43 protein-coding genes and 1 pseudogene (1 of these 44 running past the window's edge) are annotated in these 57,671 nt (G+C 67.9%); 31 read left to right on the top strand and 13 right to left on the bottom strand.

Going from position 1 to position 57,671, the window contains the following annotated elements:
- Window positions 1-153, bottom strand: partial view of a helix-turn-helix domain-containing protein gene (locus Q8N10_RS00310; RefSeq protein WP_304776852.1) — the start only. The gene continues 270 nt to the left of window position 1, outside the view; only the first 153 of its 423 coding nucleotides appear in the window; its start codon is at window positions 151-153; its stop codon lies beyond the left edge, outside the window.
- A gap of 581 nt (window positions 154-734) precedes the next feature.
- Between Q8N10_RS00310 and Q8N10_RS00305 the strand changes: the two genes are divergently transcribed.
- Complete coding sequence (locus tag Q8N10_RS00305) at window positions 735-1,637, top strand: ROK family protein (protein ID WP_304776849.1); 903 nt, start codon at window positions 735-737, stop codon at window positions 1,635-1,637.
- 32 nt (window positions 1,638-1,669) lie between these two features.
- On the opposite strand, the gene Q8N10_RS00300 is transcribed toward Q8N10_RS00305, so the two are convergent.
- Window positions 1,670-2,188 carry a glycine cleavage system protein R gene (locus Q8N10_RS00300; protein WP_304776846.1) on the bottom strand — a complete coding sequence of 173 codons (519 nt, stop codon included), beginning with the start codon at window positions 2,186-2,188 and terminating at the stop codon, window positions 1,670-1,672.
- Between the two features lie 93 nt (window positions 2,189-2,281).
- On the opposite strand from Q8N10_RS00300, the gene Q8N10_RS00295 reads away from it, so the two are divergent.
- The 3 genes from Q8N10_RS00295 (at window position 2,282) to Q8N10_RS00285 (ending at window position 4,577) form a co-directional block, all read left to right on the top strand.
- Window positions 2,282-2,845, top strand: coding sequence for a molybdenum cofactor guanylyltransferase (locus tag Q8N10_RS00295; RefSeq protein WP_304776844.1), 564 nt, complete (start codon window positions 2,282-2,284; stop codon window positions 2,843-2,845).
- A gap of 101 nt (window positions 2,846-2,946) precedes the next feature.
- On the top strand, window positions 2,947-3,525 hold the full coding sequence (locus Q8N10_RS00290) for an ANTAR domain-containing response regulator (RefSeq protein WP_304776841.1): 579 nt from the start codon (window positions 2,947-2,949) through the stop codon (window positions 3,523-3,525).
- Window positions 3,522-4,577: a CmpA/NrtA family ABC transporter substrate-binding protein gene (locus tag Q8N10_RS00285; protein WP_304776838.1), complete on the top strand. Its 1,056-nt coding sequence runs from the start codon at window positions 3,522-3,524 to the stop codon at window positions 4,575-4,577. The genes Q8N10_RS00290 and Q8N10_RS00285 overlap by 4 nt, the downstream gene beginning before the upstream one ends.
- Window positions 4,578-4,581: 4 nt before the next feature.
- Here Q8N10_RS00285 and Q8N10_RS00280 read toward each other — a convergent pair whose 3' ends face one another.
- Window positions 4,582-4,803, bottom strand: a complete 222-nt coding sequence (locus Q8N10_RS00280) for a hypothetical protein (RefSeq protein WP_304776836.1) — start codon at window positions 4,801-4,803, stop codon at window positions 4,582-4,584.
- On the opposite strand from Q8N10_RS00280, the gene Q8N10_RS00275 reads away from it, so the two are divergent.
- The 6 genes from Q8N10_RS00275 to Q8N10_RS00250 all read left to right on the top strand — a co-directional run bounded on the left by Q8N10_RS00275 (window position 4,802) and on the right by Q8N10_RS00250 (window position 13,120).
- Entirely contained in the window at window positions 4,802-6,025 is a 1,224-nt protein-coding gene (locus Q8N10_RS00275) for a NarK/NasA family nitrate transporter (RefSeq protein WP_304776834.1), read from the top strand. The genes Q8N10_RS00280 and Q8N10_RS00275 overlap by 2 nt on opposite strands.
- An 8-nt stretch (window positions 6,026-6,033) precedes the next feature.
- Window positions 6,034-8,496 (top strand): nitrite reductase large subunit NirB, encoded by a 2,463-nt coding sequence (nirB, locus tag Q8N10_RS00270; protein WP_304776901.1) that lies wholly within the window; start codon window positions 6,034-6,036, stop codon window positions 8,494-8,496.
- On the top strand, window positions 8,493-8,840 hold the full coding sequence (locus Q8N10_RS00265) for a nitrite reductase (NAD(P)H) small subunit (protein ID WP_304776831.1): 348 nt from the start codon (window positions 8,493-8,495) through the stop codon (window positions 8,838-8,840). The genes nirB and Q8N10_RS00265 overlap by 4 nt, the downstream gene beginning before the upstream one ends.
- 3 nt (window positions 8,841-8,843) lie before the next feature.
- Window positions 8,844-11,522, top strand: coding sequence for a nitrate reductase (locus Q8N10_RS00260; protein ID WP_304776830.1), 2,679 nt, complete (start codon window positions 8,844-8,846; stop codon window positions 11,520-11,522).
- A complete protein-coding gene (gene cobA / locus Q8N10_RS00255; protein WP_304776827.1) occupies window positions 11,512-12,285 on the top strand; it encodes a uroporphyrinogen-III C-methyltransferase in 774 nt (257 codons plus the stop codon). Before Q8N10_RS00260 ends, cobA begins: the two co-directional genes overlap by 11 nt.
- A gap of 112 nt (window positions 12,286-12,397) precedes the next feature.
- Window positions 12,398-13,120 (top strand): FadR/GntR family transcriptional regulator, encoded by a 723-nt coding sequence (locus Q8N10_RS00250; protein WP_304776825.1) that lies wholly within the window; start codon window positions 12,398-12,400, stop codon window positions 13,118-13,120.
- A gap of 29 nt (window positions 13,121-13,149) precedes the next feature.
- On the opposite strand, the gene Q8N10_RS00245 is transcribed toward Q8N10_RS00250, so the two are convergent.
- Window positions 13,150-18,900: an ice nucleation protein gene (locus tag Q8N10_RS00245; protein WP_304776823.1), complete on the bottom strand. Its 5,751-nt coding sequence runs from the start codon at window positions 18,898-18,900 to the stop codon at window positions 13,150-13,152.
- 373 nt (window positions 18,901-19,273) lie between these two features.
- Between Q8N10_RS00245 and Q8N10_RS00240 the strand changes: the two genes are divergently transcribed.
- Complete coding sequence (locus Q8N10_RS00240) at window positions 19,274-20,845, top strand: AMP-binding protein (RefSeq protein WP_304776820.1); 1,572 nt, start codon at window positions 19,274-19,276, stop codon at window positions 20,843-20,845.
- 3 nt (window positions 20,846-20,848) lie between these two features.
- Here the strand turns inward: Q8N10_RS00240 and Q8N10_RS00235 are convergent, their stop codons facing one another.
- Entirely contained in the window at window positions 20,849-21,295 is a 447-nt protein-coding gene (locus Q8N10_RS00235; RefSeq protein ID WP_304776817.1) for a GNAT family N-acetyltransferase, read from the bottom strand.
- Between the two features lie 182 nt (window positions 21,296-21,477).
- Between Q8N10_RS00235 and Q8N10_RS00230 the strand changes: the two genes are divergently transcribed.
- From Q8N10_RS00230 to Q8N10_RS00210, 5 genes are all read left to right on the top strand, one after another.
- Entirely contained in the window at window positions 21,478-23,112 is a 1,635-nt protein-coding gene (locus Q8N10_RS00230; protein ID WP_304776814.1) for a bifunctional diguanylate cyclase/phosphodiesterase, read from the top strand.
- Entirely contained in the window at window positions 23,109-23,558 is a 450-nt protein-coding gene (locus Q8N10_RS00225; RefSeq protein ID WP_304776812.1) for a hypothetical protein, read from the top strand. Before Q8N10_RS00230 ends, Q8N10_RS00225 begins: the two co-directional genes overlap by 4 nt.
- Window positions 23,559-23,644: 86 nt before the next feature.
- Window positions 23,645-25,414 carry a protein kinase gene (locus Q8N10_RS00220; RefSeq protein ID WP_304776809.1) on the top strand — a complete coding sequence of 590 codons (1,770 nt, stop codon included), beginning with the start codon at window positions 23,645-23,647 and terminating at the stop codon, window positions 25,412-25,414.
- 8 nt (window positions 25,415-25,422) lie between these two features.
- Window positions 25,423-26,424 carry a type VI secretion system-associated FHA domain protein TagH gene (gene tagH / locus Q8N10_RS00215; protein ID WP_304776806.1) on the top strand — a complete coding sequence of 334 codons (1,002 nt, stop codon included), beginning with the start codon at window positions 25,423-25,425 and terminating at the stop codon, window positions 26,422-26,424.
- A complete protein-coding gene (locus tag Q8N10_RS00210) occupies window positions 26,421-27,161 on the top strand; it encodes a PP2C family serine/threonine-protein phosphatase (RefSeq protein ID WP_304776801.1) in 741 nt (246 codons plus the stop codon). Before tagH ends, Q8N10_RS00210 begins: the two co-directional genes overlap by 4 nt.
- Window positions 27,162-27,331: 170 nt before the next feature.
- On the opposite strand, the gene Q8N10_RS00205 is transcribed toward Q8N10_RS00210, so the two are convergent.
- The 6 genes from Q8N10_RS00205 to Q8N10_RS00180 all read right to left on the bottom strand — a co-directional run bounded on the left by Q8N10_RS00205 (window position 27,332) and on the right by Q8N10_RS00180 (window position 38,228).
- Entirely contained in the window at window positions 27,332-28,234 is a 903-nt protein-coding gene (locus tag Q8N10_RS00205) for a transglutaminase family protein (RefSeq protein ID WP_304776798.1), read from the bottom strand.
- On the bottom strand, window positions 28,231-30,765 hold the full coding sequence (locus Q8N10_RS00200; RefSeq protein ID WP_304776796.1) for a circularly permuted type 2 ATP-grasp protein: 2,535 nt from the start codon (window positions 30,763-30,765) through the stop codon (window positions 28,231-28,233). The genes Q8N10_RS00205 and Q8N10_RS00200 overlap by 4 nt, the downstream gene beginning before the upstream one ends.
- Complete coding sequence (locus tag Q8N10_RS00195; RefSeq protein ID WP_304776899.1) at window positions 30,755-34,003, bottom strand: DUF2126 domain-containing protein; 3,249 nt, start codon at window positions 34,001-34,003, stop codon at window positions 30,755-30,757. The genes Q8N10_RS00200 and Q8N10_RS00195 overlap by 11 nt, the downstream gene beginning before the upstream one ends.
- Before the next feature lie 182 nt (window positions 34,004-34,185).
- Window positions 34,186-35,034, bottom strand: a complete 849-nt coding sequence (locus Q8N10_RS00190; protein ID WP_304776794.1) for a transglutaminase family protein — start codon at window positions 35,032-35,034, stop codon at window positions 34,186-34,188.
- 237 nt (window positions 35,035-35,271) lie between these two features.
- Window positions 35,272-36,261, bottom strand: coding sequence for a hypothetical protein (locus tag Q8N10_RS00185; RefSeq protein WP_305663837.1), 990 nt, complete (start codon window positions 36,259-36,261; stop codon window positions 35,272-35,274).
- 251 nt (window positions 36,262-36,512) lie between these two features.
- Entirely contained in the window at window positions 36,513-38,228 is a 1,716-nt protein-coding gene (locus tag Q8N10_RS00180; RefSeq protein ID WP_304776789.1) for a calcium-binding protein, read from the bottom strand.
- A 564-nt stretch (window positions 38,229-38,792) separates the two neighbouring features.
- Here Q8N10_RS00180 and Q8N10_RS00175 point away from each other — a divergent pair.
- The 10 genes from Q8N10_RS00175 (at window position 38,793) to Q8N10_RS00130 (ending at window position 49,737) form a co-directional block, all read left to right on the top strand.
- Complete coding sequence (locus Q8N10_RS00175) at window positions 38,793-40,583, top strand: type I secretion C-terminal target domain-containing protein (RefSeq protein ID WP_304776786.1); 1,791 nt, start codon at window positions 38,793-38,795, stop codon at window positions 40,581-40,583.
- A 903-nt stretch (window positions 40,584-41,486) separates the two neighbouring features.
- The gene (locus Q8N10_RS00170; protein ID WP_304776784.1) at window positions 41,487-41,870 is read left to right on the top strand and encodes a hypothetical protein; all 384 of its coding nucleotides are present in this window, start codon (window positions 41,487-41,489) and stop codon (window positions 41,868-41,870) included.
- A 49-nt stretch (window positions 41,871-41,919) separates the two neighbouring features.
- The gene (locus tag Q8N10_RS00165; protein ID WP_304776781.1) at window positions 41,920-42,879 is read left to right on the top strand and encodes a hypothetical protein; all 960 of its coding nucleotides are present in this window, start codon (window positions 41,920-41,922) and stop codon (window positions 42,877-42,879) included.
- 72 nt (window positions 42,880-42,951) lie between these two features.
- Entirely contained in the window at window positions 42,952-43,905 is a 954-nt protein-coding gene (locus tag Q8N10_RS00160) for a hypothetical protein (RefSeq protein WP_304776778.1), read from the top strand.
- 189 nt (window positions 43,906-44,094) lie between these two features.
- Window positions 44,095-45,036, top strand: a complete 942-nt coding sequence (locus Q8N10_RS00155; protein WP_304776775.1) for a hypothetical protein — start codon at window positions 44,095-44,097, stop codon at window positions 45,034-45,036.
- A 386-nt stretch (window positions 45,037-45,422) separates the two neighbouring features.
- Window positions 45,423-45,866 (top strand): curli assembly protein CsgF, encoded by a 444-nt coding sequence (locus Q8N10_RS00150; RefSeq protein WP_304776772.1) that lies wholly within the window; start codon window positions 45,423-45,425, stop codon window positions 45,864-45,866.
- 12 nt (window positions 45,867-45,878) lie between these two features.
- Window positions 45,879-47,282: a CsgG/HfaB family protein gene (locus tag Q8N10_RS00145; protein ID WP_304776770.1), complete on the top strand. Its 1,404-nt coding sequence runs from the start codon at window positions 45,879-45,881 to the stop codon at window positions 47,280-47,282.
- 38 nt (window positions 47,283-47,320) lie between these two features.
- On the top strand, window positions 47,321-48,301 hold the full coding sequence (locus Q8N10_RS00140; RefSeq protein WP_304776767.1) for a hypothetical protein: 981 nt from the start codon (window positions 47,321-47,323) through the stop codon (window positions 48,299-48,301).
- 70 nt (window positions 48,302-48,371) lie between these two features.
- Window positions 48,372-49,271: a hypothetical protein gene (locus Q8N10_RS00135; RefSeq protein WP_304776765.1), complete on the top strand. Its 900-nt coding sequence runs from the start codon at window positions 48,372-48,374 to the stop codon at window positions 49,269-49,271.
- A 7-nt stretch (window positions 49,272-49,278) separates the two neighbouring features.
- A complete protein-coding gene (locus Q8N10_RS00130; RefSeq protein WP_304776763.1) occupies window positions 49,279-49,737 on the top strand; it encodes a hypothetical protein in 459 nt (152 codons plus the stop codon).
- A 355-nt stretch (window positions 49,738-50,092) separates the two neighbouring features.
- On the opposite strand, the gene Q8N10_RS00120 is transcribed toward Q8N10_RS00130, so the two are convergent.
- A complete protein-coding gene (locus tag Q8N10_RS00120) occupies window positions 50,093-50,710 on the bottom strand; it encodes a response regulator transcription factor (RefSeq protein ID WP_304776761.1) in 618 nt (205 codons plus the stop codon).
- Window positions 50,711-51,172: 462 nt separating this feature from the next.
- Between Q8N10_RS00120 and Q8N10_RS00115 the strand changes: the two genes are divergently transcribed.
- The 5 genes from Q8N10_RS00115 (at window position 51,173) to Q8N10_RS00095 (ending at window position 57,536) form a co-directional block, all read left to right on the top strand.
- Window positions 51,173-51,652 (top strand): MucR family transcriptional regulator, encoded by a 480-nt coding sequence (locus Q8N10_RS00115; RefSeq protein WP_304776759.1) that lies wholly within the window; start codon window positions 51,173-51,175, stop codon window positions 51,650-51,652.
- A 307-nt stretch (window positions 51,653-51,959) separates the two neighbouring features.
- Window positions 51,960-53,915 carry a methyl-accepting chemotaxis protein gene (locus Q8N10_RS00110; protein WP_304776757.1) on the top strand — a complete coding sequence of 652 codons (1,956 nt, stop codon included), beginning with the start codon at window positions 51,960-51,962 and terminating at the stop codon, window positions 53,913-53,915.
- A 2-nt stretch (window positions 53,916-53,917) separates the two neighbouring features.
- Window positions 53,918-54,439, top strand: coding sequence for a chemotaxis protein CheW (locus Q8N10_RS00105; protein ID WP_304776754.1), 522 nt, complete (start codon window positions 53,918-53,920; stop codon window positions 54,437-54,439).
- A gap of 278 nt (window positions 54,440-54,717) precedes the next feature.
- Window positions 54,718-57,198: an ATP-binding protein gene (locus tag Q8N10_RS00100; RefSeq protein ID WP_304776752.1), complete on the top strand. Its 2,481-nt coding sequence runs from the start codon at window positions 54,718-54,720 to the stop codon at window positions 57,196-57,198.
- A gap of 131 nt (window positions 57,199-57,329) precedes the next feature.
- Window positions 57,330-57,536 carry a hypothetical protein gene (locus Q8N10_RS00095; RefSeq protein ID WP_371133894.1) on the top strand — a complete coding sequence of 69 codons (207 nt, stop codon included), beginning with the start codon at window positions 57,330-57,332 and terminating at the stop codon, window positions 57,534-57,536.
- A 12-nt stretch (window positions 57,537-57,548) separates the two neighbouring features.
- On the opposite strand, the pseudogene Q8N10_RS00090 reads toward Q8N10_RS00095, so the two are convergent.
- Window positions 57,549-57,671 (bottom strand): annotated as a pseudogene (locus Q8N10_RS00090) (IS630 family transposase); the annotation flags it as partial.

Below are 57,671 nucleotides of genomic sequence, written 5' to 3'. Positions count from 1 at the left end.
GCCGTTCTCATATTTTTGAATTTGCTGGAAGCTGACGCCGCACTGTTCGGCCAGGGCCTCCTGCGACATGCCGATCGTTCGCCTGCGGATACGAACCGCAGCACCCAGGGCGACGTCCATCGGGTCCGGGGTCTTGTTGGATAGCTCCGGCACAGTCCTGTTCTCCTCAACCACGGCGCGCGCTCGGTGGGGCCGCCGGCGCGCGTTCAAGATTCGCCGAGTAAAGGCGAATATTACACCTTTGCAAAGCGGCATGAGAGCCGCGACCGACAATCCCGCTGATCATGTTCGATGCTGTCGGGATCCAGGCTCGCAACAGAAGGGATTCTATTTGAAATTCAGTCGCGATAGCGCTGGATTCAAGCGTGGGAGACCGGTCGCGCGGACCTCCAAGCTAGGCCCGTCAGCCCAGCCGCGTCGGCTTCGGCGGAGACCTGTACTCAGTTTGGGTAGAAATCGCTCAGCGAACTTGAGTTGTGAAACCCATCAAGACGAAGGGTTCAACCGGCGCGGGTTCTCAAAACCTATCACGGGGAGCGTGAGCCTGTGTCGCGGGCGGCGAGGGTCGGCCGAATACCGCCGCGCGACTTCCACATCTCGCATCTGCGCCCGCGACCGTGGCGAGCGCCCGGTTTGGTGGAAAGATCATTGCGCCGTGGGCCGCGGGCGACCAAGTTTTGACCTTGAGTATCGCGGGCAGAGGTCATTGCCACGTGACCGTCACGGAGGCCCGCATGACCCGCCCCCTGATCGCCGCCATTGAGACGGGCGGCACGAAGATTCTCTGCCGGGTGGCGACGGCGGACGCAGATCGGCAAGCCGCCCTTGATGTCCCGACCCATCGGTTCGCGACGACCACCCCGCAACAGGCGGTGATCGACCTGGTGGGCGCAATCCAGGCCGACCTGAGGCCGGGCGACACGCTCGCCGCCATTGGCCTGGCCAGCTTCGGACCCCTGATTGTCGATCCCGCCTCGCCGGACCGCGGTCTGATGCTGCCGACCCCCAAGCCGCACTGGAGCGGCTTCAACCTCGCCGCCGCCCTGGCGCAGCGCCTCGGCGCGCCGGTGGTGGTGGAGACCGATGTGGCCGCCGCGGCGATCGCCGAGCAGGCCATCGGCGCGGCGAGGGGCCTGGACGCCGTGGCCTATGTCACCGTGGGCTCCGGTATCGGCGGGGCGCTATGCTTGGAAGGGCGGACCCTGAAAGGCGCCCTGCATCCGGAAATCGGACACCTGCGACTGCACCGCCGTCTGGACGACACCACCCCCAGCGCCTGTCCTTTCCACACCGACTGCGCCGAAGGGCTGACGGCGGGGCCGGCGCTGGGACGGCGGCTGGCGGCCGGCGAGACCCTGGCCGAACGCCCCGACCTCAAGGCGCTGGCCGCCGACTATCTCGCCCAGCTCTGCGCCAGTCTGGCCCTCGCCTGGTCGCCGCGCTGCATCGTGCTGGGGGGCGGGGTGATGTCGACGCCGGGCTTGGTGGACGCGGTGGCCGCCGCGTTGAAGACCGCGATGGGCGACTATGGCGCGCCCATGATCGCAGGGCCCGACTACCTGCGGACCCCGGCCCTCGACCATTCCGGCCTGGAAGGCGCCCTGCTCGTGGCTCGACGTCAGGCCTCGAGCCGGTAGACGCGCCGGGGGCAGATCCAACGCAATCAGGTTTAGCGCGCTGTGGCGGGGGCGAGGCTGATATCGACCATGATCTCGGCCGAGATGGCCTCCAGGGCGGCCTGGACATCCTGCGCGGTCAGGGTCGGCGGCAGGCGCAGGCGGGCGTCGAGATGGAACAGGGCGCCGCCCGAATGGGGCTCGGCGCTGATGCGGGTCTCGAAGGTCTCGATATTGACCTCCAGCCGGCTGAGGATCGCCGTCACCTGGTGCACGATGCCCAGCCGGTCCTGGCCGACCAGGGCGAAGAGCACCTCCTCCCCGCCGGCGATCGGGGCCTCGAGAGCAGGCGCGATGCGGACCTCCAGCCCATGGGCGTCCACAGCCTGCACGGCCGCGCGCAGGGCTTCGAGGTCGTCGGCCTCCACCAGCACGGAGCCGACATAAAGTCCGCCGAGGCGGCTGAGATGGCTTTCCAGCCAGTTTCCGCCGGCCGAGAGCACGGCGGCCGCCAGGGCCTGGGTCAGACCGGGGCGGTCGCTGCCGATTACGCTGAGGACTAGGTTCGCCATGGCCAACTCTCTCGGGCGGGCGCCGTTCGCAGTCAATCGCGATTTGAGGCTCCGGCGTTGACCTCGGGGCGCGGCCGCTCCATCGGTCCGCCCATGAGCACCCCCCCAACCCTCGGCGCGATCATCCTGACTGGCGGGGCGTCCCGTCGGATGGGGACGGACAAGGCCGCGCAGCTGTGGGATGGCCGCCGCGCCGTCGACCGGGTGGCCGAGCTGGCGCGCTCGGTGGGGGCCACGGTGGTGGTGTCGGCGGGCGATGGCGAGTTCGGCCTGCCCCGGGCGCCTGATCCCACGCCGCTGAGCGGGCCGGTGGCCGGGGTGCTGGCGGGCGTGGCTCTGTTGGGCGACCAGGTGGGGCGGGTGCTGGTGTTGGCGGTCGATGCGCCGACGATCCGCCCGGAGGACCTTGCGCCCCTCCTGGCGGCCGAGGCGCCGGGCGCGGCGTTCGAGGCGCAGCCTCTGCCCATGGTGCTCGATCTGGCGGCGGTTCCTGGGGACGCCCAGGCCGACTGGCCGCTGCGGCGGTTCGTGGAGCGGGCGGGGTTGATCCAGGTGGCGCTGGACCCCGAGCTGCTTCCTCGGCTGCGAGGCGCCAATACCCCGCAAGAGCGTGATCGCCTGACGGGCGAGCCCGATCGGCCCAAGGCGCCCAAATGACTTGCGATGTTTGCCCTGAAAACAGGCGTCTCGGCTGCGCCTTGGGCGATTGGCGCGACACGGGTGGCGTCTTGGCCGGGCTTCGCGGTTAGCAGAGCCCCATGCGCGTTCTTGTCATAGATCCCGACCCCGCCCGGGCGGCGCTGGTGGCCGAGGGGCTGGATGGCGTCGACCCGCTGGAGGTGCGCCAGAGCGCCCAGTTCGACGCCGCCGAGGCGGCGAGCTTCTCACCTGACATCATCGTGGTGGCCTGCGACAGCGCCGACCGCGACACGCTCGAGAGCCTGCGCGAAGCCGGTGAGACCAATCCGCGCCCGGTGGTGATGTTCGCCGACCGCTCCGAGCCCGGCCTCGCCGAGCAGGCGATCCGGGCCGGGGTGGCGGCCTATATCGTCGATGGCCTGGCGCCGGCGCGGGTGCGGCCGATCCTGGAAGTGGCCATGACCCGGTTCTCGCTGATGCAGCAGCTGCGCGGGGACCTGGCCAAGGCCAAGGCCAACCTGGAGTCCCGCAAGGTGGTGGACCGCGCCAAGGGTCTCTTGATGAAGGAGCGCGGCCTGGACGAGGACGCCGCCTACAAGCTGCTGCGCAAACTGGCCATGGACACCGGCCGGCCGCTCGGTGCGGTGGCCACCGATCTGCTGGCCTTCGCGGGCGTGCTGAAGGGGGACGCATCGTGAGCAGCCTGACCCTGGGGTTCATTCCCCTGACCGACTGCGCGCCTCTCGTGGCGGCGGAGGCCAAGGGCTTCTTCGCCGGCGAGGGCCTGGATGTGACCCTGAGCCGGGAGGCCTCCTGGGCGACCATCCGCGACAAGGTCACGGTGGGCGCCCTCGACGCCGCCCATATGCTGGCCCCCATGGCCCTGGCGGCCACGGCCGGCGCCGGGGGTCCCGTGGCGCCGATGATCGCCCCCCTGGCCCTGGCGGTGAACGGCGCAGGCGTGACCCTGTCCAACCGACTGAGCCTGGCCCTCCCGGCCGGGGCCGAGAGCCTGCAGGAGATCGCCGCCGGACTGGCGGCCTTCATCGGCCAACGCCGCGCGGCCGGCGAGCCGCCGCTGACCTTCGCGGTGGTCTTCACCTATTCGATGCACAACTACGCGCTGCGCTACTGGCTGGCGGAGGCGGGGGTCGACCTCGACCGCGACGTGCGGCTGGTGGTGACGCCGCCGCCACGCATGGTGGAGCAGCTGCGCACCGGCCAGGTGGACGGGGTGTGCGTCGGCGCGCCGTGGAACACGGTGGCGACCCGGGGCGGCCTGGGCCGTGTCGCCCTGCGCACCTCCCAGTTCTGGCCAGGGGGCCCCGACAAGGTGCTCGGGGCGCGGGCGGAGTTCGCCGACGACGATCGTCTTGCGCCCCTGCTGCGGGCCCTGGTCCGGGCCCAGGCCTGGTGCGATGTCGCGGACAACAGGGACGAGTTGGCGGCGCTGCTGGCCCAGCCTGAATATGTCGGTGCGGCGGCCGAGGCGATTCGTCCGGCGCTCGGCGAGGAGTTGATCTTCCACCGCGAGGGGGCCTGTGTTCCGCGCCTGGAGCATGCCCAGTGGTTCCTCACCCAGATGCGGCGTTGGAAACAGGTCGACGGGGACCTGGACGCCCAAGCCCTGATCGCCTCGGTCTACCGTCCCGCCCTCGCGCTGGAGGCCTTGGGGACCACCGGCCTCGGCGCGCCGGTCCTTGTGAATCCGGCCCCGCTGTTTGACGGCACGACCTTCGACGCCGGCTAGTCGCCTAGTTTTTAACCAGCGTTGATTTTGCGGCGCCTGCGAAATAGGCGCTGCCGCCCAACCGCCCTGGGATCGCGCCGCCGCGGCTGACAGCGGTCATGTTGCGGTGCGTCATGAGGACAGGCCCACGGACAACGACGTTCGCGGCTGATCGAGACGACCGCTCGGATGCGGTCACCCCAACGGCGATGCCGCCGCTCTCGTTCATCCGAGGTTTCAGTTCCATGTTGAGCCGCTCCTTCCTCAAGTCGGGCCACACGCCCACCCTGTTCGCCGCCTTCCTCTATTTCGACTTCAGCTTCATGGTCTGGGTCCTGCTGGGCCCGCTGGGCGTGGCCATCGCCAAGGACTTCAATCTCGATCCCGCCCAGAAGGGCCTGATGGTGGCGATTCCGGTGCTGGCGGGCGCGCTGCTGCGGCTGGTGGCGGGCGTCATGGTCGACCGCATCGGCCCCAAGCGCACCGGCCTGATCGGCCAGAGCATCGTGATCACCGGCCTGGGCGCCGCCTGGCTGCTGGGGGTGCACAACTATCAGCAGGTGCTGGTTCTGGGCGTCCTGCTGGGCGTCGCCGGCGCCTCCTTCGCCGTGGCCCTGCCGCTGGCCAGCCGGTGGTATCCGCAGGAACACCAGGGCCTGGCGCTCGGCATCGCCGGCGCCGGCAACTCGGGCACCGCCCTGGCGGCCCTGTTCGCGCCGATGCTGGCCAAGACCTTCGGCTGGAGCAATGTCATCGGCCTGGCGATCATACCGCTGGCCGTCGCCTTCGTGGTCTATCTGCTGATGGCCAAGGACGCGCCCGAGCAGCCCGAACCCAAGAAGTTCTCGGAGTATCTCGACGTCCTGAAGGTGGCCGACGCCTGGTGGCTGATGCTGCTCTACAGCGTCACCTTCGGCGGCTTCGTGGGCCTCTCCTCCTCGCTCACCATCTACTTCAACTCCGAATATGGCATCGATCCGGTGAAGGCCGGCTTCTTCACCGCCGCCTGCGTCTTCGCGGGCTCCTTCATCCGGCCGGTGGGCGGGGCGTTGGCCGACCGGTTCGGCGGGGTTCGGACCCTGATCGTGGTGCTGGGCTTCGCGGCCTTTGGCCTGGCCACCGCCAGCTTCCAGATGCCCAATGTCTGGTTGGCCTTCGCGGTCCTGATGCTCTGCATGTCGGCTCTGGGCGCCGGCAACGGGGCGGTGTTCCAGCTGGCCCCCCAGCGGTTCCGCAAAGAGATCGGGGTGATGACCGGCCTGATCGGCATGACCGGCGGGATCGGCGGCTTCTATCTGGCCTCCACCCTTGGCCTCGCCAAGAAGATGGCCGGGACCTACCAGTTCGGCTTCCTCGGCTTCGCGGCTCTGGCGGTCTTCGCCCTGGTGGCGCTGGCCGGCCTGAAGAACCACTGGCGCGCGGTCTGGCCGACCCTGGCGCCCGCCGACTCCACTCCGGTCCGGGTCTGAGGGTGATGATCATGCAAGCCAAGCAGAAGCTCGTCGTCATCGGCAACGGTATGGCGGGGTGCCGGGTGGTGGAGGACATCCTCAAGCGCGATGCTGATCGCTACGAGATCACCATCTTCGGCGCCGAGCCGCGGGTGAACTACAACCGCATCATGCTCTCGCCGGTGCTGGCGGGGGAGAAGGCCTTCGACGACATCGTCATCAATGACGAGGCTTGGTACCGCGACAACGCCATCACCCTGCACGCCGGCCGCGCGGTCACCGGCATCGACCGGGTGACCAAGACAGTGACGGCGCAGGGCGGTCTTTCGGTACCCTACGACCGGTTGATCCTGGCCAGCGGCTCGGACCCCGTCCGCCTGCCGCTCCCGGGCGCTGACCTGAAGGGCGTCGTCACCTTCCGCGACCTGGATGACGTGGAGCAGATGGTCGCCGCCGCCGACGCTGGTGGCGCGGCCGTGGTGATCGGCGGGGGCCTGCTGGGCCTGGAGGCCGCCTATGGCCTGGCCAAGCGCGGCATGAAGGCCACCGTCGTCCACCTGATGGACGTGCTGATGGAGCGTCAGCTCGACAGCGCCGCGGGCTTCCTGCTCACCGAGGCCCTGGCTCTGCGCGGCGTGGAGACGGTGCTCTCGGCCCAGTCCGAAGCCATCCTGGGCGAAGACGGCAAGGTAAGCGGCCTGAAGCTGTCGGACGACCGGGTGCTGCCCTGCAGCGTTCTGGTCATGGCCGTGGGCATCCGGCCCAATACGGCGCTCGCCAAGGCCGCCGGCATTGGTGTGGCGCGCGGCGTCGTGGTCGATGACCAGATGCGCACCGACGATCCGGACATCTATGCGGTGGGGGAATGCGCCGAACACCGGGGCGTGGCCTACGGCCTGGTGGCCCCCATCTGGGACATGTGCAAGACCCTGGCGGCGGCGCTCACCGGCGACGAAGGCAGCGCCTATGGCGGCTCCATGCTCTCGACCCGGCTGAAGGTGTCAGGCGTGGACGTCTTCTCCGCCGGGGCGTTCGCGGGCGGGGAGGGTTGCGAGGACATCGTGTTCCGTGACGCGGGTCGTGGCGTCTACAAGCGCGTCGTTCTCGAAAACGGCAAGGTGGCCGGCGCGGTGCTGTTCGGCGACGCCGCCGACGGCGGCTGGTACTTCGACCTCATGCGCCAGGGCGCCGATGTCAGCGGCATCCGCGAGACCCTGATCTTCGGCCAGGCCATCACGGAGGGTCTGTCGGGCCTGGACCCTAGTGCGGCCGTTGCGGCCATGTCCGACGACCAGGAGGTCTGCGGCTGCAACGGCGTGTGCAAGGGGCAGATCACCGGAGCCATCACCGCCCAGGGGCTCACCACCCTGGACGCCGTGCGCGGGCTCACCAAGGCCTCGGCCTCGTGCGGGTCGTGCACCCCGCTGGTGGAAAAGCTGCTAAAGCTGACCCTCGGCGATGGCTTCCAGGTCCAGACCGGCCCAGCCCCGATGTGCAAGTGCACCAGCCACACCCACGACGTGGTCCGCCGGGCTATCGTCGATGGCCGGCTGAAGTCCATGCCCGCCATCCACCAGGCCCTGGAATGGACGACCCCGGACGGCTGCGCCTCCTGCCGGCCCGCGCTCAACTACTACCTGATCTGCGCCTGGCCGGGAGACTACCAGGACGACAAGCAGTCGCGCTTCATCAACGAGCGCGTCCACGCCAACATCCAGAAGGACGGGACCTATTCCGTTGTGCCGCGCATGTGGGGCGGGATGACCACGCCCGACGAACTACGCGCCATCGCCGACGTGGCCGACAAGTTCGCCATCCCGGCGGTCAAGGTCACGGGCGGCCAGCGGATCGACCTGCTCGGGGTCAAGAAGGACGACCTGCCGGCGGTTTGGGCCGACCTCAATGCGGCGGGCATGGTCTCGGGACACGCCTACGCCAAGGGGCTGCGCACGGTGAAGACCTGCGTCGGCTCCGACTGGTGCCGCTTCGGGACCCAGGACTCCACCGGTCTCGGCATGCGGCTGGAGAAGTTCATGTGGGGGTCCTGGACCCCCGCCAAGGTCAAGCTCGCAGTGTCGGGCTGTCCTCGCAACTGCGCCGAGGCCACCTGCAAGGACGTCGGCGTGATCTGCGTCGATAGCGGCTACGAGATCCATGTGGGCGGCGCCGCGGGCCTGCATATCCGCGGAACCGAGATCCTCACCAAGGTCGCCACCGAGGAGGAGGCGATGTGGACCATCTGCGCCGTGGTGCAGCTCTACCGCGAGGAGGGCTGGTACCTGGAGCGGATCTACAAGTGGATGGACCGGGTCGGCCTCGACAGCATCAAGGCGGCGATCGCCGACCCTGACAACCGCCGGGCGCTCTACGACCGCTTCTCCTATTCGCAGCGCTTCTCCCGCATCGATCCCTGGGCGGAGCGAGTGGCGGGCCGTCACACCGAAGAGTTCAACCCGCTTAGCCGCCGCCTGGAGTTCGAACCTGCATGAACGCGCTCGTGAAGGAGCCCGCCATCCTCTGGACCGACGTGGGCGCCGTGACCGACGTCCCGCGCCGGGGCGCCCGTCGGGTCCCCAGCCCTCGGGGTGACATCGCCATCTTCCGCACCGGCGACGGCGCGGTCTTCGCCCTGATGGACAGGTGCCCGCACAAGGGCGGCCCCCTCAGCCAGGGGATCGTGCACGGCCAGTCGGTGACCTGCCCCCTGCACGGCCGGGTCATCGACCTGGCCACCGGCGAAGGGACCGGCGCCGACAAGGGTCACGGCTGCGCGCCGGTGGTTCCCCTGGAGGTGGTGGACGGCCGCCTGATGCTGGGCGTGGTCGGAGGCTAGGGCGTGGCCGACGGTTCCCTCGTCCCCGCCGTCAAGACCACCTGCCCCTATTGTGGTGTGGGCTGCGGCGTCTCGGGCGTGGTGGCCCAGGCGCGCAGCCTGGCGGTGAGCGGCGACGTCGCCCACCCGGCCAATGAAGGTAGGCTCTGTTCGAAGGGTTCGACGCTGGGGGCCACGGTGGGTCTGGAGGGCCGCCTGCTCAGCCCCATGATCGGCGAACGCGAGGTGGGTTGGAGCGAGGCCACCGGCCTGGTGGCCCGCAGATTCAGCCAGACCATCGCTCGCTATGGCCCGGACTCGGTGGCCTTCTACGTCTCGGGCCAGCTGCTGACCGAGGACTACTACGTCGCCAACAAGCTGATGAAGGGCTTCATCGGCTCGGGGAATATCGACACCAATTCGCGGCTTTGCATGGCCTCTGCGGTGGCGGCCCACAAGCAGGCCTTCGGCGCCGACCTGGCGCCCGGCTGCTACGAGGACCTCGACCTCGCAGACCTGGTGGTGTTCAGCGGCCACAATGCGGCCTGGACTCATCCGGTGCTGTTCCGGCGCATGGAGGCCCAACGCGCCCGGGGCCAGAAGCACGTGGTCATCGACCCGCGCCGCACCGACACCGCCGAGGTGGCCGACCTGCACTTGGCCCTCGCGCCGCAGATGGACGTGCGCCTGTGGAACGGCCTGCTGGCTGACCTCATCGGTCGCGGAGCCATCGACCGCAGCTTCATCGCTGAACACGTCAACGGCTTCGCCAGCGTGGAAGCCGAACTCGCCCAGGCCGACCAGTCGCCTGCCGCCGTGGCCGCCGACTGCGGGCTCGACCTGGCCGACCTTCAGACCTTCTTCCAGATGTTCGCCGACACGCCCAAGACGGTCAGCCTGTTCTCCATGGGCGCCAACCAGTCGGCCCAGGGCGTGGCCAAGGGGCTGGCGATCCTCAATGCGCACCTGGCGACCGGGCGGATCGGCAAGCCCGGCGCCTGCCCCTTCTCCATCACCGGCCAGCCCAACGCCATGGGCGGTCGCGAGACGGGCGGCATGGCCAACACCCTGGCCGGCCACATGGACTTCGCCCCGGACGACGTGGCCCGCGTGGCCCGCTTCTGGGGCGCGCCGAAGACCTCCCCCAAGCCCGGCCTCAAGGCGGTCGACATGTTCGAGGCCGTCCATGACGGGCGCATCAAGGCCATCTGGGTGATGGCCACCAATCCGGCCGTCAGCATGCCTGACGCAGGACGGGTGCGCGAGGCGCTGGCCAAGTGCCCCTTCGTCGTCGTCTCCGACTGCATGGCCGACACCGACACCATGGCCTTCGCTCACGTGAAGCTGCCGGCCCTGGCCTGGGGCGAGAAGGACGGCACGGTCACCAATTCCGAACGCCGAATCTCGCGCCAGCGGGCCCTGTTTCCCGCTCCCGGCCAGGCCAAGGCCGACTGGCGGATCATCGCCGAGGTGGCCGACGCCATGGGCTTTGGCGACGCCTTTTCCTGGGCGAGACCGGCCAGCGTCTTCCGCGAATGGACCCGGCTGACCGCCTTCGAGAACCTTTCCCGCACCCTGAACCTCTCGGGTCTCGTGGGCCTGTCCCAGGCGGACTATGACGAGTTGGCCCCCGTGCAGTGGCCGGTGGGCGCTGACCGCCTGGGCACGCCGCGGCTGTTCACCGATGGGCGTTTTCAGACGCCCGATGGCCGGGCCAACATGATGGCGGTGGCGTCCAAAGGGCCCGCCACCGCCTGTGATCCGGCCTTCCCCCTGTCGCTCAATACCGGCCGTATCCGTGACCAGTGGCACACCATGACCCGCACCGGCCTCGCCGCCGACCTGTGGCGCCATGCGCCGGAGCCCTTCGTGGAAATCCACCCCGAGGACGCCGCCGCCGTGGGGGTGACCGAGGGTGTCCTGACCCGCGTCCAGACGGTGCGCGGCGAGGCGGTGGCCATCGCCCGGATGACCGATCGTCAGCGGCGAGGCGGGATCTTCATGCCCATCCACTGGACCAAGGCCTACGCCCCGTCCGGCCGGTCCAACACGCTGATCGCGCCCAGTGTCGACGCCACCTCCGGCCAGCCCGAGTTCAAGCACACGCCGGCCCGGGTGCGGGCCTATCGCGAGACCTGGAAGGGCTTCCTGATCGACCGCAAGGGGTTCGCCTCGCCGCAGGGCGCGGACCTGATCTGGCGGCGCATCCCGCAGACCGCCTGCACGCTGCACGAGTTCGCCGGGCGCGGGGACGAGGACGAGCGCGAGGCCCTGCGTCGCTGGATCGGTGAGCCGGTGGGCGAGCTGCTGAGCTACGGCGACCCGGGCACAGGCGCGCGGCGAGACGCCTGGATCTCCGGCGATCGGCTGGAGCGGGTGTTGTTCATGGCCACCGGCGGCGCCCTGCCGCCCCGCGAATGGCTGGCGGATCTGTTCGAGCAGGAGGCGCTGCCGGCCGCCGCGCGGGCCACCCTGCTGTTCGGACGCCCGCCCGGCCCGGTGATCGACAAGGGCCCCACCGTCTGCGCCTGCCTGAAGGTGGGAACCCGCACCATTGACGACGCCGTCCGAGGCGGCGCCGCCACCGTCGAGGCCATCGGCGCGACGACGGGAGCCGGGACCAACTGCGGCTCCTGCCGCCCCGAGATCGCCCGACGTATCGCCGCCCTCAACATCCTCAAGGAGACCCAGGATGCCGCATGATCTCGGTCAGGTGCAGCTGGTGGGCGCGGGTCCCGGACCCGCCGACCTGATGACGGTGCGCGCCCTGCGGGCGGTCCAGGGCGCCCAGGCCCTGCTCTATGACGCCCTGGTCGGCGCCGATATCCTCGACCTGGCGCCGGCCAACTGTATCCGCATCCAGACCGGCAAGCGGGCGGGACGGACCAGCATGGCGCAGGACACGATCAACCGCCTGATGCTGCGCCTGACGCGGCGCGGCCTGAAGGTTGTTCGGCTGAAGGGGGGCGATCCCTCGATCTTCGGCCGGGTGGGGGAGGAGAGCGCGTTCCTGAAGTCCCACGGCGTGGCCGTGGAGATCGTGCCGGGCGTCACCACCGCCTGCGCGGGCGCCGCACAGTTCGACTTCCCCCTGACCCACCGCGGCCTGGCGCGCCGCGTGGTGTTCGCCACCGCCACCCTGACGGCGGGCAGGCTGGTGGCCGACTGGGACGGCGCGGGCGATCCGGAGACCACCCTGGCCATCTATATGGGCGGGGCCGCCGCTGAGCAGATCCGCGCCCGGCTGATCGCGGCGGGCCGCGCGTCCACCACGCCGGTGGCGGTGATGGAGAATGTCGGGAGCCCCGATGCGCGGTTCAGCAGCGGGTCGCTTGAGTGCCTGCCGGCCCTGGCCGCGGCCACCGGCGCGGGACCGGTGATGATCGTGGTGGGCGATGTCACCGCCCTGGCGCCCGGCGCCTTCCTGCAGGCGCAGCAAGAAAACGTCCAAGCCCTGCGCGCTTGACCGTCAGGGCAAAGCTGGAACATGCTTTCAGGACCGCACCCAAGCTGCGGGCCTGGAGGTGTCTCATTTCGCACGCTGACCTGGTCGCGCGCGACGCGCCGGCGATCCGCCGATGAGGACCACCCACGGCCGTAGCTTCACCCACGACATCGTCCAGCGCCTGGGCCAGGAGATCGTCTGCGGCGTCTATGGCGCGCAGAACCCGTTCCCCATCGAGGCCGAGCTGTGCAAGCGCCTGGGGGTGAGCCGTAGCGTGCTGCGCGAGGCGGTCAAGATGCTGACCACCAAGGGCCTGCTCAACGCCCGTCCGCGCCAGGGCACCTGGGTGGAGCCGGAGACCAACTGGAACCTGCTGGATCCCGACGTGCTGCGCTGGTTCCTGCAGCGCAAGTTCTCGCCGACCCTGCTGCTGGAGTTCACCCAGGTTCGCCTCGCCATCGAGCCCATGGCCGCTTCCATGGCCGCGCGCCTGGCCAGCGACGAGGCCAAGGCCGCGATCATCGCGGGGCTGGATCGCATGAAGGCCGCCGAGCGGGGCGAGGATGATCCGCTGGAGTCCGACATCGCCTTCCACGTCGCTATCCTGCGGGCCAGCGGCAACCGCTTCCTGGCCCAGATGCGCGACCTGATCGACGTCGCCCTGCGCACCTCCATCCGCCTGACCAACCGGCGCAAGGGCGTCCGTCTGGCGAGCATCGCCGACCACCAGAAGGTCTCCGACGCCATCCTGGCCGGCGACGCCGAGGGCGCCAGCCGGGCGATGCGCGAGCTGATGCTGGAGGCCCTGGTGCTGATCGAGCAGGACGCCGCAGCGGGGGTGGCCGCGGGCGCCTAGAGCGCGACCTCAGGCCTCAGCGGCCTGGATCAGGACGAACCGGCCTGCATGGCGGCCAACTGCTCGGGCGTGATGCTGGCCATCTGGGTCGGGGTGAAGGCGTCGATCTGGGTGCCGTTCAGGGCCATCAGTTCGCGGGGCGTCAGGGCGCTGATGCTGGTGATCGAGAGGCTAGCCACCTGGGTGACGGTCAGGCCCACCAGCTGCCGGTCCGTGAAGGACGACATCATCGTCGCGTTCAGGCTGTTGAGCTGGGTAGGTGTCAGCGATCCCACCTGGGTCGAGGTCAGGGCCTCGAACTGGGTGGGTTCGAAGCTGTTGAGGTCGGTGGACTCCAGGTTGGCGATCTGGGTCCCGCTGAAGGAGGCCACCTGGGTCTCGGTCAGCGCATCGAACTGGCTCTCACTCAAGGCCCGCAGCTGCATTCGCACCAGGCCGCTGAGCTGGGTGACCGTCATGGCCGCCAGTCCGGCGGCGGTGAGATAGCCGATTTCCGTGGTGGTGAGCGCCCCGATCTGCTCGGTGGTCAGGCCGCCGAGCTGGGTCAGGGTCATCTGGGTGATCTGTTCCTCGGTCAGGCCGGTGATCCCGGCGGCCGACAGGGCCTGGATCTGGGTCGGGGTCAGCGCGGCGAACCCGGTGGAGGTCAGGGCCGCGATCTGGGTGGGCGTCAGGCTGCGCACGTCCGAGGCGTCCAACAGGCCGACCTGGGTGGTCCCCAGCCCCGCCACCTGGGTGGTGGAGAGCGCGCGGACCTGTTCCGGCGTCAGGGCCGCGAACTGGGTCGAGGTCAGGCCGGTGATGTCCTCGGTCGACAGGCCGGAGATGGCGCCGGCCGAAAGGGCGGCGACCTCGGTGGCGGTGAAGGCGGCGATCTGGGTCGCCGACAGGGCCGGGATCTGATCGGCGGTCAGGCCCGACACGCCGCTCGCCGACAGGGCCGCGATATGGGTGGTGGTCATCGCCGCGATCTGGGTGGGAGTCAGGCTGGCGACGTGGGTGGCGGTCAGGCCACTGATCTCGGTGGCCGTCAGGTCGGCGAGCTGGGTCTGGCTCAGCGTCGCGAACTGGGTCGAGGTCAGGGCGCCGATCTGGGTGGCGGTGAAGCTGGTGAGCTGGGTCCTCGTCAGGCCCGCGATCTCGGTCGAGGTCAGGCCGGTGATGCCCGTCGTCGACATGGCGGCCAGCTGGGTGGGGCTGAGGGCGGCGAACTGGGTCGGGGTCAGGGCCGCGATGTGGGTCGGGGTCAAGCCGCCGACCTCAGCCGGCGTCAGGGCCGCCACCTGGGCCGCGGTCAGCGACGCCACCTGAGTGGGGGTGAAGGCTCCCACCTGGGTGGGGGTCAGGCTGCCGAACTGGGTGAGGCTGAGGCCCGCGATCTCGGTGGGGGTGAGGCCGACGATGCTGGTGGTGGAGATGGCGGCGATCTGACCCGGGGTCATCGCAGCCAACTGTTCCTTCGAGAGTCCGGCGATCTGGGTGGCCGTCAGCCCCGAGACCGCTGTGGCGGTCAAGGCGGCGATCTCGGTGGGGGTGAAGGCCGCCATCTGGGTGGCGTTCAGGGCGGCCACCTGGGTGTCGGCCAGCCCGGCGACCCCTGAGACCGACAGGGCCGCGATCTGGGCGGCCGTCATGGCCTGCACATCCGCGGCGGTCAGGGCGGCGACCTGGGTGGCGGCCAGGGCCGAGACCTGGGTGGTGGTGAAGGCTGCGACACTCTCCGGCGCCAGGCCCGAGATGGCTGTGGTGGACAGTCCGGCGATCTGCTTGGCGCTCAGGCCGCGAAGCTGTGTGGCGTCGAACCCGTCGACCTGATCGTCCGACAGGGCGCCCATCTGGGTGGCGCTGAGCGCGGCGACCTGGGTCGTGGTGAGCGCGCCGATATCTGCGGCGCTCAGGCCCGTGACCGCGCTGGCGCTGAGCGCGGCGATCTGCGTCGCCGCCAGCCCGGCGATCTGCCCGTCAGTCATGGCCGCCACCTGGGTCGAGGTCAGGCCGCCGACGCTGGCCGCCTTCAGGGCGTCAATCTGGGTGTCGGTCAGGGCCGCGACCTGCGTCGGGGTCAGGCCGCCCACCGCCGTAGCGCTGAGCGCCGCGATCTGCGAGGGCGTCAGGGCGGCGATCTGCTCATTGGAGAGGGCGCCGAGGTTGGTGGCGTTGAGGCCCGCCACCTGCCTGGTGGTCAGGTTGTCCAGCTGCGAGGCCGAGAAGCCCTGCAGCTGCTCGGCCGAGAGCGCCGCCAGCTGCGTGGCCGACAGGGCGGCGATCTGGCTGTCCGTCAGGGCTCCGATCTCGGCGGCGGTCAGGCCGGCCATCGCCGTGGTGGTCAGGGCGCCGATCTGGCTGGCTTCCAGGCTGGCAATCTGCGCCTCGCTCATGGCGGCGACCTGGGCGTCAGTGAAGCCGGCGATCCCGGTGGTCTTGAAGGCGTCCAGCTGGGTGGTGGTCAGGGCCTCGACCTGCTCGACGCTCAACCCGCCGATGGCGGCCGAGGTCAGGGAACCGATCTGGCTAGCCGAGAGGGCGGCGAACTGGGAGACGCTGAGGGCGCCCAGGGAGGTGGCGGTGAGGCCCTTGAGCTGGAGGGCGGTGAAGCCCGCGATCTGGGTGGTGGTCAGGGCCTGGATCTGATCGCCGGACAAGGCTTGAATCTGGGCGGCCACCATCGCCCCGATCTGGGTGGGGGCCAGGCCCGCGATGTCCCCGGGGGTGAGGCCGGCGAGGGCCGTCGTGCTCAGGGCCGCCACCTGGGTGGTGTGCAGGGCCGCGATCTGGTCGGTGGTGAGGGCTCCGGCCTGTTCCTGGGTGAACGCCCTGACCTGGGCGACGCTCAAGGTCTGGATCTGGGTGGTCGATAGCGCCCCGAGCTGCTCCGAAGAGAAGGCCGCCAGTGTGGTGGCCGCCAAGCCCTTGATCTGGGTGGCGGTCAGCGCCGCGACGTCGGTGGTGGACAGGGCCGCCATGGCCGTGGCCGAAAGGCCGGTGAGCTGCGCCGCCGTGAGGCCGGCCAGCTGCTCGGACGTCATGTCGTCGATCTCGTCGCCGGTGAAGCCCCTGATCTGGTTGGCGGTCAGGGCCGCCATCTGAGTGGCCGAGAAGGTGGCGAACTGACTGGCGGTGAGGGCCGCCAGGGCCTCGCTGGTCAGGCCTCGCATCTGGGTGGCGCCCAGGGCGCCGAGCTGGGTGGTCGACAGGACCGCGACCTGCTCCTCCGACAGCGCCCCCACCTGAGCCGTGGACAGGCCCGCCAGGTGGCTGGTGCTCAGGCCCGCCACCTCGTCGAGGGTCAAGCCGCCGATGACGTTGGCCGACAGGGCCGCCACCTGGGTCTCCGACAGGGCGGCGAACTGGGCAGTGGTCAGGGACGCCGCCTCGGTGGTGGTGAACCCCTTGAGCTGGGCGGTGGTGAGGGCCTGAAGCTGGGTGCTCGACAGCGCGCCGATCTGCTCAGGCGTCAACGAGCCGAGGCTGGTGGCGGTGAGGCCGCGGATTTGGGTGGTGGTTAGCGCCGCGATCTGCTGCTGGGTGAAGGCCGCCACCTGGGTTCCCGACAGGGACGCCAGTTCCGGGGCCGTCAGGGCGGTGAGCTGGGTGTCGGCCAGGCCAGCGATCTGGGTGTCGCCCAGGGCCTGGAGCTGCGAGACCGACAGCCTGGTGATCTGAGTGATGGTGAGCGCTCCCAGCTGTTCGGTGCGCAGCTGGGCCATATTGGTGGCGGTGAGGCCCGTGAAAGCGCCCGGTGTCATGGCGGCGAGCTGGGTGGAGGCCAGGGCCTCGACCTGGGCGGAGGTGAAGGCGGCGATCTGAGTGGCCGCCATGCCACCCACCTGGGTGGTGCTCAGACCGGCCACCTGGGCGGAGGTCAGGGCCTGGACTTGGCCCGCGCCAAGCGCCGCGATCTGGGTGGTGGAGAAGGCCGCCATCTGCTCGGCGGTCAGGGTGCTCAGGTCGGCGGCCGCGATACCCTTCATCTGCAGTGCGCTCAGCATGGCGAGCTGGGTCACCTGTAGGCCGGCCGCCTGGGTGGGGGAGAGGCTGCCGATCTGGCCAGCGCTAAGGGCTCGCACCTGGGTGGTCGTCAGGGCGCCTATATCTGTCTCGGTCAGGCTGGTGATCGCCGTGACCGAAAGGTTGGCCACCTGGACGCTGCTCAGCGCCGCCAACTGGTCTGAGGTCAGGGCGCCGGCCCCGGTGGCCGTCAGGCCCCGCACTTGGGTGGCGGTGAGCGCCCCGACCTGGCTCACCGACATGGCCTGGACCTGGGCTTCGGACAGGGCGCCGACGGCGGCGGCTGACAGGCCCCGGACCTGGGTGGTGGTCAGGGCCGCGATCTGGGTTTCGCTGAACGCCGCCACCTGGGTGGGGGTGAGCCCCGCCATCCCGCCGGCGGTCAGCGCGGCCAGTTGGGTGTCGGCCAGGGCGGGAATCTGGGTCGCCGTCAGCCCGCGCACCTGCATGGCCGATAGCTTGCTGATCTGGCCCGAGCTCAGGGCGCCCAACTGCTCGGTGCTCAGGCCAGCCATATTGGCCGCCGTGAGGCCGGAGAGGCCGGCGACCGTCAGATCGGGAATCTGGGTGACCGTGAAAGCGCCGATCTGGGTCGGTGTCATCGCCGTCATCTGGGCGGCGGTGAGCCCCTTGATCTGGGTCGTGGTGAGCGAAGCGAGCTGCTCGGGGCTCAGCGCCTGAATCTGGGTGGCGTTGAAAGCTCCCGTCTGGAGGGTGCTCAGGGCGCCGAGCTGGGCGGCGTCCAGGGAGGCGGTGTCGGCTGCGTCGAAGCCTCGCAGCTGGGTCACCGAAAGCGCCGCCATCTGGCCGGCGGACAGGCCATCGATCTGATCGGCGGAGAGCGCGCCCACGGCCACCGGAGAGAGGCCCTTGATCTGGGTGGTGGCGAGCGCCGCGACTTGGGCCTGGGTGAAGGCCGCAGCCTGGCTGGCTGTGAAGGCCGCCATCCCGGCGGTGGTGACGGCGGAGAGCTGGGCGTCGGCCAAGCCTGCCACTTGGCTCGCGGTCAGGCCGCGGACCTGCGGGGTCGACAGACGCCCCATCTGGGTGGGCGTCAGGGCGCCAAGCTGTTCGCTGCTGAAGCTGGCGATATCGGCGCCGGTGAAGCCCAGGAAGCCGCCGGCGGATATGGCGGGAATCTGTTCGGGCGTCAGGGCGCTGACCTGGGTGGCGGTCATCGCCTCCAGTCCGGCTGCGGTCAGGCCCTTGACCTGGGTGGTGCTGAGCGCCGCGACCTGTGTGGTGCTGAGGGCCTTGATCTGGGTCGGGGTAAGGGCGCCCACCTGGCCCGCGCTCAAGGCGGCGAACTGCTGATCGTCGAGACCCGCGACCTCGGTGGCCGTGAAGCCCCGGATCTGGGTGGCGCTCATCGCCGCGATCTGGGTGGCGGAGAAGGCGTCGACCTGGTCCGCGGTCGCCGCTGAGAGTTCGCGAGCGGTAAGGCCCCGGATCTGGGTCGTGGTGAAGGCCGCGATGTCCTCGGCTTCAAAGCCCTGGAACTGGGTCCCGTTGAACGCCGCCAGCTGGGCGGCGCTGAAGACGATCTGACTGGTGGACAGCGCCCGGATCTGGGTGGCCGCCAGCGCGGTCACCTGCTTGGTGGACAGGGCCTGAAGCTGTTCGCCCGACAGGGCCTCCATACCCGTCGCCGTCAGGGCGCCGATCTGGCTGAAGCTCAGCGCCGCCATGTCGGCGCGGGTCAGGGCCTCCAGTTCCTGCCGCGACAGGCCGGCGATCTGGGCCGGGGTGTAGGAGGAGACAATGGAGGTCATGCTGCGGGTCCCGCCCCGGCGGACAAGACGCGGCGAGGGGCGCCATGGCGCGCCGTGCGGTCCTTCTGTCTGCCGTGTCCCTGCATGCGAGCCCTTACGCGGGCGTCGCGACCGCGCCCGTTAACCGTGGTTGCAAGGGCTGTGCCTGTCCGACCGCCATGAGAGAAATCGTTCAAAAACAATCGAATACGTGGAATGTCGCAGCCTTGGCCGTGGCAGGATTTGCCGACCTCCGCAGTTTTTTCCCAACGACAGGTTGCGGTCCGAAGTCCGGTTCAATCGCCCGCGGTTGCGGATTGCCGTTGCGTCATCGCGCAGGGTTCCGGAAGATGACGCCGAACCGGCTGCTCAATGCCGGGCGGGGAGAATGGATATGAGCCAGGCTTCGGTTGGCGATCTGGAATCGCGCCTGAACGCGGCGATCGAGGTCGGGATGGCGCCCGCCGTCTGGGCGCAGGTGCAGCCCGACAAGGTGGCGGTCCATGAGCTGAACGGCCGCACGCGGACCTTCGCTGACCTCAACGCCAACGCCAACCGGATCGCCCGCCTGCTGCGGGAGCAGGGGCTGGGTCCCGGGGACTCCATCGCCCTGTTGTGCTCCAACCGGGTGGAGTTCGCCGACGTGTTGTTCGCCGCCCTGCGGGTGGGGGTGCGCATGAGCCCGGTAAACTGGCACCTGACCGCCGACGAGATCGCCTACATCATCGAAAACTGCGAGGCCAAGGCCCTGTTCGCCGACGCTGATGTGGCCACCGCGGTGGCGGCGGCCGGCCAGTGCCCGAACCTGGGGCTGAAGGTGGCCATCGGTGGGGACCTGCCGAGCTTCGTCAGGTACGAGGCGGCCCTGGCCCGGTTCTCCCCCGTCGACATCGACGATCCTGTGCGCGGCTACACCATGCTCTACTCGTCAGGCACCACCGGGCGGCCCAAGGGGGTGCACAAGCCGCAGGCGGTCGTGCCGGGCCATGACAAGACCTATGACCGCGAGACCGACATCCACCTCTGCACCGGCCCGGCCTATCACGCCGCGCCCCTGGCTGGAGATGTGCGCCGCGCCCTGACCAACGGGGTGCCCACCGTGCTGATGGATAAGTGGGAGTCCGAACTGGTCCTGAAGACCATCGAGGACTTCAAGATCACGCGGGGCCACTTCGTGCCGATCATGTTCCAGCGCCTGCTGGCCCTGCCGGAGGAGGTGAGGGGGCGCTACGACCTCAGCTCCCTGCGCAAGATCACCCATGGCGCGGCGCCGTGTCCGCCCGAGGTGAAACACGCCATCATCGCCTGGTGGGGGCCGGTGCTGAACGAATACTACGCCGGTTCCGAGGGTGGCGTCGGCTTTGTGGTGAGCTCCGAGGAATGGCTGAGGAAGCCGGGCACGGTGGGCAAACGGCCCGCGCCGCACGCCGCGCGCATCCTGGACGAGGCCGGCGAGGAATGTCCTGTCGGTGTCGCCGGCGCCATCTATATGCGCCTCGATATCCAGGGGGGATTCGACTACTTCAAGGACGACGCCAAGACCGAGGCCAACCGCCGCGACGGCTATTTCACAATGGGTGACATCGGCTATTTCGACGAGGACGACTACCTGTTCCTCACCGGCCGCAACGCCGAGACCATCATCGCCGGCGGGGTCAATATCTACCCGCAGGAGGTGGACAACGAGCTGATCAAGCACCCGGCCGTCGAGGACACCTGCACGGTGGGCGTGCCCCACGACGAACGCGGCGAGGAGGTTCGCGCGGTGATCCAGCTCAAGGCCGGCTATGAGCCCAGCGAGGCCCTGAAGCAGGAGATTCTGGCCTTCGCCCACGCCAATCTGGCCAAGTTCAAGATCCCCCGCCAGATCGACTTCGCCACCAGCCTGCCGCGTTCCGAGGCCGGCAAGATCCAGCGGAACAAGGTTCGCGCGCCCTACTGGGAGGGCCGCGCCCGGGCGATCTAGGCGTCAGTTCCGCTTGCGCAGCGGGCGCACGAAGCCTGCGTCCTGCTCATCGAAACCCGTCGCCTGGCAAAAGGCGCGCAGGCCTGCCTGGCCCTCGGGAACCGATATGTGCAGCTCGCCACAGCCGGCGCTTCGGGCCGCCTGGGAGGCGGCCTTCAACAACAGCCGTCCGATCCCGCGGCGACGCGCGTCGGGTCCGACCACCAAGGTGCTGACGAAGGCGCAGGGGAGATCGGCCAGCAGGGTCTGGCGGGCGTGGAAGACGATGAGCCCGCTGGGCGGCCCCCACTCGATGGCCAGCAGGATCGTGGCGCGCTCAGCCTTCAGCCGCTCCAGCCGCGCGGCCAAGGCGGCGGCGGCCAACAGCCCCGCCGCCTGCAGCAGTTCTGTGATCCCCGGCGCGTCGACGCTGTCGGCGGCGCGGATCTCGAGGCCATAGCGACTTGCCAAGCGGCTTCACCCCGAATGGAGACGACAGCGGTGGGCGGCCAATCCGCACCCGCGGCGGGGTTCTACCCTCTTGATCTCAGGTCCGCAGCCGCCGGCAGGGCAGATAATCCCGCCCCGCCCATGATCGATTAATCCTCACACGCTAAACGGGTCACGAGGATTCCGGCAGGATTGGCGACCATATGACGGTCAAGAGCGGCTTCGAAGCCCCGGCGCGCCGGTGGTCGATCTCGAACGCCGTCGCTATTCCGGCGTCCGTCGCCCTGTTGACGGTGGGGCTTTCGGGGGGCGTCGCAGGGACCCTGCACCCCGCCGCAGCGACCGCCCTGCTCGCCGGAGGCGCGATCCTCCTCGCCCGGGTCGTCAGCCAGGTCGTGCTGGCCGAGCGGCTGGCGGCGCGGCTGTTCGAGGGTGGCTCCACACGCAGCCTGCCCCATCTGCTCAGGGAGCTGGGACACCGCTTCGACGCGCTCAAGCATCGCGCCGCCAACATCCATCCCACCACCGGCATGCCGACCCGCGAGCCCCTGGCGGAGGAAATCCACGCCGACATCGCGCACGACTGCGGCCCGAGGCTGCTGGGCGCGATCCGGTTCGCCGACTTCGACCGCCTCGCGGCCTTCGACCTGGCCGCCGCCAACTCGGCCCTGAAGCGCTTCGCCCTGCGGCTCACCGCGGCCACCAGCGCCGCCCACGTCATCGCCCAGATCGACCGCGACTGCTTCGCCGTCTGGTTCCGCGGCCCCCCCGACCTGGAGGCCTCGTCGAGGGAATTCCGCGCGATCGTCTATGTCGCCGGCCAGGAACTGGCGGATGGCGCGACCCTGCTCACCCCCACCGTGGAGGCCGGGGCGGTCAGTTTCCCCCGCGACGGGAACGACGCGGGCCAGCTTCTGCTGCGGGTCACCGCCGGCCTGGCGCGGCCCGAGACTTCCCGGACCGGCGACCTCACCCTGCCCGAGCCGCCTTCGGCCGAGATCGCGCGGGAGGCCTTCACCCTGGAGCAGGGCCTGACCCGGGCGATCGCCGACGATCAGCTCACCATGGTCTTCCAGCCCGTGGTGGACCTGGCGGCGGGTCGGATTATCGGGGCCGAGGCGCTGCTGCGCTGGGATCACCCCAGCCTGGGTCCGATCTCGCCGGCGCGCTTCATCCCCATCGTCGAGCGGATGGGCCTCAGCGACAGCTATGGCCTCTGGGTCCTGAACGCCGCGTGCCGCGAGGCCCGGCTGTGGCAGGACGAGGGGCTGGCCGATCTCAAGGTGGCGGTGAACCTGTCGGCCCGTCAGCTGCTGGATCCTGGCCTGGTGGGGAAGGTGGAGCGGACCCTCAAGCGCCATGGCCTCAGCCCCCGGGCCTTGGAGTTGGAGCTTACCGAGACGGCCACCATGGCCGACGCCACCGGCACCCTGCGCCTGTTCGGCGACCTGCGAGCCATGGGGGTCAGCCTGGCCATCGACGACTTCGGCAGCGGCTACTCTAGCCTGAGCTACCTCAAGAACCTGCCCTTCGACAAACTGAAGATCGACCGGGAATTCGTCACCCAGATAGAGAGCCGGCGCGACAGCCGCGCCATCTGTAAGGCCCTGATCGAGCTCGGCCGGGGTCTCGACCTGCTGATCCTGGCCGAGGGCGTCGAGACCGCCGAGGAGGTCCAGACCCTGCATGACCTCGGATGCAACGTTTTCCAGGGTTATTACTTTTCCAAGCCTCTGACCGGCGAAGCCTTCCGCCGTCTGGTCCGCGATCCCCCCGCCTGGCGCGTCGCCGCGCCCCGTCCACGCCTGAAAGCCGCCGAAAGCCGCCGCTCCGCATGACCCGCTCCCCGATGCTCCCCCTCGTGCTGCTCGCCGCGGCCCTGGCGCTCAGCGCCTGCGCGAGCGGCCCCACCGCCGCCACGCCCGACTCGGCGACCGACCCGGCGCGCGGCTATGGCAAGATGGCGCCCATCCCCAACCCCGACGGCTCCAGGCCCGCGGCCGCTCCGCGTCCGGCCGCCCCTCGCCCGTCGCCCCAGGCGCCGGTGGCGAAGCCCGCCGCCCCCCGCCCCGCCGCCCCTGACGTCACCCCCAAGCCGGGGGCCAATGCAGCCCGCGCCGCCCAGCTGCGCGCCCAGGGGCTGGAGCAGCTCAATCGCGGGGCCATCGACCGGGCCGTGGCCCTGTTGTCCCAGGCAAGCCAGCTGGATCCGGGCAATGCGCTGATCCAGCGCGACCTGGCCCGCGCGGTCCGCATCCGCGGCGCCGTGCGCGCCAAGCCCTGATTCGGCCAACCACCCCTTAACGACTCCGCCTTAGGTTGCTGGCGAAGAGCCATGCGCCCCTGGCGTCAGGCGGAGGGTTAAGCGGAATGCGCCTGATCGGTCGTTACGAGCTTCGCGAACGCATTGGCGAGGGCGCCATGGCGGAGGTCTGGCGCGCCCATGATCCCAGCATCGACCGGGTGCTGGCCATCAAGCTGCTGAAGCAGGAATACCGGCGCAATGCCGAATATGCGATGCGCTTCCTGCGGGAGGCCAAGGCCGCCGGCGCGCTGGCCCACCCGTCCATCGTTACGATCTACGACGTCGGCGAGGCCGACGGATATCCCTACATCGCCATGGAGCTGCTGGAGGGGGAGTCCCTCGACCAGGTGCTGGCTCGGGAAGGCCAGCTCTCCGGCGACCGCGTCCTGGCCATCGGCGGCCAGCTGGCCGCGGCCCTGAGCTACGCCCACCTGTCGGGCGTCGTGCACCGGGACATCAAGCCCTCCAACATCATGCTGGGCCGGGACGGAACCTCCATCAAGATCCTCGACTTCGGGATCGCCCGGGTCGCCGAGGACGCCGCCTTCACGGATCAGGAACACGTCCGCACCCAGATCGGCCAGGTGCTGGGCACGCCGCGCTACATGAGTCCCGAGCAGGCCCTGGGCCAGGTGGTGGACGGCCGCTCCGACCTGTTCTCGGTGGGGGTGGTGCTATACGAGCTGATCACCGGCAAGCAGGCCTTTTCCGGGACCAGCGCCGCGACGCTCGCCCTCCAGATCACCCAGCAGAACCCGCCCTCCATCGCCACCGTGGAGCCGGGCTGCCCCGGCGGCCTGCGCTTCATCGTCGAGAAGCTGCTGGCCAAACGTCCCGAGCGGCGGTTCGCCGACGGCGCGGAACTGGCCCGCGCCCTGGCCCGCGAGGCCAAGGCCTATGAAGCCGTGCACGCCGAGGACTCGGCGCGCCGTAAGTACCTGCCCCTGCAGATCCGCTTGACCCTGGGCATGGTGGCGGTCACCGCGATCGCCCTGGCCATCAGCGTCAGCGCCGTGCTCGATCGCCAGTACCGCGCCATGGAGCGCATGGCGCTGGCGTCGGGCTCCTCGATCTCGGCCTTCGTGGCCAGCAACGCCGCCCTGCCGTCGGTGGAGAACTCGGCCGCCCTGCCGATGGAGCAGGACTGGACCCCGATCCAGGCCTTCATCGCCGCCGCCGCCAAGGACCAGTCCGTACGCTGGATGACCATGGTGGACGCCGAGGGGATCATCCGGGGCGCCAGCGATCCCAAGCTGCTGGGCGCCCGCTATCGCCCGCCCGTGGGTGAGGTGGTGGTGCAGCGCAACCGCCACGTGACGGTGACTGACATCAAGCTGGATGACGGACGCGACGGCTTCCGCTTCGTCCATCCCATCCTCTATGCCGACCGCAAGTTCGGCATGATCGAGGTCAGCATCAGTAAGGCCGAGCTGCAGGCCGCCGCCGACACCTCGCGCAACCTGATGCTGGCGCTCAGCACCCTGATCCTGCTGGTGGTGGGGATGATCAGCTTCACCCTGGCCAAGATGCTGGCCGCCCCCGTGCGCCGCCTGAAGCAGGCCCTGCGGGACGCCACCATGGGCGACCTGGATTTCCGCATCTCCCACGGCCGCAAGGATGAGTTCGGCGAGCTCTTCGACGGCTTCAACCTGTTCGCCACCGCGGTGCAGGAACGTCTGGAGGCGGCCGAGCGCCCCTCGGGCGGCCCGCGCGCCCTGGACGAGACCCGCATCGCGCCGACGGTCGCCGAGGCGCAGCCCAAGCCCGCGCCGGTCCAGCCCTCCAGCGCCGTGGGCACGCCCTTCGATCCCGCCTGGCCGCGACGCTCAGCGTAGGGGGGACGATGTACATCTGTCGCCTGTTCCACAAGGATCAGCCCTTCGAGCAGATCGAGGGGCGGCTGATCGCCGACCTTCCGGTCACCATCGGCCGTGACGTCTCGGCCGACTGGGCCCTGCCCGATCCCGACGGCACGCTGTCGCGTCTGCACTGCAGCCTGGAGATGGTCGACGGCCGGCTGCTGCTGAAGGACACCAGCACCAACGGGACCTTCCTGGCCGACGGTGCGCGCGCGCCGCGCGACCTGCCGGTGGAGATAAGCGCCCGCCAGAGCCTGCGGCTGGGCGCCTTCACCATCCTGGTGGAGGAGGCGCCCAACGACGAGGTCGCCGACGCCGGCCTGGCCACGACCCTGCACGCGCCCCTGGCGGCCCAGGTGACTCCCCTGCCGGCCACCTGGACCGACCCGCCGGCCGCGCCGTCGCCCCATCGCGACGCCTCCCTGCTGGAAGCCTTCTGCGACGGCGCCAAGCTGGACGCCTCAGCCCTCTCTTCGGAGGACCCCACCGACCTCATGCGGCGGTTGGGGGCCATCTACCAACAGACGGTGATCGGCCTGGCCACGCTGATGGCCGATCGCGCCCGCTTCAAGGGCGACCACGAGCTGGAGCGCACCACCATCCGGGCGGCCCAGAACAACCCGTTCAAGTGGGCGCCCACCCGCAAGGTGGCGCAGGACCTGCTGACCGGCGGCGACGCGGCCTTCCTGTCGGACGCAGAGGCGGTGCGCGCCTCCTTCGAGGATCTGAACCAGCACCTCGCGGCCCTGGCCCGGGGCGCGGACGCCGCGGCCGAGGTCGTCCTGCAGAGCTTCGCGCCGGAGACCATCGAAGCGGAAGCCAAGTCGCAAGGCTCCATGCTTCGCAGCCGCCAGGCCGTATGCTGGGACATCCACAATCGCCGCCACGCGGCCCTCACCAGCCGCGCCGAGGGAACTCAGGACGACGCCCTGCGGCGCGCCTTCGCCGAGGCCTACAGCCGCGCGACGGACCCCGAGGCCCGGTGAGCGCCCTGGCCCAATCGCCGGAAGCCTCGCCCCTGAGATTCCGCTCAGTTTCCCGCAGCCACGCCGGCCGCCGGCGCACGGTCAACGAAGACCGCCTGCTGGAGTGCGGGGCCCAAACCCTGTGGGCCGTGGCCGACGGCATGGGCGGGCACCAGGCCGGCGATGTCGCCGCCAGCCGGCTGATCGAAGCCCTGTCCCACGTGGAGCACGGCGCCTCGGGCTATGCCTGCATCGCCGACATCGAGGGCGAGGTGCGCCGGGTGAACGCCGAGCTGTTCGCCGAACAGGCGGCCTCGGGCGCGACCAGCGGATCGACGGTGGTGACCCTGCTGGCCCATGAGGGCCACTATGCCTGCCTCTGGGCCGGCGACAGCCGCGCCTATCACCTGCGGCAAGGGACAGTGTCGGCGATCACCCGCGACCACAGCGTGGTGCAGGAACTGGTGGACGGGGGCGCCTTGCCCGAGGCCCGCCGCAAATCCCATCCCAGCGCCCACGTCATCACCCGCGCGGTGGGATCTGCGCCCTCCATCGACCTGGACCGCCGCTTCGCTCCCATCCAGGCCGGCGACCTCTTTGTGCTGTGTTCCGATGGCCTGACCGCCTGCGTCACCGAGGACGAGCTGGCGGGGATCGACCGCCACGACCTGGCCGCCTCGGCCGACTGGCTGCTGGCGACGACCCTGGCCCGTCAGGCACCGGACAATGTGAGCTTTATCCTCATCGCCGCCGACTGATCAGCCGGTGGGCGGCATAGATCACCGGCACGGCCAGGCCCGCGATCCAGTGCGCGAGGAGGAATTCGCATTATCAACACAATGGCGAGCGGTTCGCATTATCGGGTGCGAGCGCGTGGCATTTGCGCGACATCGGTGACGGCCGGACTTAACCCAGCTCGAGGCGGGGCTCAGGGGTGGAGGGGGGCGACGGCCTCGGTTTCCGGAGCGACGTCGACCTCGACCTTCAGGGTCTGGACCCCGGGGGCCAGGATGATGCCGTCGATGGGCGCGACGTCGGAATAGTCGCGGCCCACCGCCAGCACGATATGGTCGTTCTGGGTGAGAATCGCGTTGGTGGGATCCAGGCCGACCCAGCCGGCGACGTCCCCACACCAGAGCGACACCCAGGCGTGGGTGGCGTCGGCGCCCTCCAGCCGGGGACGGCCGGGGGGCGGGATCGTTCGGAGATAGCCGCTGACATAGGCGGCCGGCAAGCCCAGGCCGCGCAGGCCCGCGATCATGATGTGGGCGAAGTCCTGGCAGACCCCGTGGCGCGCGGCGAAGGCTTCGGGGGCCGGGGTGGAGACCGTCGTGGCTTCCGGGTCGTAGACGAACTCGGCGTGCATCCGGGTCATCAACTCAGCCGCCGCCTCCAGGATGGGCCGGCCGGCGGGGAAGCTCTCGCGGGCATACTCGGTGATCGCCGGGGTGATGGGGGTGCGGCGGGTTGGATAGAGGAAGGTCGCCGGGCCATCGGGGCTCAGGGCGCGGCTCCTATAGGCCTGATCCCGGATCTGCGACCATGGGGGGGTGGCGGCCGGCTGCGGCGGGGGCGGCGCGTGGACGTCGATCCGGGAGCGGCCCTCGATGATCAACTCACGGTGCGGGTTGTCGAGGACCACGGTCAGGGTCTTCTCGCCGAAGGGGCCGACAGCTTCGTGGCTGGTGGACGGCTTGGGGGTGACCGACACTGTGCTGCTCAGGACGGTTTGGGAGGCCGAAGACAGTGGGGTAAGGCGCAGCACGCAGCGGGCGAAGGTCACCGGGTCTTCGTAGGTGTAGGTGGTGCGATGGCGCAGGCCGTAGATCACGCCAAGGCCGACAGCTTCAGGGTGGGGACCGCATTGGCGCCCTGCAGGAAGTAACGGTCGGCCACCGCGCCGGAGAGGTCCATGAGCGCGCGCTCGAACGCCAGCATCTTGGCGGTGGTGAGGTTGCGGGCGTCGGCGGTCTCGATCTCGGTGGCCAGCGGCAGCAGGATGCGGCTGGGTTCCTCCAGCATGCCGTCGTCCAGCAGCGAGGGCAGGACCGCCAGGTGGTCCTTGAGGGTCTGGGCCTGGAAGGCCAGGGACCGGGTGTTGTACGGATCGAGCAGCAGCATGTCGCGCACCGGCGTCAAGGCCAGGCCCACCAGGTAGCGGGCCCGGTAGGTGATCTGGCTGTCGGCGAGGTCGAGCAAGAGGTCCAGGTCATCGGTGGTGGCCTCATCGGGCGCCAGGGTGTGGGCCAGGCGGCAGGTGTTGATGCCGCGTTCGATCCGGCGGCCCATATCGAAGAACCGCCAGCCGGCCACACGGTTCATATTTTCCTGTGACAGGCCGGAAAGGGCCGCGACCAGCTGCAGGGCGCTTTCGATCTGTTGCAGGGCTTCGGCTTCGGACAGCGGGTTCTGCGCGCCTTCCGCCAGCTCCTTCTCGAGGTTCAGCAGCAGAGCCCAGAAGTCCACCGACAGACGCTCGCGCATGCTGGCCGCCGCGCGCTGGGCGGCGCGCACCAGATAGATCACCGAGCCGTAGGCCTTCTGATCGTGGAGGGCGTTGCGCGCCGCTTCCAGGGCCGGAGCCCCAAGCGCCTCCTCGTCGAGGGCGCCCCATTCGATGAGCAGCTTCTGGAGGCAGGCCAGGGTCTCACCGGTGGTGTGCAGAGCGGTCTCGGAATCCATCAGGCTCGTGCAGAGGCTGCGGGCCAAGCGAAGGGTGGCCTCCGCGCGCTCCAGATAGCGGCCGAGCCAGAACAGGTTGTCCGCCGCCCGGCTGGGCAGATGCCCCAGGATCCGCCGGACCTTCACCTCTTCCTTGCTGGCCATCAGCGTCATGCGCTCCACCGGCTTGTCGTCCATCACCCAGACGTCGGCGGTGCAGGCATCTTCGCCCATGGAGATGGCGCGCACGTCCAGGCGCTCGGAGGTGCGGCAGAAGCCGCCGGGCATGACCTTCCAGCCTTCCGGCGTCCAGGCTGCGTAGACCCGCAGCACGAAGGGGGCGGGCTCGAGGCGGCCGTCGCGGAGCACCGGCATCGTCGAAAGCCGCACCACCTCCTGCCCGACAAAGTCGCCCGGGCGGTCGCGAAGTTGGGCCAGCAGGATGGCGCGGGCCTCCGGCGTCAGGTCCGAGACCAACTGCGGCCGGGTCAGCCCGCCGGTGTCGAGGCGCGCGTTGAAGGCCGGGGCGATGGCCAGGCGGTCGAGGTTGGCCTCGACCATCTCACGCTCGCGCGGCTGGCCGCACCACCAGGTGGCGACATTGGGCAGGCGAAGCTCCTCACCCAGCAGCCGGCGGCTCAGCAAGGGCATGAAGCCCAGCAGCGCCTTGGACTCCGCCACCCCGGAACCCGGCATGTTGAGCACCACCACCCCGCCCGAGCGGATCGCCTCCAGCATGCCCGGCGTGCCCAGGCGCGAGGCGCTGTTGAGCTCAAGGGGATCGAGGAAATCGGCGTCGACGCGGCGCAGGATCACATCGGCGCGCTTGAGCCCGGCGATGGTGCGCACATAGACGCGGCCGTCGCGGGCCACCAGATCGTCGCCCTCCACCAGCAGGAACCCCAGGTAGCGGGCCAGGTGAGCCTGCTCGAAATAGGTCTCGCTGAAGGGGCCGGGGCTGAGCAGGCATATGCGGGGGTCGGAGCGGTCTGCGGCGGCCGCCAGGCCCCGGCGGAACGCGTCGAAGAAGGGCGCCAGCCGCTCCACGTTCATGGCGTTGTAGAGGGTGGGATAGGCGCGGCTGAGCACCAGCCGGTTCTCCAGGGCGTAGCCGGCTCCGGAGGGGGCCTGGGTGCGGTCGTCGAGCACCCACCAGCGGCCGTCCGGGCCCCGCCCGAGATCGGCGGCGTATATCTGCAGGTGACGGCCGCCGGGAGGGCTGACGCCACGCATGGCGCGCACGAAGTCGATGCTGCCGGTGAGGGCGGCGGCCGGTATAGAGCCGTCGGCGACGAGGCTGGCCTCGCCATAGATGTCGCCCAGCAGCGCTTCCATCAGCCTGGCCCGCTGGATCACCCCAGCCGCGATCTCGCCCCACTCCTTCTGGCCCAGGATCAGGGGCAGGGGATTAAGCGGCCAGCTGCGTTCGCTCTCCTCACCATAGATGCGGTAGGAGACCCCGGTGTCGCGGATGTGCCGGGTGGCCAGGCCAAACCGGCTATTGAACTCGCCCTCGGGATATTCCGCGAAGTCCCCAAGCAGGCTCAGCCAGTGGTCGCGGGGGCGGCCCAGGGCGTCGAACAGCTCGTCCGGAATGCCGGTCAGGGGTTTGTAGCCCTTCAGCCAGCCTGACAGCCGGCGCGCGGCCGTGGGCTCCAGATGCTCCTGCCGTCGATCGGCGGTGGTGGTGTCAGCGGCCAACCGAGGTCCTCAGGTCCAGCGTCATGGGAAACTCGTCGCTCCGTTCGTCGGCAGGCAGGCGTCGGACGCCTGGACTGTGACCCTGCATCTCGAAGCGCGCCCGACGCCTGGCCTGGGCTTCGTAGGCGTTGACCGGGAAGGTATCATAGTTCCGGCCTCCGGGATGGGCCACGTGATAGACGCAGCCGCCCAGCGACCGGTTGTTGGCCCGGTCGAGGATGTCGAAGGTCAGCGGCGCGTTCACCGGCAGAGTGGGGTGCAGCCCGCTGCGCAGCTTCCAGGCCTTGTAGCGAACCCCGGCCACCGCCTGCAGCGACACCCCGGTCGGCGTCATGGGCAGAGCCCGGCCATTGCAGGTGATGATGTGCCGCTCGGGGATGTAGCCGTCGGCCATGACCTGCAGCCGCTCAACCGAGGAGTCCACGAACCGCACGGTTCCGGAGCCAGAACTCTCCTCCCCCATCACGTGCCAGGGCTCCAGCGCATGGCGCAGCTCCAGGCTGACGTCGCCATACCGGACCTGTCCGTGAACCGGGAACCGGAAGGCCCGCTGGGCCTCGTACCAGCGCGGGTCGAAGTCGTAGCCCGCGCCGCCGAGGTCAGCCAGGACCGCCTGGAAGTCGTTCCAGACGAAGTGGGGCAGCATGAAGCGGTCGTGCAGCGCCGTGCCCCAGCGCACCAGGCGCCCGGTCTGGGGTTCCCGCCAGAACCAGGCGATCAGGGCGCGGATCAGCAGGTGCTGGGCCAGGCTCATCCGGGCCTCCGGCGGCATCTCGAAGCCGCGGAACTCCAGCAGCCCCAGTCGGCCTGTGGGGCCGTCCGGCGAGTAGAGCTTGTCGATGCAGATTTCGGTGCGGTGGGTGTTGCCGCCGACATCGGTGAGCAGGTTTCGCAGCAACCGGTCCACGAGCCAGGGCGCGGGCGTCTTCTTGCCCGGCGCCGGGATGGCGGCCAGGGCGATGTCGAGTTCGTAGAGGGCGTCGTGCCGCGCCTCGTCGATCCGGGGCGCCTGGCTGGTCGGACCGACAAACAGCCCGGAGAACAGGTAGGACAGGGACGGATGGCGCTGCCAGTAGATGAGCAGGCTCTTCAGGACGTCGGGGCGGCGCAGGAAGGGCGAGTCATCGGGGGTGGCGCCGCCCACCACGACGTGGGCCCCGCCGCCGGTGCCGGCGTGCCGCCCGTCGGTCATGAACTTGTCGGCGCCAAGGCGGCAGGCGCGGGCGTCCTCATAGACCCCGGTGGTGATCTCCACGGCCTCCCGCCAGGTGGCCGCCGGCTGCACATTGACCTCGATCACCCCGGGGTCGGGGGTGACCTTCAACACGTCCAGGCGTGGATCGGCCGGGGGCGGATAGCCTTCAAGGCGAAGCGACAGGTCCTGGGCCGCGGCGTCCAGTTGCGCCACCAGTTCGAGGTAGTCCTCCGCCCGCGCCAGCGGTGGCATGAAGACATAGAGGTGGCCGCCACGGGGTTCGACCGTGATGGCGGTCCGCACGATCGGCGTCTTGCCCTTTCCCGCCGGCCGGGGCGGGATCATGTCCGGCAGGTCCAGCGCCGCAAAATCGGGCAGGGGCGCGCGCTCTTCGTAGGGGTCGCGCGGGACGATGCGCGGATAGTCCTTGGGATCGACCTCCGGAAGGCTGTCCAGCGGCAGTCGCAGGCCCATGGGGCTGTCGCCGCCGATCAGGTAGAGCCGATCCCGGCGGAACACCCAGGCCTCGCTCAGCCAGCCGCCGCCTTCGGCCTTGGCTGTGGCGCGACGTAGGGGCAGGACATAGCCCACGGTCTTGGAGGGACCGCCCTCCAGGTTGCGGCGCAGGCGCGCGCGGGCGTCTGTCCCGTCCAGCTCATGGTCGGTGACCGCGACATTGGCCGGTAGGTCGGCCTCTGTCTTGATCGTCAGCAGGGGATCTTCCCGGGCCGGCAGGATGAGGCCGGGATCAATCCCGAGACGGTGCGCCAGGCGCTGGATCAGGCCGCGGGCGTCGGCCACGGAGGCGGGGCGGTGGGTCTCGCCAACCGTTTCGCCGTCGCGCCAGATCGATACCCCGTCGCGGCGCCAGTAGAGTCCCAGCGCCCAGCGCGGCAGGGGCTCCCCCGGATACCACTTGCCCTGCCCATAGTGGAGCATCCCGCCAGTCCCGAACCGTTCGCGCAGCCGCAGCAGCAACTGCTCGGCGATGATCGGCTTGGTGGGGCCCGAAGCGTCGATGTTCCATTCGGCGGACTCGAAGTCGTCGATGGAGACGAAGGTCGGTTCGCCGCCCATCGTCAGGCGAACGTCCTGAGCCTGCAGGTCAGCCTCGACCCGGTCGCCCAGGGCGTCGAGGGCGCTCCAGTCCGTCTCCTCGAAGGGACGGGTGATGCGGATCGGCTCGACGATCCGCGTGACGCTCATCGCGAAGTCGAAATGGTCGGCGGGCCGGCTCGCGCCCCCGGTGATCGCCGCGGCGGAATTGTAGTGCGGCGAGGCCGCCAGCGGGATGTGGCCTTCGCCGGTCAGCAGGCCCGAGGTGGCGTCGAGGCCAATCCAACCCGCCCCCGGAATATAGACCTCGGCCCAGGCGTGCAGGTCGGTGAAATCGGTCTGGGTCCCCATGGGTCCCGCGACCGGATCGATATCGGCCTTCAGCTGCAGCAGGTAGCCGGAGACGAACCGGGCGGCCAGGCCCAGGCGGCGGAGAACCTGGACCAGCAGCCAGGCGCTGTCGCGGCAGGAGCCCGACCCCAGGGACAGGGTGGCGTCGGGGCTCTGCACCCCCGGCTCCATGCGCACCACATACGAGACGGCGCGCTGGATCTTGGCGTTCAGCCCGACGATGAAGTTGACTGTACCCTGACCGGCCGGGCGCAGGTCGGCGACCGCGGCGTCCAGCAGCGGCCCGCCGTCGTCAGCCACCAGATAGGGCGCCAGGTCCTGGGCGAGATCCGGCGGATAGGCGAACGGCAGGGTCTCGGCATAGGGCTCGACGAAGAAGTCGAAGGGATTGACCACCGTCATCTCGGCGGTGAGATCCACCTCGATGCTGCACTCACGGGTCGGTTGGGGGAAGACGATCCGCGCCAGCCAGTTGCCGTGGGGATCCTGCTGCCAGTTGATGAAGTGCGCCGCCGGCGTGATCTTCAGCGAATAGCTGGTGATCGAGGTGCGGGTGTGGGGCGCAGGGCGCAGGCGCACCACGTGCGGGCCGAGCTCGACCGGCTGGTCGTAGCGGTACCGGGTGACATGGTTCAGCGCGGCGATGACCGACAGGTTGGTCTCCTCTTGGCGATGGCCGCCCAGCCTTAGCCCACCCCGGCAGGATTGTGGGGAACTTTACCGTGGCGCGGAATCAGAGCGAGCCCGGCTGCGCGCCGCAGGTGTGCCCTGAAGCCGGCGACGCAAAAAAGCGGCAGCGGGGCTCTGTGAGCGGAGTGTCAGGCCGCCGCCATCCGCGCGTCCGGTTCACCTGTGTCCGCCGCCTCGATCTCCTCGGTGACGACTTCGAACTGGGTCAGGATGGCTTGGCCGAAGGTGTGGGTGATCGCCACGTCGGCGGCGTCGCGGCCTCGGGCGACCACGATGCGCCCGATCCGCGGGACATTGTGGCGGGCGTCAAAGGTGAACCACTCCCCATCCAGATAGGCTTCGAACCAGGCGCTGAAGTCCATCGGAGCCGCGCTGGCAGGCACGCCGACATCGCCGAGATATCCCGTGCAGTAGCGGGCCGGGATGTTCATGGCGCGGCACAGGGCGACGGCCAGGTGCGCGAAGTCCCGGCACACCCCGACCTGCTCATCGTGACCCTCCGCCGCGGTGCGTGTGGGCCGGGCGTTGTGATAGCCGAAGGTGATGCGGTCATGGACATAGTCGCAGATCGCCTGCACCCGCGCCCAGCCGGGCGTGACACCGCCGAAGTTGCGCCAGGCCAGATCGCCGAGCCGATCGGTCTCGCAGTAGCGGCTGGGCAGCAGGTAGGGCAGGGCGTCGACCGGCAGGGCCTCCACGGGAAGCTGTCCCGCGCCCGGCGCCAGCCGGTCCGGCAGGCCGCTGTCGCGAACGACGAACTCCGCGGAGAAGGTGATGGGTCCGGCGGGCGCCAGGACCCGGGTGGCCAGGTTGCCGAGCGCATCCTGTTCACGGGTGACCTCGGCCCCGGGGTCCGTGCGCAGCTTGTCGTCTGTCACCAGGTCGGCGCGGCGGTCCGGATGGACGCTCAGCAGCAGGTGGATGGGCATGGGGTTCAGGCAGTCGAACCCAATTCGGTAGCCGGCTCGGATCAGCATTGGCGGTCTCTGGCGGTGTTGACCAAGGCGGCGGCGGGCCGCCCGTGGTGGCGTTGAGCAATCCGGACGAGCCGGTCCCGCACCAACGTCAAAGGCCGCGGCTCCGTTCCGGCGGCCGGACCCCTGGCTGCGCCGGCCTTGGCGGGGACATCCGCGGGTCAGCGGCCATGGAAGAGACGGTCGTCACTCCGCTTCTCCAACGACGCGATAGGGCTCAACCGCGGGGCGCCGCCAGGTTCACCGACGGCTGATGCGGGCGCGGGCTTCCAGCTCTCCGATCCGGCGCAGCAGGTATGTGCTGTCATCGGCCGACACCGTCATACGAGCGTAGGCGGCTTCAAGGCGGGCGAGATCGCCTTGCGTCTCACGGATGTCCAACGCCTCTCGCCGCGTGATGGCGCCTGATCGCTCATTGGCGGCCACGGCGGTGAGGATGTCCGCCAGGCGAGCCCGCGGACTTATCGCCTGAAGGGGGCCCTGGGGGCCGTCGCCAATGCGCTCGTCCAGGGCGTCCAGACGCGCGTCGAGGTCCTCGCGCTCTCGGGCGCTTATGCCGTCGCGCGCAATGCTGGCTTCAAGCTGGATCAGGGCCAGGTAGTCCGCGCGCAAGCGCGTCCCTTGCGTGCGCGTGATGCGCCGGCTGGCGACGGCGGAGTTTACTCTGGACTCAAAATCCGCCCGGCCGTCGGCAACGCTCGCGCCGGTGTCGTCGTAAGCCTCACCGGGCTGGTCGAGCCGCTGCGTGATGGCGCCATAGCGTTCGCCCAGGTCGGCGCGTTCCTGCGCCGTGAACCGCCCGTCAGCGGCATACTGGTTCTCAAGCATGACGAGGTTCGAGAAGTCCGCCCTCAGCCGGTTTGCAGAGCCTGCGGACAGGGCGCCGGCGCGGACATCGCCATCGAGCCGCGCCTGAAACTGACCCTGAGCCGCGCTCAACGGCCTTTCGCCGCGCTGCCACCTGGCGTCCAGAGAGCTTCCTTGACCGAGCAAGGCCTCAAGCACCTGGCCAAAGCGCTCTTGATTGCTGCTCTGAGCCAGAGCCGCGGGAGCCGGCGACAGAGCTAGGGCGAAGGCGGCGGCGGCGGATAAGGATTTCAGGGACAACATGAGTTCTACCTTTTCGAGCGCAGGAGCCGGGCCGATGCACATGCTTCGGAATGGGGAGCTCTGCTGCAACGCGGCGTGGGACTGAGAGAAATGATGCGCCTTCGAATAGAAGCGCCTCACCCTCAACGCGCAGCTTGGCCATAAGCTCCCAGGCCTGGTGCGACAGTCCCGGTCCGACCCGAAGTTCAGAGGAGCTATTGGATGTCGTCTCGCGCAGATGGCCACGAAATCGGCCTTGCGCCACGGCCGGCGTCAGCGTTGGCAACGCTTTGAGACAGGGAGTCGTCCGATCCCCCACCGATCCTCCGGCAGGCAAGTCCGCTATCGCGATGGGTAGCGGGGCGGCCGCAAGGCCGCCCCGTCCGGCGTCCTCAGGAGAAGACGAAGTCGCCGCTGCTCAGGCTGGCCAGGATCACGCCCTGCGGCGTGATCGAGTGGGCGGCGTCCAACGCGATCACCACCGAGCTCCCGACCTGGGAGGCGTGGCTTATCAGGTCCCCAAAGCTGCCCACCAGTGTGTGGTCGATCTGGATGCTGTCGTTCTGCGCTTTGAAGTCGGTGATCGTATCGTTGCCGAAACCAGCGCCGAAGACAAAGCGGTCCGGCCCGTTCCCGCCCGTCAGGATGTCATTGCCGGCCCCACCTGAGAGGGTGTCGGAGCCATTCTCGCCGGAGAGTTGGTCGATGCCCGCCCCGCCGAACAGCTGGTCGCCGCCGTTACCGCCAAAGAGGTTGTCGGCCCCGCCGGCGCCATTGACGGTGTCGTCGCCATTGCCGCCCTCGATACGCTCGTCAGCTTCTGTCCCAGACAGGGCGTCGGCCTTCACCGTGCCCAGGATGTTGGCCCCATTGGCGACACCGCCAACCGCCACGCTGACCGTCGCGGTGCTGGTCGCGCCCGCCGAGTCGGCCATCACATAGGTGAAGCTGTCCACGGCGGTCTGGCCGGCGGTCAGCAGGTCCTGGCTGTCGGCGTCGGCGGTATAGACCACCTTGCCATCGACGATGGCGACGCTGGCGCCGCTGGTGGTGGCAGAGACCGACACCAGGGTCTTGGAGTCGCCGGCGTCAACATCGGTGTCATTGGCCAGGACGTCCAGGGTCAGCGACTGGTCTTCGGAAACCGAGCCCGCGTCGGCCAGGGCGACCGGCCCGTCATTGACGCCAGTGACGGTCATGGTCACCGAGGTCGTGCTCTCGCCGCCGGCGGAATCGCGGACCGTGTAGCTGAAGTTGTCGGTGGTCGTCGCGCCGGCGCTCAGCGATTGGAAGGCCGAGCCTGTGGCGTAGATGACGGCGCCGTCGGCGTTGGCGATCGCCGACCCGATCGTACCGGCCGTGTCGACCGAGACCAGGGTCTTGGTGTCGCCTGCGTCTGCGTCGGTGTCGTTGGCCAGGACGTTCAGCGTCACCGCCGCGCCATCCTCGGTCGCTGCGCCGCTGTCGGCCACGGCCACAACGCCATCGTTGACGCCGGTGACAGTCATGGTGACGGTGGCGGTGCTCGTCAGGCCCGCCGTGTCCTTCATCGTGTAGCTGAAGGTGTCGGTGGCCGTTTCGCCGGCTTTCAGCGCCTGGAAGTTGGCGCCCGGATTGTAGCTCACCGTGCCGTCGGCGTTGGCGGTCGCCGACCCGATCGTGCCGGCCGTGTCGACCGAGACCAGGGTCTTGGTGTCGCCCGCGTCGGCGTCGGTGTCGTTGGCCAGGACGTTCAGCGTCATCGCCGCGCCATCCTCGGTAGCCGCGAAAGCGTCAGCGACGGCGACCGGCGCCACATTGCTGGGGCCGAAGGTGGCGTTGAGCGAGATGTTGTCCAGGCCAAAGGCGCCAGGGCCGGTGAAGTTGGCCGGGATGATTTCGATGAAGGTCAGTTTGTAGTCGCCCGCGCTGAGCGCGTTCAGGGTCGCGCCAATGTCCAGCGACACCTGGGTCACGGGGCTCCAGGCGGAATCCCGGAACGGCGCCGCAAAGTGATAGAAGTTGGCCACAGTGGTCCCGCCCTGGGTGAGCAGGACGTCGAACGTGCGAACCGCGCCGCTATAACTGGTGGTGGAGGCGAAATCGAACTTCAGGATCGCCGAGGACACCGTGTCCTCGATGTGAATCGTCTGGGACAGCGTAAACTGGCCAGGGCTGCCGTCGAAACCGTTGAAAGCCGTTTAACCGTTAATCGGAGTGGCGGAGCCGCCGGCGACGTTACGCAGGAACCACGCCGGAGCGCCTGAATCCGAATAGGCGATCTGAGTATTGCCGCTCCCACCGGCAATTTCAGATGGTCAAGGTCGACTTCTAAAGTCCTGCGGCGCCGAGCGCCGGTTCGCCCTGCCTGAAGTTTGGGCTGACAAAGCTCGTGAGGGCCCTACGCACGCGACGCCTGGTGAGGGGCCTTTCCGGACTCTCGGCCGGCGAATGGGCGGGATGAGCTAGCGGCCCAGCCAGGCGGCGAAGTGGACGGATGGTCACGCCTTGACCGGTAAGTCGCCGCAATATCGCCGCAGGGACCTCATTATTAGTAATCTCGCGTCACGGGAGAATAAAGCGTGGCCATTAGACAGAAAAACCGGCGTTACAATTGTTCTCGGGACCGCGCTCGTATGGAGCAAGCCATGCCCGTATTCAAATAGGCGCCCTCATCGGGGATTAAAGTTAGCGTGGCTATTGGATCATACGAGGACTTCTGGCGCGCGCTTGGCCAGAACGAGTCCGGCAACAACTATTCGTTCGTGAGCAGCCTCGGCTATCTCGGTCGCTTCCAGTTCGGGGAAGAGGCCCTGCAGGCGGTCGGCTTCTACAATGGGGACTCAACCTCGACGATCGACTTCACCGGGAGCTGGACGTCCAAGGCTGGCGCCTTCGGGGTGTGGGACAAGTCGAGCTTTCTGAGTTCGCCGGCGGCTCAGGACGCGGCCACACAGGCCTGGTTCTCCAAGGTCAACGACGACGTGACCGCCTTGGGCCTCAAGTCGTACATCGGGCAGTGGATCGGCGGCGGACCGATCACCGAGTCGGGGCTGGTCGCCGGAGGGCACCTCGTCGGCGTCTGGGCGCTGAAGTCCTTCCTGGAGTCCGGGGGCCGCATCGACACGCCGGACGGCTACAACACCCCCGTCTCGGAATATGTGCGCCGCTTTGGCGGGTACGACACTCCGTTCTCGCCGGGCGGCGGTGTGCAGCCGCCGGCGCCTTCCGCCGACCAGGTGCTGACCGCGGCCTACCCGGGGGCAAGCCTTGCCGGGGGGGCGGGCTCCGACACCCTCAATGCGAGCCAGGGCAGCGACCAGCTGGCCGGGGGGGCTGGTGCTGACACCTTCGCCTTCAAGGCCATGCCCTGGAGCGCCGGGCGGATCACCGACTTCCAGGTGGGGACCGACAGGCTCGATCTCTCCGCGATCTACGCCAACGGCTATCGCGGCGCGAACCCCGTGGCGGATGGCTATGTCAGCTTCGCCGCGGACGGCCAGGGCGGCGCCAAGGTCATGCTGGACGTCGACGGGCCTGATGGCGGCAGCACCATCCAGTACCACGTCGTCTCACTGGAGGGGGTGGCTCCAGGCGGACTCAACGCCGCCAATGTGTTCGGCGCAACGACCTCCCAGCCTGGGGCGCCAGCCGCCGGCGGGGGGCAGATCCTGACGTCGGCCTATCCAGGCGCGACGCTCGCGGGCGGCTCGAGCGCCGACGTCCTCAACGCGAGCCAGGGGAGTGACAGGCTCACGGGAGGCGGGGGCGCCGACACGTTCGTGTTCAAGGCGATGCCCTGGAGCGCGGGTCGCATCACTGATTTCCAGGTGGGAACCGACCGACTCGACCTTTCGGCGCTGTATGCCAATGGCTACGGCGGCTCCGATCCGGTAGCCGACGGCTATATCCGCCTCATCGCCGACGGCGTGGGCGGCACGAAGGTGATGATGGACGTGGACGGCTTCGCGGGCGGAAGCACGATCGCCTACCACGTGGTGACTCTGGAAGGGGTCTCGCCGAGCGGCCTGTCAGCAGCCCAAGTCCTAGGCGGCGGCCCCTCGGCGCCAGCCGCCGCCGGCGAAGGCCGCGTCTTGATCTCGGACTACCCAGGCGCCCCGCTTGTAGGGGGTTCGGGCGCGGACACCTTGCAGGCCAGCCGCGGCGCCGACCAGCTGACCGGCGGCTCCGGAAGGGACCATTTCGTCTTTGGCGACCTGCCCTGGAGCGCAGGGCGAATCACCGACTTCCAGCCCGGGGCCGATGTCCTGGACCTCCGGCCCCTGTTTGCTCAGGTCGGATATCGCGGGGGCGACCCCCGGGCGGACGGCTATCTGCGCCTGGAGGACAACGGCCATGGTGGGACGACAGTCCTGTTCGACTCCGACGGCTGGGGGTCGAGCAACCCTTGGTCCACCACCATCACCCACCTCGACGGGGTCAAGCCAGCGGCACTGAGCAGCTCGGATTGGCTTTTCAACTAGCGCCCCCGTCCGAGGTTCGCCCTTACCCTTGACGACGTCCCACCTCCGCCAGGGAGGCTGGGCGTCGCATAGGGCTGCCTTGCGAGGTCGGCCGAGAGGACTTGCCCTGACTGTCTGGCGGTGGGCGCAGGCGGCGGTCGACTGGTCTTCAAAACGAAGGGCTATCGACGATCAGAAGGGAAACGGAGCTCTGTCGAGCATTGCCTTGGGAGCCGGGATAGAGAGGCTGGCGCCGAACTGCGCATACACCCCCAATTCGCCATTCTTGTAGAGGTCCGACCCATAGAGATATGCGGAAAGCGTCTTCAGCCCAAGGGCGAGAGCCTGCAGGCTCGAGACGCCACTGACCTTGCGCTCCACATTTATAGGTTCGCCTCGTACTCGTCCCATTCGGGCGCCAACACCTGGACGCTCACCTTCGCGGCGCTGTAGGACAGATCCAGTTCAACCGCCGCGATTTCCTTCATCTGTTACCGTCTGTCTTAGGTGTGGCGAGGCGGCCATCCGACCTCGCCATCAGTAGGAAATGCGATGGACTTCCCTCTCAGATGCGCTCTGGAGGCAGACCAACTTCCAGGCGTCACCAGGTTCCCTGCTAATATCCGGGAGTCATTCATATTCTGCTGAGCGCACTGGCGAAGATGGGGTTTGGCAGGCTTTCTTGGCGTTGTGACGCCGCCACCATCAGCAGCTCGACGAGGGTCGATTACCTTTGGACCCGGTTTCAGAGCCGTCGCGCAACAACTATGGGGTCTGCCGGCGGCCATCCATACACCGGACCTAAACCTCTCCGCCGCATCATGGAGCCACTAATGGGCGCGAGACCCGACCAGCCATGGCCGGCGGCCTCGACACCGAAAATAGGGTGGTGGGATGATGAGGCGTTTAGAGATCGCGGGCGCATTGACGGCTGTCCTGCTAGCGGCCGCGTGCCCGGCGTGCGCGGCGGTCGTCTCGATCGACCAAGTGACGTCCGCCCAGCGGGGGGACCTGCTCGCCGTTGCCGACGTGGGCAATGTCAGCGTCTTGCTCCACGCTGGCCTGGCGGACTCCCACGCCTTGGTCGAGCAAACGGGGCTGGGCCAGCAGAGCGTGGTCATCCAGGAAAGTGGGCTCGACGCTGGCGGCCTCTATGCGCAGGTGCTCCAGAGCGCGGCAGCCGCCAGGAGCCTGATCGTGCAGTCGGGTTCGATGAATCAGGCCTTCGTCTATCAGACGGTGGGTGCCGGTAGCGTCTCGTCCATCGTCCAGTCCGGGACCGGCAACACGGCCATCGTCCGGCAATAGTGCGCTCGCCAAAGCTAGTCTATATTCCCTCCGTTGTAGGAACAAACGGATGCTCGCGCCACACCCAGCGTTCGATGCACCGCCGGTCCGGCTGATTGCCCGGACCGTGCTGCACCATACGTTTTTGGCCGAAATGGCTTGGCGGGGGGTCTTCGAAGGTCACCACCTGAGCATGCTCATGTGGCTCTCTACGGACCTCGCCAACACCGAGCACCTGTTCGAGCAGCAGGACCTGACCAGCCTAGTCCGCGAGGGTCGGCTGGCCGACGAGCGCCGCCGGCCGATCACCGTGCGGGCGCTGGGCGCCACCCTGGGCCTCGACGCCGAGACCACGCGCCGCTGGACCAACCGCTTGGCCGAGCGCGGCCTATGCGAGCGCGTCGACGACGGCCTGATCGTAAGATCGGCGGCTTATGAGCGCGAGGACATCGCTCAGGCTGCGGCCGCCTCCCTGGAGGTGCTGAGCTCGCTGTTCCGGGATTTCGCTCGTTGGAACATCGCCTTCCACGAACGTTCGGAAGTCATAGAGCGCCGGCCCTGGGAATCGGATCATGCAAATCCGAGTTTCGTGCGCCATCTGTTCGTCGTCCTGTACCTGAAGTTCATCCTTCGTTTCGGCGTCGAGACGCGGGCGATCTTCGACAACGACACCATGACCTCCAGCGTGTTTCTGTGTGTGTTCAACGCCAACAACCGGCCATTCTTCGAGGATGATGAGCTGAACCTGCGCTACGCAAGTTGGGAGACCCTTGTCCCGGCCGAGCTTCGCGAGCCGATCAGCATTCGCGCCGTCGCCAAGCGCATGGGATACCCGGATGAAACGATACGTCGGCATGCCAACCGGTTAATCGAAAAGGGATTTCTCGAAAAGCTCGGCGCCGGGTACGTCGTGCCAACCAACGCCATGGCCGCGCCGGGGCTCATTAAGGGCATGACTGACGTCAACGCCTCGATAATGATGATGGTGCGCCTCATGGACCGCGTCGCGACCGCGCTCGCCGCGGACTGACGCCGCCTTCTTTCGGCGAGAGGTGACGCGTGGACACTGGGCTGTATGGCCCTCCGGTTCGAGGGAATAAGGATGAGTGCGCCGGAGCAAGCATTCGCATCGCCACCGGTCCGGCTGGTGACGCGGGCCGTGATGCATCATGCATTCCCGGTCCAGCTCGCCTGGCGGCGAGCCTTCGACGCCCATAGCCTGAGCCTACTGATGTGGCTGTCGGTCGAGTTGGCCAACACCGATCACCTGTTCGGCCCCCCGGAGCTCTCAGGCTTGGTTCGCCGGGGCCGGATCGACGACGAGGTCCGTCGTCCGATCGCGGTCCGCGCCCTGGGCGCGAGCCTAAGCCTTGATTCAGAGACCATCCGCCGCTGGGCGAAGCGCTTGGTCGACGCCGGGTTCTGTGAAAGGCGGCCCGAGGGGCTGATAGTTCCCTCCGCCGCCTATGAGCGCGAGGCCATCGAGCACGCTTCACGCCAAACGCTTGAGGCGTTGGGTGCGCTGCTCGCGGACCTCAACCGCTGGGGCGTCACCTTGCCCCAAATATCCATCGGAGCCCGCCCGTGGGACGCCGCGCACGCCAACCCCACCTTCGTGCGTCGGTTGTTCGTGCTGACATTCCTGCAGTTCATCCTGAGGTTCGGCATCGAGAGCCAGGGGATCTTCGAGCGCAACACCATGAGCTCCAGCGTCTTCTTTTGTGTGTTCAGCGCCAACCACCGGCGGTTCTTCGACGACGACGACCTGAACCGGCGCTACGCCACCTTCGAGACACCTGTGCCGGCCGAGCTGCGCGAGCCGATAAGCATCCGCGCCATCGCCAAACGGCTGGACTATGCGGTAGAAACCACGCGCCGCCACGTCCACCAGCTCGTTGAAGCGAACCTCCTCGAACGGCGTGGTGACGGTTTCATCATGTCTGACGCGGCCCTGGCGCGACCCGAGATCGTCAAGAGCGCAGCCGACATAAGCAGCTCCCTGACCCTCATGCTTCGCCGCATGGACCGCGTCGCGGCAGCCCTCGTCGCGGCCTGACGCCGCCCCATTTTGAGGCGCGCGAAGCGGGCGGGCCCCTCAAAATGGGCCAATCCGCCTTTCCAAGTCCTGGGTTCTGGAACTTGTTTGGGGCAGGAGACCAGGCACCGACATGGCAAACCCGGCCGCAGCACTTAACCGCATCCGATGACGGCCCATCGGCTTCACCAGCAGGCTGCGAGTGACGCCGTGCCGGTCAGGCTGCTGACCCGCATCGTCCTCGCCTGCGCCTTCCAGGCCTCGATGGTTTGGCGTCGCGCCTTCGGCGGCGACCATCTCAGCGCGATGGCGTGGCCCACCATAGATCTGGCGAACATAGAATTCATTTTCGCCCATGAGGGCCTGTTCCAACTCTTCTTGGACGGAAAGTTTCCAGACTCCCTTCGCCGACCCATCTCGGTGCGGGGGCTGGGCGCCAGACTGGGTCACGACGTTGAGACGGTGCGCCGATCGTCCAAGCGCTTGATCGAACGCGGCCTTTGTGAGCGCCCGGCTGCCGGTATGATCGTCAGGTCGTCATCTTACGGCATCGACTACATCGAAACCGCGTCGCAACAGACTGAGAGTTTACTGAGGTCGATGTACGGGGAGCTCGAGCGTTGGAGTGTGGATTTCCCCGCTCTTCTTCCCCTGGTGCTCAATCCTTGCCCCTGGGATCAGGAGCAGGAAAATGTTCAAATCGGCAGACGGCTAAGGGTGCTCCTGCTGCTCGATAGCATCGTGCGATATGCGACTGCAAACATGCTCATATTCGAACGAAATCTGGGGGCTGCAGACGCATTTCTCTGCATTTTCAACGAAAACAATCGGCCTCTTCTTGAGGACGACGATCTGGCGTTGAAATACGCCCTGCTGGACCCACCGGTCCCGGACGCGTTGCGACGGCCCGCTAGCATCAGGAGCATCGCCCGAGCCGCCAACTACCCTGCCGAAACGACACGACGCTATGTCAGCCGCCTGGTGGAGATCGGTCTTGTTGAGCGGCGTGGGGAGGGCCTCGTCATTCCAACCGAGGTCACGCTCGCGCCTGCTTTTCTAAAGATCAGTGGCGACCTTCCGGCTTTGCTTCTTGTGATGACAGAGCAGATTCATCGAATCGTCACTGTCCGGCCGGCGAAGTCGCCCTGCTAGACATCGCTGTAAAATATGCCAGAGCCCCTTCGCATTAAGTCTTGATTTCTTAAGCGGAAATCCCGGCCTCCGGTCACTGCAATTGACCGCGCCGGCCTCCTAACAGTTCGTTTAAAACCGTGAAACGGCGCCTCATTTTGAGGCGGATATAACCGCCCGTTGCCTCAAAATGGGGCGGCGAGGCTTCCCAAGACCAGATTTCTACGACGTTCTGGAGGCCAACGGCGAAGTGCTTGTGAGCGCATCTGAATACGGAAGTGCGACAGTGATGAATTGGCGAACGGATATCTGGCGAACAAATGTTTATCGCACGATTCAATAGGGCGAGGATCTCGCGGTTAACGCAACGACTTAAATCTCAAAATATTTTGGACGTGGATAGACTGATGTCTCTCTCAAAATTTGGCGTTTTCGCTCTGACAACACTTGCTTGCATCCTTTCGTCCCAAGAGGCGCAAGCAGCCCAACTGACCTACACGCCGGTCAATCCGTCATTTGGCGGAAATCCCGGCAACTCGGCGCACCTCCTGAGCGTCGCGAACGCGCAGAACAATTACGCCCCCCCCACGGCCGCGGCGGCGACCAACGCCAGCCAGACCCAGGCGACCCAATTCCTTCAGCAGCTGCAGAGCCGCTTCCTCTCGGCGCTAGCCTCCAACGTTACCGAGGCGATCTTTGGGAGCAACCCGCAAAACAGTGGCGAAATCGTCTTCGGTAGCCAGACCATAAAGTTCGCCCGCGGCCTCGACGCTGTGGCCATTGATATCTTCGACGCGACCACGGGCCAGACCACCACCATTTCGGTCCCCGTTCTCCTGACCGGCCGCTAGGGAACATCGCACATGTCCCTCCGCAATAAACCTCTCTGGGCCGCCTCCTGCGCGGCGCTCGCGTTGGCGGGTTGCGCCTCGGGTCCCGAGGGCATGGCGCGACCGCGGCTTTACAGCCAACCGCAGGCGGCCAAGGTTTCGTCATCCAGTCAGGACCTGCTCAACCTGCCCCACCCTGCAGCCCCGGTGGCGGTGGCGGTCTATGGCTTCGTCGACCAGACGGGCCAGTTCAGTCCAACCGATAACATCCAGACCCTTTCGCGGGCCCTGACGCAGGGTGCGACCTCGGTGCTGGTGCAGTCGTTGCGTGAAGCCGGCGGCGGAACCTGGTTCACGGTGCTGGAGCGCGAACACCTGGACAACCTGCTGAAGGAGCGTCAGGTCATCACCGAGATGCGTCAGCGCTACCTTGGTGAGAGTGCGGTCAATCCCGACGCTCTGCCATCGCTGCTGTTTGCCGGTGTGCTGCTGGAAGGCGGGGTCATCGGCTACGACACCAACACGCTGACTGGCGGCGCAGGGGCGCGGCTCCTGGGCGTGGGCGCCAACGCTGATTACCGGCAAGACACTATCACGGTCTACCTTCGGGCCGTCGCCACCAAGACCGGTGAGGTGCTGGCCTCTGTGGTGGTGCGCAAGACGGTTGTCTCAGCGGGAATCTCAGGCGGCGCCTTCCGCTATGTCAGCTACAAGAACCTGCTTGAGGCCGAGACCGGTTTCACCGTCAACGAGCCGCGCACCATCGCGCTGGAGCAGGCGGTCCAGAAGGCGGCCTATGATCTGGTGCTGGAAGGCGCCCGTTTGAACGTTTGGTCGTTTGGAGACAAGCTCGCAGGCTCGGCTCTGATCGACCAGCACCTGGCCAGCTTGAGCGGCGCTCGCGCGCAGCCCGCGCCAAAGCCGATCCCCGTAAGCCGCCCGGTCCCAACAGAGGCGGCTCAGACGCCATCTCCTCCCCCGCAGACGCCGCGCCCTGCGATGCGTGAACCCATGGCGACGGCCGAGCTCATACCGGCGAGCTATGTCAGGCCTGCGCCTTCGGCGGCGATGGCTGCAACCCTCCCCGGTACGACAACGCCAAAACGCGCGACGCTCGCGGCGCGACCGGCGAAGGCGCCTGGCCGGGTGGCGGTGCAGATCGGAGCCTATGCCTCCGCGGCCCTGGCTCACTCGGGCTGGTCGGACACGGCCGCCAGGTTCCCCACCTTCGTGGCGGGCAAGGCCCGGCGGGTGGAGCCCGTCGCGCGCGATGGTCAGACCTTCTATCGCGCATCTGTCGAAGGCTTCTCCGATACGTCCGCCGCCCAGGCCTTCTGCGACGCCCTAAAAGGTCGAGGCCGCGACTGTCTTGTCAAAGTCCGTTCGGCCGCCAGCTTAAATGTGGCGGCGCGATCCATCCAAAGGCTGGGCGAATAACGCCTCGCGAACACCATTCATAAGGGAGAGTTAGGACCATGAACTTTAAGCATCTCGCGCTCGGGGCCGCCTCGGCCTTGGCGCTCGGCTTTGGCGCCTCCGCAGCGCTCGCAGCCAACGACAGCAACGTGACCCAGGGAGGGGTGTACAACAACGCCACTGTCACCCAGACCAGCGCCACGAATGGTAAGTCAACCATCACCCAGTCGGGCGTAAACGTGATCGGCGTTCCGGGCGTGGCGAGCGTGACCCAGGCGGGCGGTGCGACCAACACTTCGACCATCAACCAAGTCGTGGGTTCGCTGCGCGCCTCTGCGACGGTCAGCCAGTCCGGCGGCTCGAGGGCCAACACGGCTAGCCTAACTCAGGCCGGCGCGGGCGCTGTAGCCGAGGTCACTCAGGCGTCCAACGCGGTCGGCACGAACGCGTCCGGCACGAACAGCGTCACCATCGGCCAGAGCGGCAACAGCGGCGGGCCGGACCAGAACGCCCTTGTGTCCCAGACCGGCGACGCCAACACTGTCACCATCACCCAGAGCCAGGCCCTGTCCCTGATCGGCACCGACGCCTCTGTCACCCAGGTCGGCTACAACAACAGCGCGACAGTGAACCAGGTGGGAAGCAGTTCCTACGCGCTCGTCACCCAGTCGGGCGAGAACTCAAGCATAAGCGTGACGCAGATGGGCGCCGACAACTTCTCCTCCTCCATCCGGTCCGGCAACAACAATAGCTTCACCGTGAACCAGTATAGCAACAACAACAGGAGCACCATCACCGGTCAGGGATGGGGCGGCGTCATCGAAGTTGTGCAGGACTTGGTTGACCTCAACGAAAGCACTATCAAACAGGACGGCAACGGCAACACGGCCAAGGTGACCCAAAAAGCGGCGAGTAAGAGCACGAGCGTCATCGATCAAGCTGGCGCAATCAACGTGGCGACAGTCAACCAAACCGTAGTCGGGGGCGTGAGCTCGATCACCCAAGGCGGTAGCTATAATAACGCGACGGTGAACCAGTAACAGCGTTGACGCCGGGCGGCTTCGCAGCCGCCCGGCGCTTCCTTCCGCCGCAGTGAGACGTGAGTTCGAGATGTTCAACCTCCACGCGCCCCTCCGGCGGATCTTAGCTTCCGCCATCGTCACAATGGCATTGGCCATGGTCTGGGCCGCGCCGGCGCTCGCAACCTGCACTCCGACGAGCGGCGGCAACTTCGCCAGCATTGTCCAAGACGCCAGCGCCTCCTATGGAGTGGCCACGGTCGCCCAGACGCGGTCGGTGAATGGAAGCGCCTGCGTCGATCAAGGCGGCTCGGGCGCCACAGCCTACGTGAGGCAGGAAGGCGGCGCGGGCGGCTCGAACAACGCCCAGATCATCCAGATCGGCGGGGCTGGCCAGGGCGTCTACGTCAGGCAGCAGGGCGACAACAACCAGGTAACGGTGACTCAGTTACAGGCGGACGGCGCAACGTCGCTTGGCGCGCAGTCGCAGCTGAGCCCCGGCACACTCAGCGTGCTGGCCAATACGCATCCCAGAACGTCCTACGCCGCCGTCGTCTTCCAAACGGGTTCGAACGACACGGCGAGGATTGCGCAGGGCGCGGGGGCCGACGGGTCCTATGCTGAGATCAACCAGGGAACCGATCTGAGCACCGCCAGCATCACCCAGAACAATACGCTCACCGCGTCTATACTCGGCAACTTCGCCAGCATCATCCAGAGGTTCGCGGGCGACACCGGCGACACCGCTACGGTGACCCAGGACGGTGACAACAACTATGCGTCCTTAAAGCAGAACGGCTCGGGCAACCTCGGCCAGATCGACCAGACCGGCGAGGCCAACTCCGCCGACCTCACCCAAACCGGCTCCGGGCTCGCCTACGCCATCGTCCAGGACGGGACCTCCACCGTGGCGGGTGGGATCACGCTGACCGGCGTGACCAACGTCTCGGTGATGCAGGCGAACGTGCAGACCATCGTAACGGCGCGCTGAGGATAGGATGCGCGCCACGATCCTCATCGCCGCCGCGACCCTGATCCTGGCGGCCGGCGCAACACGCGCCGGACCGCCGAACCCTGACATCCTGGTCGACCAGGTTGCCGGGGCGGTGACGCGCGCCTCGGTGCGGGTGGAGAACCTCACGCCTCAGCGCAGGACCCTGGCGGTGGCGAACGTGCCGTCCAGCGCCGGGGCCCGCACCGCCATAGCCCAGCCCAGGAACGCACTGGACCGCTGCGAGGCCATCCTGCGCGGCGAGGCGCAAGCCGTGAAAGGCCTCGACTGCGGGGTCGGCCAGCTTGAGGCGCTGCGTCGGGAGGGCGAGGCCGAGCCGCCTTCGTCGCTCGGCACGGACCTGGACCGACTATCCAAGGACCTGGAGTCGATCACTCGCACTCCGCAATTGACGGACCCGGCCACCGGCGCGCCGACCATCGCTATCCTGCGCGCGCCCGGCTAGCGCGGGCGGCCGCCGAGGCCCGCACCAACGCCAATCTGGTCAAGGTCACGCCCGAGCCGCGTCAGTCCCATGTGCGCAAAAGGTTCGACCCAGAAGTTCCTGGCCACCCATGCCGCCGTCTACAATGTGTTCAACCTCCAGCTCCTCATCCGCCGACAGACCCTATGCCACCTCCGGGCCGTCGCCCGTCAGACGTGGGTGGCTGCGACCTTCGCTGTTTGATCGGAAGCGTGAGGGAGGGGCCTCTTCGGCCCGCGGTCGTTACCCTGACAGAACCAGCGGGGGCTCACGCCAGCGTGCGCGGGGTACCAGAAGGTCCGCAGTCGGCGGTGGGCTCAGACGTTGGCGAGGTCCGCTATCGCACGATGGAGGAGGCGTGGGATCTTCCCGCGATCAATGCCGCATGGGTCCGATTTCGCGCGCCGATCAGCGTCAGGACGGTGTGGACATGAGTCTTCACCGTCCCGGTGGTGATTTCTAGAGCCTCAGCGATCTCCTGGTTCGATTTCCCCAGAGCCAGTTGCCCAAGGACTTCAAGCTGACGCGCCGACAGTCCTCGGGTCGCAGGTTGGGTTTGGGCGTTTGAAGACTTCGAGGGGTCGGCGGGAAAATTGACGCCGCCATCGATCGCGGTGGTGATTGCGTGCTTGAACGCCTCCACGTCGAGGTCCTTGGTCAGATAGCCCGCCGCGCCCGCCCACTTCGCAAGACTGGCAAAGGCTGGAGTCACGCGGTCATCAACGACAATCACCATGCCTGGTTTGGCGTGAACGACGAGTTGCTTCAGTTTCTGAAAATCATAGTTCGCGGTGAACAGGTCGACCAGAGTGACGCTCGGTTTGGCGATCGAGATCTCATCGATGGCCTCTTCCATGGACGAGGCGAAGCGTGGTTGCCCCTGGCCGCGACATTCGAGGAGAATCTGGCCCAGGGCCGATCGGCATATGGGCTTTTCCTCCACGACCAATGACATCGGATTTGAACCCCCGCTTCTACACCGCCTCAGCGCCTGGCGCGGAGATCACTGTCTCGGGCTGTTCTGCCAGGCGCTCGGACGCCACACCCATAGCGGAGGTCGGCTTGCAACCGATTGACTATTATCAGTTGAGCAACCGAGAGTTTTCCGAAAATCTAAATACTCCCATAGGGAGAATTCAGTTCGGATAATGTGTGTTCAAATAGAAGCTGAGAAAGATCGAGCGATTCTGCATCTAAAGATATAGGCCAATCAGCCAATATCTAAGCCAAATGACTTCAACCCTTTGCGGGTTCTCTCCATTGCTCTTTCTGACTGATGTTGAAACAGGGCTCGATTTCGGCAAGTCTGTCCGAGCCAAGCTGCGGTTCAGGCTGAGGCGAGGCCCGCCGGCAGGTGGCCATCATCACGGGGTCGCGCTAAGATCGGGGGCAACACGTGGACCGCGCGCAATCAGTCTTGAGCATCGCGCTCACCCATCAGATCGTCGTGGCCTATCTGGCGCGCAATCAGCTGCCGGCTGACGGCGTCGCAGGTCTCCTGGTATCTGTTCACACTGCCTTGGCCGAGGTCGAGCGCCGGCTTAAGGGGGCTGATGCAGCGGGCCCGTCCCTTCCCGCACAGGATGAGGTTCGCCGAAGCATCACGCCTGAGGCGCTGATCAGTTTTGAGGATGGCAGGCCCTACAAGTTGCTCACGCGCCATCTCGCCCGCCGGGGCCTTACACCTGCGGCCTATCGTGCGAAATGGGGGTTGCCGTTCGACTATCCGATGACGGCTCCACGCCTAAGCGCCATACGAACGGCTGTCGCCAAGTCCATGGGGCTCGGACGACGGGGCGGCGCCGGATGTGAAGCTCCCCTCTCCGCCCACCACAGAGGCGATGCTGGAAAGCGCGATATCCAAACCCTCGAGAAGCCGCCTAGCGCGTCCGACTGATCTCGCGACCTAGCGGTCAGCCACTCCGGGCGCAGGCTGGATACTTTTGGGGAACTCCAAGCCGTCTCCGAGCAGGCGGCGGCGCGCGCCTGGTCGCGCAGCATGTGTAATTTGGATCGTTGGGCGTGGCGCCGTGTATCGGAGGATATACATCGCGGTGTGTACTTCGCTGATTGCCTGTAATCGCGAATACATCGCAGAAGTGAGGTATTGTGTCGCACCAAAAGGCGGGAAAGGGTCAATATTAACCCAAAATTATCCCTGAGATTCAAAATCTCTCCTCAAATCATTTGGGGAGATCGCGATCATGTCTTTGAAGCTGCGCACAGGCGGGCGGCTGGCGGCTGGCTTTTCCGCCATTGTTGTTGTGATGCTGATCGTCGTGGGGGTCGCCGCGCCCCTCATTCAAAACGCGCTTCGAACCGTCACTACGGGCGATGAGCTCCGCGTCCCCGTCGCCACCACAAGCCAGAAGCTCGCGCTCGAAACCGTGGCCAGCGCCAACGCGCTGCGCGGCTACATCATAACCCGTGACCCCGAAATGCGCGTGCAATGGGAACAGCAATGGCGGCTCATCGAGCGGAATGTCGCCGTCATGGAGGAGCTGTCGTCACGCTTCACCAGCGCCGAGAACCGACAGGCCTGGCGCGCGATTTCGCAAAACCTTCCCAAGCTGCGGGCGGCGCAGGCCTCGGTCTTCACGGTCGCCGACGCGGGCGACCAGGCGGCTTCAGCGGAGGCCCTGCGAACCCAGGTCCTCCCCCTGTTCCAACAGACCCAGAGCCAACTGGTGGGCGAGAGAGGCGACGCTGGCCTGGCTGGCCGACAGAGCGCTCTGCTCTCTGCGGAGCTGAAGGGCGCCCGGGTCAAGATGGAGCAGACTCGATTGGCGGTCTTCATGGGACTAGCCGGGCTGGTGCTTGTCGCGAGCGTTGCGGGCTGGGTGACCACCCGCAGCATCGTCGGCCCCCTGACCCAGCTCAACGAGCTCCTGCGCCAGATGGCGACGGGCCGTTTCGACCTCAAGGTCACCGGAACCGACCGCGCCGATGAGATCGGCGACATCGCCCGGGCCGCGGAGGTGTTTCGCGAGAACGGGCTCGCCCGCGCCGCGCTCGAGGCCGAGGCCAAGGAGTTCCAGAACAATCTCGACACCCGGCTGAAGGAGACCGAGGCCGCTTTCGAAGCCGCGGGCCAACAGCAACGACTGGTCGTCCAGGCGATGGCCCGGCAGCTTTCTGCCCTGGCCCAGGGTGACCTCACCGCCAGGCTCTCGGAGGACGTGGCGGCGGAGTACGCAGAACTGAAACGCGACTTCAATGCCGCCATTTCCAGCCTGGAGGCGACCGTCACTGCCGTGGCCGCCACCACCTCCAGCATCGGGGCGAGTTCCGACGAGATGGCCCAGGCCTCCGATGACCTGTCGCGGCGAACCGAACAGCAGGCGGCGGGGCTTGAGGAGACCGCCGCGGCCCTGGACGAGATCACGGCGACGGTGAAGACCACGGCCGAGGGCGCCCACCACGCGAGCACGGCGGTGGCGGCGGCCAAGGCCGAGGCTCAGCGCTCCGGCGAGGTGGTCGATCAGGCCGTCCAGGCCATGGGCGAGATCGAGGATTCCTCGCGTCAGATCAGCCAGATCATCGGGGTGATCGACGAGATCGCCTTCCAGACCAACCTCCTGGCCCTGAACGCCGGGGTCGAGGCCGCCCGCGCCGGGGACGCTGGCCGCGGCTTCGCCGTCGTGGCCTCCGAGGTCCGGGCGCTCGCCCAGCGCTCGGCCGAAGCCGCCAAGGAGATCAAGACCCTGATCTCGGCCTCGTCGCAGCAAGTGGGGCAGGGCGTCAGCCTGGTGGGCGAGACTGGCAAGGCCCTGCAGTCCATCGTCGCCAAGGTGGCGGAGATCGACACAGTGATCTCGACGATCTCAGCCTCGGCTCAGGAGCAGGCCACCGGACTCGCCCAGGTCAATGTGGCGGTCAATCAGATGGACCAGGTGGTTCAGCAGAACGCCGCCATGGTGGAGCAAGCGACCGCCGCCACCCACTCCATGAAGGGCGAGACCCGCGAACTGATCCAGCTTATCGGCAAGTTTCAGGTCGGCGGCGCCCCAAGCCCGGGCGCCTCGACCCGAGGGGATGGGCCGCGGCTAGTGTCGGATGAGGCGGTGGCCCGGCCGTCGCCGGCGCGCGCGATGCGCCAGAAGGTGGCCGCCAGCTTCGGCGGCGGCGCGCCCTCCAGCGACGGATGGGAGGACTTCTGACCATGGCGGCGCTCACCAAGCTTCCCGTCGCGGGGGCGGAGCTGATCACTGTGCGGATCGGCGACCAGCAGTTCGCCATCGACATCATGTCGGTCCGCGAAATCCGCGGCTGGGCGACCTCGACTCCGCTGCCGCATGCGCCCTCCTATGTGCGCGGCATGATCAATCTACGCGGCGTGATTTTGCCGGTGGTGGATCTCGGCGCCCGTCTGGGTCTGGCTCCGACCTCTGCCGACAATTCCTCAGTGGTGGTGGTGGCCGAGATCGATGGCCGCCAGATCGGCCTCCTCGTCGACGCCGTCTGCGACATTCTCCTGCTCACCGATGACATGCTGCAGGAGGCGCCGGACGTGGGCGCGGAGGAGGTTCGTCACTTCGTGCGGGGGGTCATGACCACTGAGACCGGGATCGTCACCCTGATCTGCCTTGACGAGATACTGCCCCCGGGCGGGGTTCCCGCGACCCGACCCTCTGGCGGGGCGGCCTCCACAGCCTCGAGCGACCGCGCTCTGGCGATAGCGTGAGACTTGAAGCGCACGTTCGACCACCAGCGAGGATCGCATGACGGCGCTCAACCGCGGCGCCGTCGCAGCGCCATCGCGAGCATTTTCGGCATCTGAGGAGGGCCGGTTTGACGGGCGTCAACTCGAGTCCCAGCAGCGCTCAATGCGCCGCCGCACGCGTGGGCCTACCTGACCGGGAGGCGCAACCGACAAGAGGGGGCCATGGCCTTCGGCGCAACGGCGGGTTCATACCCACCTGAATCTGAATGCTCCCTTCGGGCGAGCCGGAGGGCCAAGACATGCGGCTGAACCTGCGGACCGGCGGTCGACTGGCCCTGGGTTTCTGCGCCATCGTCGTCCTGATGGTGGTGGCCGTGGGGGGCGTGTTGCCGCTTGTCCATGACTCGGTTCATCGCGTGAGCCGGGGCGACGAGATTCGCGCGCCGACGGCCTTGGCGGCCCTGCGGCTGTCCAGCGCCACGGTGTCCTCGGCCAATGCGCTGCGCGGCTACATCATCACCCATGATCCATCGATGCGCCGTGACTGGGCCCGGCAGTGGGATCGTATCGACAAGCTCAGCGCGTCGATGAACGGGCTGGCGCCTGGGCTCCCCAGTCCAGAGAGCCGGGCCGCCTGGCGCGAGCTCTCCGCAATACTGCCCAAGCTGAAGGCGGCGCAGGCCGCGAGCTTTGAGGCCGCCGACCGTGGGAACACCGCAGCCGTGGAGAGGGGCTTCAAGACAGACGTCCTGCCCCTCTTCCGGCGATCCCAGGCCTTGTTGGTGGGCCAGACGGGCGACGCCGGCCTGGCCGGCAGCCAAGGCGCGCTCCTGTCGTCGGACCTGCAGACCACGCGCCGCCAGATGCAGCGGGTCGAGGTGCAGATCGCCTTGAGTCTCGCCGCTCTTGTGGTGCTCGCTGGACTGGCGGGATGGCTGACGACCCGCAGCATCACCCGACCCTTGAAACGTCTGAACGACATCCTTCGGCAAATGGCCAGGGGGCAGTTCGATGTCGAGATTTCGGGCGCAGACCGGGTGGATGAGATCGGAGATATCGCCAGGGCCGCAGAGCGGTTTCGCGAGGACGGGATCGAGAGGCGCAGGCTGCAGGCGCAAGCCGCCGAATTTCAGCAGCACCTCGAAGACAGGCTTAAGGAGATGGAGGCCGCCTTCGAGGCTTCCGGGCGAGAACAGAGACTTGTCGTCGAGGCCGCGGCGTTCGCGGACATCAGGGCGGCCTTGGAGCGATCCGAACGCGCCGAGCAGAGCCTGCATGTCGCCGTGGAGATCGCCAATCTGCACGTCTATGAGGTGGACTACGCGCAGCGCACCCTGACCAAGCTGGGCGCCGCCGACTCCTTCCTTGGCCAGGGCCAGACCTATCAGGCCTTTGCGCGCGATCCGTTCGCCCTGATCCATCCGCTGGATCGCGAGGCGGCGATCGCGGCTTGGCAGGCTCACGAGGAGCTTGGAAGTCCCTTCAATATCGAGTGCCGGATCCATCGCGAGGACGGGCTAGAGGTCTGGGTGCGATCGGCCGCCTCGCTGAAGCGGGATGCGGCCGGCAAGCCGGTCCGCCTGATCGGCGCCCTCCAGGAGATCACCCACCGCAAACTCGCCGAGTTCGATCTCATCAGCGCCCGGGACGCCGCTCGGGCGGCCAATGAGGCGAAGTCCAGCTTCCTGGCGGCGATGAGCCACGAAATCCGCACGCCCCTGAACGGTATCCTGGGGATGGGGAAGGTGCTGTCCAAGGAGCCTCTGAGCGACCGCCAGCAAGGGCACGTGCAGATCATCCTACAGTCTGGCGCAATCCTGCTGAGCCTGCTCGACGACCTGCTGGACATCTCCAAGATCGAGGCCGGTAAACTGACCCTCGAGGCCGGCGAGGTCGACCTGGCCGAGATCGTCCGTTCCGCCCAAGCGAGCCTCACGGTCCTGGCGGCGGAAAAGGATGTGGCGGTCTCCTGCTTTGTCAGTCCGGAGGCGGAGGGGCGATTCCGCGGAGATTCGACCAGGGTCCGGCAGATCGTCAATAATCTCTGCTCCAATGCTCTGAAGTTCACCGACCAGGGTCAGATCACGCTTGAGGTCTCAAACGCCGACGGCCAGCTTCGGCTGGTGGTCCGCGACACGGGGATCGGCATCTCGGCGGCGAAGCTCGGCGAGCTGTTTCAGAAATTCACCCAAGCCGATCCGTCAATCACTCGAAAGTTCGGTGGCACCGGACTTGGACTGGCAATCTCCCAGGAATTGGCGCGCCTGATGGGGGGCGAGATCACCCTTGAGAGCGAGGAGGGCGCGGGTTCGACATTCACAGCGCGGCTGCCCCTGGCCCGCCTGGAAGGTCGCGCGACCGCGGCGCCGGGAGCCGAGCGTCCGGACGCCATCGAGCTGGCGGCCGCTGACGACCTGCGCATTCTGGTCGCCGAAGACAACCCGGTGAACCGGATCGTCATCCAGGCAATCCTTGAACAGGCCGGGGTCACGCCAGTCGTGGTCACTGATGGCCAGGAGGCCGTGGAGGCCTGGCGGACCGGGACATGGGATCTGATTCTCATGGATGTGCAGATGCCTGTCATGGACGGGATCACGGCGACGCGGCTCATTCGCCAGGAAGAGGGCGGCCGGACAGGGGCGCCGACGCCGATCCTGGCCCTGACCGCCAACGTCATGACCCATCAGCAGGACGCCTACCGGGAGGCGGGCATGGATGGCGCGGTCGCCAAGCCAATCGACCCGGCCAAGTTGTTCGCCGCCATGGATGCCGTCTTGTAAGGCTGGTGCTGGCGTACCAGCCCCAAACTTCAGACGGGCCGCCATGCGCTTGGTGGCCGGCTTGCAGCACATGCACCAGCCCCGAACCGGGTGGGCGCCCACCAGGGCCGGAGCTGGCCTCCCTGCTGGGCATGACCCCCGAGAATCTGTCGCGGGCCTTCGCCACCCTCACCGGCTACGGCGTCGTGATCAACGGCCCCGAGGTGACCATCGCCCGCCCCGTGGTCCTGGAGCGCCTGGCCAAGCCCGACCCGCTGATCGACAATCACCAGCCCCCCAGCGTCACCCCCATCGGCCAGGCCGAGCAGGAGTTGTGGCCCGCCAGCGGCGCGGGCTAGAGCATTTTTCGATCAGTCTGCATCGTATCCAGCGGCGGCGAAGTAGTTCGCGCATTCCCTTGGTGTGAAGGCGTCGATGATTTGAGCGATGGCTGACCAGAGCTGCTCGAGGGTTCTGGCGGCGGCCTTTCGGAG

Source organism: Phenylobacterium sp. (assembly GCF_030693625.1).
In the GTDB taxonomy this organism is placed as follows: Bacteria; Pseudomonadota; Alphaproteobacteria; order Caulobacterales; family Caulobacteraceae; genus Phenylobacterium; species Phenylobacterium ferrooxidans.
Note: the sequence above shows the minus strand (reverse complement) of the source record. Positions and strands in the feature narration are given on the sequence as shown.

Excerpts from the sequence above, each read along its gene's own strand:
- Q8N10_RS00305 (WP_304776849.1), top strand. The coding sequence starts at position 735 with ATGACCCGCCCCCTGATCGCCGCCATTGAGACGGGCGGCACGAAGATT.
- Q8N10_RS00300 (WP_304776846.1), bottom strand. The coding sequence starts at position 2,188 with ATGGCGAACCTAGTCCTCAGCGTAATCGGCAGCGACCGCCCCGGTCTG.
- Q8N10_RS00295 (WP_304776844.1), top strand. The coding sequence starts at position 2,282 with ATGAGCACCCCCCCAACCCTCGGCGCGATCATCCTGACTGGCGGGGCG.
- Q8N10_RS00290 (WP_304776841.1), top strand. The coding sequence starts at position 2,947 with ATGCGCGTTCTTGTCATAGATCCCGACCCCGCCCGGGCGGCGCTGGTG.
- Q8N10_RS00275 (WP_304776834.1), top strand. The coding sequence starts at position 4,802 with ATGTTGAGCCGCTCCTTCCTCAAGTCGGGCCACACGCCCACCCTGTTC.
- Q8N10_RS00280 (WP_304776836.1), bottom strand. The coding sequence starts at position 4,803 with ATGGAACTGAAACCTCGGATGAACGAGAGCGGCGGCATCGCCGTTGGG.
- Q8N10_RS00265 (WP_304776831.1), top strand. The coding sequence starts at position 8,493 with ATGAACGCGCTCGTGAAGGAGCCCGCCATCCTCTGGACCGACGTGGGC.
- cobA (WP_304776827.1), top strand. The coding sequence starts at position 11,512 with ATGCCGCATGATCTCGGTCAGGTGCAGCTGGTGGGCGCGGGTCCCGGA.
- Q8N10_RS00250 (WP_304776825.1), top strand. The coding sequence starts at position 12,398 with ATGAGGACCACCCACGGCCGTAGCTTCACCCACGACATCGTCCAGCGC.
- Q8N10_RS00245 (WP_304776823.1), bottom strand. The coding sequence starts at position 18,900 with ATGACCTCCATTGTCTCCTCCTACACCCCGGCCCAGATCGCCGGCCTG.
- Q8N10_RS00240 (WP_304776820.1), top strand. The coding sequence starts at position 19,274 with ATGAGCCAGGCTTCGGTTGGCGATCTGGAATCGCGCCTGAACGCGGCG.
- Q8N10_RS00230 (WP_304776814.1), top strand. The coding sequence starts at position 21,478 with ATGACGGTCAAGAGCGGCTTCGAAGCCCCGGCGCGCCGGTGGTCGATC.
- Q8N10_RS00225 (WP_304776812.1), top strand. The coding sequence starts at position 23,109 with ATGACCCGCTCCCCGATGCTCCCCCTCGTGCTGCTCGCCGCGGCCCTG.
- Q8N10_RS00220 (WP_304776809.1), top strand. The coding sequence starts at position 23,645 with ATGCGCCTGATCGGTCGTTACGAGCTTCGCGAACGCATTGGCGAGGGC.
- tagH (WP_304776806.1), top strand. The coding sequence starts at position 25,423 with ATGTACATCTGTCGCCTGTTCCACAAGGATCAGCCCTTCGAGCAGATC.
- Q8N10_RS00190 (WP_304776794.1), bottom strand. The coding sequence starts at position 35,034 with ATGCTGATCCGAGCCGGCTACCGAATTGGGTTCGACTGCCTGAACCCC.
- Q8N10_RS00165 (WP_304776781.1), top strand. The coding sequence starts at position 41,920 with ATGCTCGCGCCACACCCAGCGTTCGATGCACCGCCGGTCCGGCTGATT.
- Q8N10_RS00160 (WP_304776778.1), top strand. The coding sequence starts at position 42,952 with ATGAGTGCGCCGGAGCAAGCATTCGCATCGCCACCGGTCCGGCTGGTG.
- Q8N10_RS00150 (WP_304776772.1), top strand. The coding sequence starts at position 45,423 with ATGTCTCTCTCAAAATTTGGCGTTTTCGCTCTGACAACACTTGCTTGC.
- Q8N10_RS00145 (WP_304776770.1), top strand. The coding sequence starts at position 45,879 with ATGTCCCTCCGCAATAAACCTCTCTGGGCCGCCTCCTGCGCGGCGCTC.
- Q8N10_RS00140 (WP_304776767.1), top strand. The coding sequence starts at position 47,321 with ATGAACTTTAAGCATCTCGCGCTCGGGGCCGCCTCGGCCTTGGCGCTC.
- Q8N10_RS00135 (WP_304776765.1), top strand. The coding sequence starts at position 48,372 with ATGTTCAACCTCCACGCGCCCCTCCGGCGGATCTTAGCTTCCGCCATC.
- Q8N10_RS00130 (WP_304776763.1), top strand. The coding sequence starts at position 49,279 with ATGCGCGCCACGATCCTCATCGCCGCCGCGACCCTGATCCTGGCGGCC.
- Q8N10_RS00120 (WP_304776761.1), bottom strand. The coding sequence starts at position 50,710 with ATGTCATTGGTCGTGGAGGAAAAGCCCATATGCCGATCGGCCCTGGGC.
- Q8N10_RS00110 (WP_304776757.1), top strand. The coding sequence starts at position 51,960 with ATGTCTTTGAAGCTGCGCACAGGCGGGCGGCTGGCGGCTGGCTTTTCC.
- Q8N10_RS00105 (WP_304776754.1), top strand. The coding sequence starts at position 53,918 with ATGGCGGCGCTCACCAAGCTTCCCGTCGCGGGGGCGGAGCTGATCACT.
- Q8N10_RS00100 (WP_304776752.1), top strand. The coding sequence starts at position 54,718 with ATGCGGCTGAACCTGCGGACCGGCGGTCGACTGGCCCTGGGTTTCTGC.
- Q8N10_RS00095 (WP_371133894.1), top strand. The coding sequence starts at position 57,330 with ATGACCCCCGAGAATCTGTCGCGGGCCTTCGCCACCCTCACCGGCTAC.